54 protein-coding genes and 1 pseudogene (2 of these 55 cut by a window edge) are annotated in these 57671 nt (G+C 44.2%); 20 read left to right on the top strand and 35 right to left on the bottom strand.

The window, feature by feature from the left end:
• A protein-coding gene (locus AC0VYI_RS00765; RefSeq protein ID WP_475430432.1) for a FecCD family ABC transporter permease crosses the window boundary here: on the bottom strand, nt 1–112 show its beginning. The gene continues 944 nt to the left of window position 1, outside the view; the window shows 112 of its 1056 coding nt (coding positions 1–112); its start codon is at nt 110–112; its stop codon lies beyond the left edge, outside the window.
• A 336-nt stretch (nt 113–448) separates the two neighbouring features.
• On the opposite strand from AC0VYI_RS00765, the gene AC0VYI_RS00760 reads away from it, so the two are divergent.
• Nucleotides 449–1528, top strand: coding sequence for an ABC transporter substrate-binding protein (locus tag AC0VYI_RS00760; protein ID WP_199475624.1), 1080 nt, complete (start codon nt 449–451; stop codon nt 1526–1528).
• Between the two features lie 75 nt (nt 1529–1603).
• Here AC0VYI_RS00760 and AC0VYI_RS00755 read toward each other — a convergent pair whose 3' ends face one another.
• The 3 genes from AC0VYI_RS00755 to AC0VYI_RS00745 all read right to left on the bottom strand — a co-directional run bounded on the left by AC0VYI_RS00755 (nt 1604) and on the right by AC0VYI_RS00745 (nt 4335).
• The gene (locus AC0VYI_RS00755; RefSeq protein ID WP_475446612.1) at nt 1604–2827 is read right to left on the bottom strand and encodes an MFS transporter; all 1224 of its coding nucleotides are present in this window, start codon (nt 2825–2827) and stop codon (nt 1604–1606) included.
• Nucleotides 2828–3035: 208 nt separating this feature from the next.
• On the bottom strand, nt 3036–3551 hold the full coding sequence (locus AC0VYI_RS00750; protein WP_475446610.1) for a glycine cleavage system transcriptional repressor: 516 nt from the start codon (nt 3549–3551) through the stop codon (nt 3036–3038).
• Between the two features lie 112 nt (nt 3552–3663).
• On the bottom strand, nt 3664–4335 hold the full coding sequence (locus AC0VYI_RS00745; RefSeq protein WP_475446609.1) for a YoaK family protein: 672 nt from the start codon (nt 4333–4335) through the stop codon (nt 3664–3666).
• Nucleotides 4336–4576: 241 nt separating this feature from the next.
• On the opposite strand from AC0VYI_RS00745, the gene AC0VYI_RS00740 reads away from it, so the two are divergent.
• Nucleotides 4577–5062, top strand: coding sequence for a DUF3237 domain-containing protein (locus tag AC0VYI_RS00740; RefSeq protein WP_475446607.1), 486 nt, complete (start codon nt 4577–4579; stop codon nt 5060–5062).
• Between the two features lie 90 nt (nt 5063–5152).
• On the opposite strand, the gene AC0VYI_RS00735 is transcribed toward AC0VYI_RS00740, so the two are convergent.
• From AC0VYI_RS00735 to AC0VYI_RS00720, 4 genes are all read right to left on the bottom strand, one after another.
• On the bottom strand, nt 5153–6520 hold the full coding sequence (locus tag AC0VYI_RS00735) for an APC family permease (RefSeq protein WP_475446605.1): 1368 nt from the start codon (nt 6518–6520) through the stop codon (nt 5153–5155).
• A gap of 108 nt (nt 6521–6628) precedes the next feature.
• Nucleotides 6629–7099, bottom strand: a complete 471-nt coding sequence (locus AC0VYI_RS00730; RefSeq protein ID WP_475446603.1) for a MarR family winged helix-turn-helix transcriptional regulator — start codon at nt 7097–7099, stop codon at nt 6629–6631.
• 242 nt (nt 7100–7341) lie between these two features.
• Nucleotides 7342–8736, bottom strand: a complete 1395-nt coding sequence (locus AC0VYI_RS00725) for a flavin monoamine oxidase family protein (protein WP_475446601.1) — start codon at nt 8734–8736, stop codon at nt 7342–7344.
• Nucleotides 8737–8747: 11 nt separating this feature from the next.
• A complete protein-coding gene (locus tag AC0VYI_RS00720) occupies nt 8748–10286 on the bottom strand; it encodes an amidase family protein (RefSeq protein ID WP_475446599.1) in 1539 nt (512 codons plus the stop codon).
• Nucleotides 10287–10900: 614 nt separating this feature from the next.
• Here AC0VYI_RS00720 and AC0VYI_RS00715 point away from each other — a divergent pair.
• Nucleotides 10901–11041, top strand: a complete 141-nt coding sequence (locus tag AC0VYI_RS00715; protein ID WP_475446597.1) for a hypothetical protein — start codon at nt 10901–10903, stop codon at nt 11039–11041.
• Between the two features lie 35 nt (nt 11042–11076).
• On the opposite strand, the gene AC0VYI_RS00710 is transcribed toward AC0VYI_RS00715, so the two are convergent.
• A complete protein-coding gene (locus AC0VYI_RS00710; RefSeq protein WP_475446595.1) occupies nt 11077–12138 on the bottom strand; it encodes a methyltransferase in 1062 nt (353 codons plus the stop codon).
• Nucleotides 12128–12736, bottom strand: a complete 609-nt coding sequence (locus AC0VYI_RS00705; protein ID WP_199475635.1) for a gamma-glutamylcyclotransferase family protein — start codon at nt 12734–12736, stop codon at nt 12128–12130. The genes AC0VYI_RS00710 and AC0VYI_RS00705 overlap by 11 nt, the downstream gene beginning before the upstream one ends.
• Nucleotides 12737–13091: 355 nt before the next feature.
• On the opposite strand from AC0VYI_RS00705, the gene AC0VYI_RS00700 reads away from it, so the two are divergent.
• From AC0VYI_RS00700 to AC0VYI_RS00685, 4 genes are read left to right on the top strand one after another with little or no spacing between them, the layout of a single operon-like run.
• Nucleotides 13092–13877, top strand: a complete 786-nt coding sequence (locus AC0VYI_RS00700; protein WP_233407647.1) for a transporter substrate-binding domain-containing protein — start codon at nt 13092–13094, stop codon at nt 13875–13877.
• Between the two features lie 5 nt (nt 13878–13882).
• On the top strand, nt 13883–14545 hold the full coding sequence (locus tag AC0VYI_RS00695) for an amino acid ABC transporter permease (protein WP_199475637.1): 663 nt from the start codon (nt 13883–13885) through the stop codon (nt 14543–14545).
• On the top strand, nt 14542–15192 hold the full coding sequence (locus AC0VYI_RS00690) for an amino acid ABC transporter permease (protein WP_475430419.1): 651 nt from the start codon (nt 14542–14544) through the stop codon (nt 15190–15192). The genes AC0VYI_RS00695 and AC0VYI_RS00690 overlap by 4 nt, the downstream gene beginning before the upstream one ends.
• Nucleotides 15179–15907 (top strand): amino acid ABC transporter ATP-binding protein, encoded by a 729-nt coding sequence (locus AC0VYI_RS00685; RefSeq protein WP_475446593.1) that lies wholly within the window; start codon nt 15179–15181, stop codon nt 15905–15907. The genes AC0VYI_RS00690 and AC0VYI_RS00685 overlap by 14 nt, the downstream gene beginning before the upstream one ends.
• Before the next feature lie 80 nt (nt 15908–15987).
• Here AC0VYI_RS00685 and AC0VYI_RS00680 read toward each other — a convergent pair whose 3' ends face one another.
• The 3 genes from AC0VYI_RS00680 to AC0VYI_RS00670 form a co-directional block, all read right to left on the bottom strand.
• Nucleotides 15988–17520 carry a DHA2 family efflux MFS transporter permease subunit gene (locus AC0VYI_RS00680; protein ID WP_199475640.1) on the bottom strand — a complete coding sequence of 511 codons (1533 nt, stop codon included), beginning with the start codon at nt 17518–17520 and terminating at the stop codon, nt 15988–15990.
• 9 nt (nt 17521–17529) lie between these two features.
• Nucleotides 17530–18591, bottom strand: a complete 1062-nt coding sequence (locus tag AC0VYI_RS00675) for an HlyD family secretion protein (protein WP_475446591.1) — start codon at nt 18589–18591, stop codon at nt 17530–17532.
• A gap of 63 nt (nt 18592–18654) precedes the next feature.
• Entirely contained in the window at nt 18655–19101 is a 447-nt protein-coding gene (locus AC0VYI_RS00670) for a MarR family winged helix-turn-helix transcriptional regulator (RefSeq protein ID WP_475446589.1), read from the bottom strand.
• 194 nt (nt 19102–19295) lie between these two features.
• Here AC0VYI_RS00670 and AC0VYI_RS00665 point away from each other — a divergent pair, with 194 nt between their 5' ends.
• Complete coding sequence (locus AC0VYI_RS00665; protein WP_475446587.1) at nt 19296–20045, top strand: SDR family oxidoreductase; 750 nt, start codon at nt 19296–19298, stop codon at nt 20043–20045.
• On the opposite strand, the gene AC0VYI_RS00660 is transcribed toward AC0VYI_RS00665, so the two are convergent.
• The 7 genes from AC0VYI_RS00660 to pdxR form a co-directional block, all read right to left on the bottom strand.
• Nucleotides 20042–21703: a tannase/feruloyl esterase family alpha/beta hydrolase gene (locus AC0VYI_RS00660; RefSeq protein ID WP_475446585.1), complete on the bottom strand. Its 1662-nt coding sequence runs from the start codon at nt 21701–21703 to the stop codon at nt 20042–20044. The genes AC0VYI_RS00665 and AC0VYI_RS00660 overlap by 4 nt on opposite strands.
• A gap of 180 nt (nt 21704–21883) precedes the next feature.
• Complete coding sequence (cyoE, locus tag AC0VYI_RS00655) at nt 21884–22777, bottom strand: heme o synthase (RefSeq protein ID WP_199475645.1); 894 nt, start codon at nt 22775–22777, stop codon at nt 21884–21886.
• A gap of 67 nt (nt 22778–22844) precedes the next feature.
• Complete coding sequence (cyoD, locus tag AC0VYI_RS00650; protein ID WP_199475646.1) at nt 22845–23174, bottom strand: cytochrome o ubiquinol oxidase subunit IV; 330 nt, start codon at nt 23172–23174, stop codon at nt 22845–22847.
• The gene (cyoC, locus tag AC0VYI_RS00645) at nt 23175–23786 is read right to left on the bottom strand and encodes a cytochrome o ubiquinol oxidase subunit III (RefSeq protein ID WP_199475647.1); all 612 of its coding nucleotides are present in this window, start codon (nt 23784–23786) and stop codon (nt 23175–23177) included. It lies immediately after the preceding gene.
• 2 nt (nt 23787–23788) lie between these two features.
• Nucleotides 23789–25774: a cytochrome o ubiquinol oxidase subunit I gene (gene cyoB / locus AC0VYI_RS00640; RefSeq protein ID WP_233407620.1), complete on the bottom strand. Its 1986-nt coding sequence runs from the start codon at nt 25772–25774 to the stop codon at nt 23789–23791.
• Nucleotides 25774–26805 carry a ubiquinol oxidase subunit II gene (gene cyoA / locus AC0VYI_RS00635; RefSeq protein WP_475446583.1) on the bottom strand — a complete coding sequence of 344 codons (1032 nt, stop codon included), beginning with the start codon at nt 26803–26805 and terminating at the stop codon, nt 25774–25776. The genes cyoB and cyoA overlap by 1 nt, the downstream gene beginning before the upstream one ends.
• 732 nt (nt 26806–27537) lie before the next feature.
• Nucleotides 27538–29073, bottom strand: a complete 1536-nt coding sequence (gene pdxR / locus AC0VYI_RS00630) for a MocR-like pyridoxine biosynthesis transcription factor PdxR (protein WP_475446581.1) — start codon at nt 29071–29073, stop codon at nt 27538–27540.
• A gap of 106 nt (nt 29074–29179) precedes the next feature.
• Here pdxR and AC0VYI_RS00625 point away from each other — a divergent pair, with 106 nt between their 5' ends.
• Both AC0VYI_RS00625 and srmL read left to right on the top strand, forming a co-directional pair.
• On the top strand, nt 29180–29830 hold the full coding sequence (locus tag AC0VYI_RS00625) for a pyridoxamine 5'-phosphate oxidase family protein (RefSeq protein WP_475446579.1): 651 nt from the start codon (nt 29180–29182) through the stop codon (nt 29828–29830).
• Between the two features lie 262 nt (nt 29831–30092).
• The gene (gene srmL / locus AC0VYI_RS00620) at nt 30093–31247 is read left to right on the top strand and encodes a PheS-related mystery ligase SrmL (protein ID WP_475446577.1); all 1155 of its coding nucleotides are present in this window, start codon (nt 30093–30095) and stop codon (nt 31245–31247) included.
• A 111-nt stretch (nt 31248–31358) separates the two neighbouring features.
• Here the strand turns inward: srmL and AC0VYI_RS00615 are convergent, their stop codons facing one another.
• Nucleotides 31359–31811, bottom strand: a complete 453-nt coding sequence (locus tag AC0VYI_RS00615; protein ID WP_475430400.1) for a carboxymuconolactone decarboxylase family protein — start codon at nt 31809–31811, stop codon at nt 31359–31361.
• Between the two features lie 72 nt (nt 31812–31883).
• Between AC0VYI_RS00615 and AC0VYI_RS00610 the strand changes: the two genes are divergently transcribed.
• Complete coding sequence (locus tag AC0VYI_RS00610; RefSeq protein WP_475446576.1) at nt 31884–32354, top strand: MarR family winged helix-turn-helix transcriptional regulator; 471 nt, start codon at nt 31884–31886, stop codon at nt 32352–32354.
• A 193-nt stretch (nt 32355–32547) separates the two neighbouring features.
• Here AC0VYI_RS00610 and AC0VYI_RS00605 read toward each other — a convergent pair whose 3' ends face one another.
• Nucleotides 32548–32763: a DUF2798 domain-containing protein gene (locus AC0VYI_RS00605; protein ID WP_199475654.1), complete on the bottom strand. Its 216-nt coding sequence runs from the start codon at nt 32761–32763 to the stop codon at nt 32548–32550.
• A gap of 101 nt (nt 32764–32864) precedes the next feature.
• Between AC0VYI_RS00605 and AC0VYI_RS00600 the strand changes: the two genes are divergently transcribed.
• Nucleotides 32865–33773 carry a LysR family transcriptional regulator gene (locus AC0VYI_RS00600; protein ID WP_475446574.1) on the top strand — a complete coding sequence of 303 codons (909 nt, stop codon included), beginning with the start codon at nt 32865–32867 and terminating at the stop codon, nt 33771–33773.
• A 198-nt stretch (nt 33774–33971) separates the two neighbouring features.
• On the opposite strand, the gene AC0VYI_RS00595 is transcribed toward AC0VYI_RS00600, so the two are convergent.
• Nucleotides 33972–35189, bottom strand: coding sequence for a multidrug effflux MFS transporter (locus tag AC0VYI_RS00595; protein ID WP_475446572.1), 1218 nt, complete (start codon nt 35187–35189; stop codon nt 33972–33974).
• A gap of 131 nt (nt 35190–35320) precedes the next feature.
• Here AC0VYI_RS00595 and AC0VYI_RS00590 point away from each other — a divergent pair, with 131 nt between their 5' ends.
• Nucleotides 35321–36208, top strand: coding sequence for a LysR family transcriptional regulator (locus AC0VYI_RS00590; RefSeq protein WP_475446571.1), 888 nt, complete (start codon nt 35321–35323; stop codon nt 36206–36208).
• Between the two features lie 125 nt (nt 36209–36333).
• On the opposite strand, the pseudogene AC0VYI_RS00585 reads toward AC0VYI_RS00590, so the two are convergent.
• Nucleotides 36334–36855, bottom strand: a pseudogene (locus AC0VYI_RS00585) (HD-GYP domain-containing protein); the annotation flags it as partial.
• Nucleotides 36856–37224: 369 nt separating this feature from the next.
• Complete coding sequence (locus AC0VYI_RS00580; RefSeq protein WP_475446569.1) at nt 37225–37815, bottom strand: hypothetical protein; 591 nt, start codon at nt 37813–37815, stop codon at nt 37225–37227.
• 194 nt (nt 37816–38009) lie between these two features.
• On the opposite strand from AC0VYI_RS00580, the gene AC0VYI_RS00575 reads away from it, so the two are divergent.
• Both AC0VYI_RS00575 and AC0VYI_RS00570 read left to right on the top strand, forming a co-directional pair.
• Nucleotides 38010–38804 (top strand): IS4 family transposase, encoded by a 795-nt coding sequence (locus AC0VYI_RS00575; protein WP_475446568.1) that lies wholly within the window; start codon nt 38010–38012, stop codon nt 38802–38804.
• Complete coding sequence (locus AC0VYI_RS00570; protein ID WP_475449850.1) at nt 38741–39073, top strand: transposase; 333 nt, start codon at nt 38741–38743, stop codon at nt 39071–39073. The genes AC0VYI_RS00575 and AC0VYI_RS00570 overlap by 64 nt, the downstream gene beginning before the upstream one ends.
• 235 nt (nt 39074–39308) lie before the next feature.
• On the opposite strand, the gene AC0VYI_RS00565 is transcribed toward AC0VYI_RS00570, so the two are convergent.
• The gene (locus AC0VYI_RS00565; protein ID WP_475446566.1) at nt 39309–42191 is read right to left on the bottom strand and encodes an FAD-binding and (Fe-S)-binding domain-containing protein; all 2883 of its coding nucleotides are present in this window, start codon (nt 42189–42191) and stop codon (nt 39309–39311) included.
• Nucleotides 42192–42707: 516 nt separating this feature from the next.
• Here AC0VYI_RS00565 and AC0VYI_RS00560 point away from each other — a divergent pair.
• On the top strand, nt 42708–43484 hold the full coding sequence (locus AC0VYI_RS00560; protein ID WP_475446564.1) for an FCD domain-containing protein: 777 nt from the start codon (nt 42708–42710) through the stop codon (nt 43482–43484).
• Here AC0VYI_RS00560 and AC0VYI_RS00555 read toward each other — a convergent pair whose 3' ends face one another.
• Nucleotides 43485–44615 carry an MATE family efflux transporter gene (locus AC0VYI_RS00555; RefSeq protein ID WP_475446562.1) on the bottom strand — a complete coding sequence of 377 codons (1131 nt, stop codon included), beginning with the start codon at nt 44613–44615 and terminating at the stop codon, nt 43485–43487.
• Nucleotides 44616–44850: 235 nt separating this feature from the next.
• Here AC0VYI_RS00555 and AC0VYI_RS00550 point away from each other — a divergent pair, with 235 nt between their 5' ends.
• Nucleotides 44851–45813: an IS5 family transposase gene (locus AC0VYI_RS00550; protein ID WP_475446561.1), complete on the top strand. Its 963-nt coding sequence runs from the start codon at nt 44851–44853 to the stop codon at nt 45811–45813.
• 153 nt (nt 45814–45966) lie between these two features.
• Here the strand turns inward: AC0VYI_RS00550 and AC0VYI_RS00545 are convergent, their stop codons facing one another.
• Both AC0VYI_RS00545 and AC0VYI_RS00540 read right to left on the bottom strand, forming a co-directional pair.
• Nucleotides 45967–46824, bottom strand: coding sequence for a DMT family transporter (locus AC0VYI_RS00545; RefSeq protein ID WP_475446559.1), 858 nt, complete (start codon nt 46822–46824; stop codon nt 45967–45969).
• A 260-nt stretch (nt 46825–47084) separates the two neighbouring features.
• Entirely contained in the window at nt 47085–47405 is a 321-nt protein-coding gene (locus AC0VYI_RS00540; RefSeq protein WP_475446557.1) for a helix-turn-helix domain-containing protein, read from the bottom strand.
• A 101-nt stretch (nt 47406–47506) separates the two neighbouring features.
• Here AC0VYI_RS00540 and AC0VYI_RS00535 point away from each other — a divergent pair, with 101 nt between their 5' ends.
• The 3 genes from AC0VYI_RS00535 (at nt 47507) to AC0VYI_RS00525 (ending at nt 51485) form a co-directional block, all read left to right on the top strand.
• A complete protein-coding gene (locus AC0VYI_RS00535) occupies nt 47507–48043 on the top strand; it encodes a hypothetical protein (protein ID WP_475446555.1) in 537 nt (178 codons plus the stop codon).
• Complete coding sequence (locus AC0VYI_RS00530; RefSeq protein ID WP_475446553.1) at nt 48037–49401, top strand: DEAD/DEAH box helicase; 1365 nt, start codon at nt 48037–48039, stop codon at nt 49399–49401. The genes AC0VYI_RS00535 and AC0VYI_RS00530 overlap by 7 nt, the downstream gene beginning before the upstream one ends.
• A gap of 552 nt (nt 49402–49953) precedes the next feature.
• Nucleotides 49954–51485 (top strand): IS3 family transposase gene (locus AC0VYI_RS00525; protein ID WP_475446551.1). Its coding sequence is split into 2 segments (ribosomal slippage): nt 49954–50398 and nt 50398–51485, totalling 1533 coding nucleotides; the frame shifts between segments, so codons are not numbered across the junction.
• On the opposite strand, the gene AC0VYI_RS00520 is transcribed toward AC0VYI_RS00525, so the two are convergent.
• The 6 genes from AC0VYI_RS00520 to AC0VYI_RS00495 form a co-directional block, all read right to left on the bottom strand.
• Nucleotides 51486–51851, bottom strand: a complete 366-nt coding sequence (locus AC0VYI_RS00520) for an AbiH family protein (protein WP_475446549.1) — start codon at nt 51849–51851, stop codon at nt 51486–51488. It lies immediately after the preceding gene.
• A gap of 1 nt (nt 51852) precedes the next feature.
• Nucleotides 51853–53034, bottom strand: coding sequence for a PIN domain-containing protein (locus tag AC0VYI_RS00515; RefSeq protein WP_475446547.1), 1182 nt, complete (start codon nt 53032–53034; stop codon nt 51853–51855).
• 404 nt (nt 53035–53438) lie between these two features.
• A protein-coding gene (locus AC0VYI_RS00510) for an IS3 family transposase (protein WP_475446545.1) occupies nt 53439–54970 on the bottom strand; the annotation gives its coding sequence in 2 pieces (ribosomal slippage) (nt 53439–54526 and nt 54526–54970; 1533 coding nt in all).
• A 36-nt stretch (nt 54971–55006) separates the two neighbouring features.
• Nucleotides 55007–55468 carry a hypothetical protein gene (locus tag AC0VYI_RS00505; protein ID WP_475446543.1) on the bottom strand — a complete coding sequence of 154 codons (462 nt, stop codon included), beginning with the start codon at nt 55466–55468 and terminating at the stop codon, nt 55007–55009.
• Nucleotides 55461–57608: a hypothetical protein gene (locus AC0VYI_RS00500; RefSeq protein WP_475446541.1), complete on the bottom strand. Its 2148-nt coding sequence runs from the start codon at nt 57606–57608 to the stop codon at nt 55461–55463. Before AC0VYI_RS00500 ends, AC0VYI_RS00505 begins: the two co-directional genes overlap by 8 nt.
• A 1-nt stretch (nt 57609) precedes the next feature.
• Nucleotides 57610–57671: the 3' end of a hypothetical protein gene (locus AC0VYI_RS00495; protein ID WP_475446539.1), read on the bottom strand. Its footprint extends 1975 nt past the window's final position; 62 of the gene's 2037 nt are visible here — the last part of the coding sequence; the start codon falls outside the window, past its right edge — the gene reads right to left on this strand; its stop codon occupies nt 57610–57612.

Here is a 57671-nt window from a genome sequence, read left to right as displayed (position 1 = left end):
AAACAAAAGACAATACCAATAGCAGGGCCAGTAAACTGATTATCAAAAACCGTCGTCGTTCATAGCTTCGCTGAGCCTTAAGGGCGCTATGAACTATATTTGAATCTATCATGTATTTTTATCCTGTATTGCCCGTGAACCTTGGATAACACCGTCGTGACCTAAGGCAATACACCTTTTCGTTAGGAAAACCATCGCTAAAACGCCTTGTTCTTCGCTTACTTGCTTCTCAATAACACAAATTGAGCCGCCTATTATCGCGTTTCTACAAAATCATTAAAGAGCTATTCGCAATATAATTAGAAAAAGCAATGATAATGATTTGCATATGTATTGTAATTGAACGTAATATTCGCACAAGTGATTCTTGTGTTTTTACGGCCTTTTCTAAAGCCGCCCTTATTCGTAAGTTAAAAAATGTGTTGATGATTTCTTAAGGATACTTTTCATGCTTAAAAAACTACTCTGTACTGCAGCGCTGTTGTTCTCAACCCTCAGCGTCGCTCAGACCACTACCATTACCGACGTTTTAGGACGACACGTCACCTTTGATGCGCCAGCAAAACGCGTCATTGTAGGGTTTTACCCTGAAGATTATATGGCCATCGGTACCGAAGCCGCTTATGACCATGTGGTTGGTATGTCAAGATACATTTGGGAAGCCCGCAAAGCAAACTGGGACATGTATGTCAAACACCGCCCTTCATTGGCCAAGATCCCAGCTATTGGCCGAGTGGATACTAAGACTTTCTCGGTAGAAAAGGTCATCAGCCTAAACCCAGATCTTATTATGCTGGCAGCTTGGCAATACAAAGCACTTGGTGACGATGTAAAACGCTTGGAAAATGCTGGCATTCCTGTCGTGGTGGTGGACTACAACGCCGAAACCTTAAAACGTCATGTGTTAAGCACCAAAATCATTGGGGTGATAACAGGTCAACAGAAGCGTGCCGAAGAAATCGCCAACCAATACGCTCATACCATCCATATGATTGAGAATCGACTCGCCAAAGCCAATTTACCTAAGCCAAAAGTCTACACGGAGTTTGGCGCCTCTGGGGTCAATGATATTGGTTATACTTTTGGTAAAAACATGTGGGGAGCCATTAGTACCATTGCTGGGGGAGATAATATTGCCGCCCCTTATGTGGAATGGTGGGGAAAAATGAACCCAGAACAAATCATTGCCTCTAACCCTGACGTCATCGTGATAACAGGATACGAAGTAGGAAAAAGTGATGGCATGCTGATGGGACAGGGGATTTCTAAAAAAGTGGCCCAAGAACGTTTAGCGGGCTTTAAAAATCGTACGGGGTGGTCAACCATATCTGCGGTCAAAAATAACCGTATGTATGGTGCTTACCATGGTGCTTGTCGTACCATTTTAGACGGCCCCATGTTTGAATTCTACGCCAAAGCGCTGTATCCCAAGCTGTTTAGCGACTTAAATCCACAGCAGGATTATATAAACTTCTATAAAAAATACCTACCAGTTGTGCCAAAAGGCACCTTTATGGTTAAGATATAACCTAATAAAAAGCCTGAGCAACCTGCTGCTCAGGCTTTTTCTATTAGAGTTGACTGCAACCGACGGCCCAAAATGTCATGCAGTTGCCTTTTCTCGTAGATAACGAACCCCTAGCGCAACCGCGATTAAAGCCGACAAGCCACCGATACCAACCCCCCAGCGAGGCCCCAGCCAATCGGCCACCGCTCCCACGACAGGGCCACCCAGTGCCGTGCTTCCCAAGGCCGTGGCAATAACAATCGCCATCACTCGCCCCCGATAGTGACGTTCCGTTGACAATTGCATTAGCGTATTAGACGAAGTATTAAAAGCCTGTAAACTCAACCCCAAAAAGACTAACGCCACACAAAAGCCATAGAAACTCGTGCAATACGCCGCCACAATACTGCTTATCGCCACCCCCGAGGCGGCAATAGTGATAAACAGCATCGTCGGCTGTATTCGTCGCGCGGTGATAATCGCCCCCGTCATGGAGCCGATGGCCATAGTTGAAATCAAAAAACCATATTGATCTGAGTGGCCTTTAAATACATGCACCGTCATAGAAGACAAGTACACAGCGAAGTTCATACCAAATGAACAGATCAGAAACGTCATCAAGGCCACAGTGGTCATTTTTCTGCTTTTGGCGACATAGCGAAAACCATCGAAAAAGTTCGATGCAAACCCTGCTCCCCCGACATCGACCTTAACGACATTTTCTTTTTCTGACAAACGCGAGCGCAAACGATATAAGGAGGTTAACATGGGAATAAAGGATACGGCATTAAGCAAAAACACCCATCCCGCGCCAATCCATGAAATCAACACCCCCGCAATCGCCGGTCCAATCAAGCGCGCCGTATTAAAGGACAAGGAATTCAAGGATACCGCGTTAGACAATTCTTTTTCGTTGACAATATCAGACACAAAGGATTGCCGAGCGGGCGCATCAAATGCCGCCACGCAGCCCAATAAAAAGGCACAGACGCACACTTGCCACAGCGCCACCGTATTACTCAATATCAACAGTCCAAGGACCAAAGCTAATACCGCCATTAATACTTGCGTCACCATGAGAATTTTCCGACGGTTGAATTTATCGACTGTCCAACCAGTAATCGGCAACAGCAGAATTTGCGGTGCAAACTGTAAAAAGACCACCAGCCCAACGGCGGAAGCATTTTTATCAGACAATTCAGAGATCACAATCCAGTCTTGAGCAGTACGTTGCAACCAAGTTCCAATATTGGAAATAACCGCGCCAGTGAACCACAAGCGATAATTCGGGTTCGATAGAGATCGAAAGGTTTTGCTCAATCATCGCCTCCTAGCAGAGATAATCGATATGCGATAAAGAAAAGCGCTGGCTATAGAGAAGAGCTTCCCATCGGAGAAGAAAAAGAGGTCAGCGTTTCATTCCTTGACGTTGTCGCGTTAAATTAACAAGTTTAACGCGACAAAAGAATAGCGAACATGGCGTGTATGATGGTTATCCCTAATGTTTCCTTACACAGAGCCACCCAAGTTAAATAGGGGTCGAATCCAACTCGATCATTAGGTCACTGCCTATACGTTCCAAAGCCGCTTCAATATCAGATTGCTGCAAACCATCCGGCACTCGCAATACAAGATCCGCCTTAAACAGCATGTCAGAGCTCATTGGCGCAGGTTCGCAGGAAGTATGCAGCTCTTTGACATTGATCATCAACGCGTGCAGCACTTGTGAAACTTCCTGAACAATGCCTGGTTTATCGTTACCCACTACGGACAAATACAAGATCTGCCCACTACTGGCAGGGACATTGGCTTTTTCTACCGTCACACTGACGCCCTTTTGATCAAAGGCTCGCAAGGCTTGAATGAGCGCCTCCTGCTGATCCGTGGGAACCGTTAACGTCAAAATACCCGCAAACTTATCCTCCAAATGAGCCATACGACTTTCCAGCCAATTACCATGATGGCGACGAATCACATCCGACAAACTCTCCACCATACCAGGCTTATCATCGCCTATAAAACTCAGTACCAAATGCTGCGTCATGATCTGCTCCTGATTATTTTTTTATTCCAATTATTGTGCTTTCACTATAGAACACTTTGCCCGATCGATCTTTTTATACACCACGGTTTTAATGTGATAAGGCTAAATAGATTTAACTCGCCTCCACTTTAATCAAGCGTCGACGATATACTCGATACACAATGGCTAATAAAAAGCACAGTGTGGCAGGGATCGCCAATGCTTTAAAACGGTATGAGTCAAATACCAAGGTGCCAAAAGAACCACCAGAAATAAAACCCGTTACGATGGTCACAAGAAGCCAAGCTTTACGCTTATCGACCTGTTTGCCGCGAAAAGCACCGCCGAGCATAATCCCTAAATCCGTAAAAATCCCGGTCAGATGGGTCGTTCTCACCACCGCACCACTGTAGGTCGTCGCCAGAGCATTTTGTAAACCACAGGCGGTCGAAGCAAAGAATGGCCCGATATCATTACCATGCATTAAAAAGTACATGGAAACCAGTAAAAGACAGGCCTCTAGAATCAACAACACATCATAGAAACGCCCCAGCTTTAGCGATGAGCTGGTTAGCATAAAACCGGAAATAGCTGACCCCAATAAAAAACTCAACAGGATACCCACTAAGCGGAGTAATTCCCCTGTGTCATTCACAATCTGGCTGCCCACTAATGTCGCCGTCCCAGACACATGTGAGACCGCTTGATGTTCAAATCCTAACAAGGCCACGGCATTGACAAACCCCGCAACCATCGCCAATAAAAACGCCCCGTACTCTACCCACTTTGGCAAACTCGATAACACAATAGACTCCCATCAGACCCAACAACGATGCAGCAATCCCTAGTGAAAATCATACGCTTATATTAGCGCACAGTGTCATAGTGTCGTTTAAATTTCATGATTTATGACCTAAAAGGATTTTATCAGTCAGAGAAAAACACACAGACCGCTCCTTCTTGTTGCATTAAATAGCAATTAGAATAAAAATAGTTTAACAATAAAACAAAAACACATTTTAAAAATGAATCGCAAGGACATCATTATGCCAACATCAGCTCACCAACTGACGCTTAGGGTACACATCGTAGCGAAAATTACCCCACCCATCGAGCTGGGAAAAACACCAGACGGTATCCGTATGAACTATCCCATCATAGGTGGTGACTTCTACGCAATTTGTGACGATCAATCGAAGATAAAAGGAGTGGTGTTACCCAATGGCGCTGATTTTTTTCGTGAGCGGGCCGACAAAGTAGGAATACTGAATGCCATCTATTCCCTACAAACCGAAGCGGGTCAAGTGATTAACATCCAAAATACGGGGCTAATTCGTAACACCCCAAAAGGTCAAGAAATGGTTGAGCAAGGCATTTGGCCCATTCCAGAAAGTGAGTATTACTGCCGCTGTACTCCCGTTTTTTCCGCACCAGAAGGGCCTCTATTCTGGTTAAACGACAGCATTTTTACCGGTTCAGTTACCTATCCAGCGGCAGACACTGTCGACATAAAAGTCTTCGAACTAACCTAATCACACAACCTTCCTTAATTAGATAGTCAAAAAGCATCAAACAGATACGAAAAAGAACAGGTCATCAGACCTGTTCTTTTTTGATGAGGACTACACCTCCATGGCGATTTTGGTTTTTTGTCGATTCACTAAGCCATAAATAATGCCTGCCGTTAACCAAGTACCTCCCAAGATCATCGCAAAACGATCCATCCCAGAGAACACAGCAAGCACAATCGCCGCCCCCACAATAGGCACAATAATATGGACAAACCACTTACGATCGGGATTATTCAGCCCAAAGCGAACAAACACCGCCACATGCAGTAATAAAAAGCCGGATAAGGCACCGAAATTAACCAGAGAGGCTAAGATGTCGAGGTTATCTTTCATAATCAATGCTGTTGCAAGAGTGATTACCGTTGCCACCATCATTGCCATATAAGGGGTTTGAAATTTAGGGTGTAATTTCGACAAAAAATGCGGCAATTGACGATCACGTCCCATGGCATACAACACGCGCGCAACACTAGATTGCATTGGCAACGTATTAGAAAAGCCCACAATAATGGCTAGCAACCACGCCAAAGTCGTCGACGCCCAAGGGCCCACTTGAATGGCTAAAATTTCAAAAATAGCGGTAGCAGGATTCGAGTACTCAATGCCCTTCATCAGGTTACCAATCACCAAGGTCGTCACCGTAAATACCACGCCACACAGAGCGAGAACAATCATAATGGCACGGCCAATTTGCTTCGCATCTTTCGTTCGAGTTTCTTCTCCTAATGTGGTGATGGCATCAAACCCTAAAAAGGACAAAACACAAATAGAAGCACCCGCTAACACATAGTGCCAGCTAAAATCCACGCTGTTATAGAGGGGCTCTAAAGTCACTGCGCCGGTACCTTTGCCATCCTGTAAGGCAAAAATAGCCAAAGCAACTACGCCACCTACCATTAAAAACTGCGCAATAACCGCGTACAAACTGGCTTTCGCAGTAACATTGACACCAAACCAGTTAATAAGAAACGACGTCCCCACTAAGATTAAGATCCAGTTTTCACGACTAATCGATGGCACTAAAATATGAGTACTGAATGACATCAGTACAAATACCAAGGCAGGAATCAATAAGTAGTCCAATAAAATCATCCAACCACCGATAAACCCCGCAAAATTGCCCAAGCCAAATCGGACATAGCTGTATATAGAACCGGCGGATTGAACTTGCTCCGACATGGTGACATAGCTTCTAGCCGTAAAATACATGCAAATAGTGGCCACCACATACGCAAGAGCAATAAAGCCGCCCGAGACATTCCACACAAAACCAAAGGTGGTCAGTGGTGCAACGGGGGCAATAAAGGCTAAACCGTAGGCCACTAACTCTTTCAAGCCCAGTGATCTTTTCAGTGATTGTACGTCATCAGATTGCTTGATGCCTTGTTTCGCTGTTACTTCTAATACTGTTTCGTTCATGATCGGTACCTTGATTTATTATGGTTTTTATTTTTTGAAGCCTAGGCACAGGGTCATGGCAAGGCTTCTTTTTATTGTTTTGGATACTGCATTGCTAAACGTTGAGAACTAACACACGTTCTGAGACTGTTTTTGTTTCTTTTTTTCCGCCTCAAGATCCGCCAGAACTTTCGCCAATACCTTTTCAAGAGATAACTCAAAGATCTCCCTTTCATGGGGGGTTAATGTGGCAAGCATGCTCGCGACCCCTTCATTAGAGAGTTTTTTGGCTTTTTGTGCTGTCATGACACCTTCTGGCGTTAAAAAGAGCTGGGTCTGGCGAGCATCTTTGTCGTTCACGACTCTGTTCACTAAACCCGATTGACACAATTTTGTGACGGTTCTAGAAACGATAGTCCGTTCTAAAAAGGAGTTTTCGACCAAGCTATTAATATTAATGCCCGTCTCATCGGCGATCAGAATAATCAACCGAACCTCACGCAAAGTGAGGCCCAACTGAGATTCATGGCGCATGCTCCCCACTTCTTTCGCTCGAGAATTTAATTCATCTAATCTGAGAGTGAGATATTTACTAGCCATTAACTACCTCCGAAAAATATGTGCAATTTACGCTATGTGATATGTGCACACAGTTAAGTTTTTTAATCCACATTTCATGCCATTTTCATCACGGTTATATAAAACAAATATTTTGTTATTTAAAACAACAGTTTATTTATTAAACATCCTCTTTGGCACGATGTTATTCCCTCGCTGGAACGCCCAATGTTGGACTATATTGGGTGGAATTGACCCAAAAAGGGTGAACCTTTAGTCATCTCCTAGTTCACAGCTTGATGGCGATGCTTCACGTTTAAAACGTCAAGAATCTCTTGCGCAACACGCTCTGCCGATTGCAGTGCCCCTTCCATATAACCAGCCCATTGCGAAGCGGTTTCAGTCCCTGCAAAGTGGATACTATTAATCGGTTGACTAACCGCTTCGCCAAAAATGCTCCAGGCGCCTGGTGGCAAGTAACCGCCATAAGCCCCCCGTGAGTACTCTTCTTGCGCCCAATCTAGTTCTTTATATTCAGTGTAACGATCGACTTGTGAACCAAAATAGTCGCGTAAACATTCGATGACTTTTTGCTCGCGCTCTTGGGCTGTTTTGGTTCCCCAGTAACGACCTTCATCCGCTTCCATAAAGCCAACCAAAATGCCACAGCTGCCATCTTGCGGTGAGTTGTCATAGGTCAAACTCAATGGCAAAGTGGTCGACGATGCCAAACCACTAAGCTCTTCGTCACGCCAAAAAGGCTTATCAAATGTGACGATCACTTTGATGACGGCCCCCATGGCAGTGCGTTGTGTTAATTGATCACGAATGCCTGGAAGGGCGGGTTTATAGGACAAACGACCCGCCAACGCTGGAGGCAAAGCCACAACAACGCGTTTAGCGTTCACTTGAAGGGAATGAGTAGAAACAATTACGTGATGATTAAAATGTTCAATACAAGTAACAGGCTGATTCAGTAGCACATCGTCACCAAGACGTTTCGCTAAGCCGATTGGTAACTGTTGTGCCCCATTGGTAAAACGCAATTCTTGCGCCCCATCTTCTGTGCTAATTAGGGTATCAACGCCTTCGCCTGACGCAACATAGAACAAGACATGCAACATTGACAGTTCATGGGCTTCTGCCGAAAAGATCGACATGGCAATGAACGTCATAGCATTCCTAGCTATATCAGATGTCGTATTCTGACAAATCCAATCGGCGTATGTGATTTTATCGTATGCACGATGCTCTTCTTTTGCCCATGGCTTCGTCGTATCGATTTCAAAAGCCAGCTCATTTAAACGAGCCATAGCGCGTTCAATTTCTTCTGCAATATCGTCGTCCATCTCAGGGAAAAAACTGTCTCTTACTTGTTTTTCTCCCGTCATCATGAAAACGTTCTTTCCTTTGTTGTAAGTCGGAAATAACTCTTCACCTAATGATTTGACAATTTTATGGGCTCGATGGTGGGTTGCTCCAAGCCATTGACCACCAAGATCCACTCGAGCCCCATTTTTCAAAGTATGGCTTAACAAACGGCCACCCACACGATCACGAGCTTCTAATACAAGTACAGACAATCCTTGTTCTTTTAAAAGGGTGGCAGTTTGCAGACCCGACAGCCCGGCTCCGACCACGACAACATCACATTCTTTCGTTATGGATACATTTCCCATTATATTTACTCCTAAGCAACAGATTTATCTAATGACAGTGGTGGGCAAGAGAACGGATTAAGCTGTCTGGCAGCCATTTCCGCAAACGCCAAGGTAGTATGATCCTGATAGAGATCACCAATGATTTGTACCCCAGCAGGCAAACCATTAACCAAATATCCTGTCGGCATGGCTGTCGCTGGCAAATTGGCTAAAGTCGCCAAACCTGGCCACGACAAGTTATAGAGATAGGGGGCTTGTTGACCGCTGATGGTCAATACACGACCAATCTGAGCACTAGGGCCATGGCCTTCCAATTGATGCTCGAAAGCAACCGTTGAGGTAACAGGGCAGATCAGTACGTCATACTGCTGGAAGAAGTGCTTCCATTTTTCACTATTTTCTGCGCGAGCTTGGTTGACGGATTCACTTTCGTGGGCAGGATGTTTGGTATATTCATACAATTCTTTCGCAAATTGCTTGCCTTCGAAAGACTGGGCTTGCGCCAAAAACGCCTCTTTCACATCCTTTTCCATGCGGCTACCGATTACCCCAAACAGCGTTTTTAAATAGGTATCATGGATATCTTGAGGATCAATGTCTGGATGAACACCGATATCCACATTAACGCCCTCTTGGCGAAGATCTTCTACAAATTGCAAAATGGCTTTGGCATAGCCTTCATCAAGCGGAAATGCATCTAGCCAAACCCCTACTTTGTATTCGCGTAAGGTTTGATAACGTTGTGGCGGAAGATGGGAAACAGCCGAATCATCGGACTCGTGTAGCCCACACAGCACACCAAATAACAAACGTAAATCCGAGGCATCACGTGCCAAAGGCCCCATGACACTCAGTGGGGATGGTGAAGTCGAAAATGGTCCCGGTGGAATATGCCCAACTACTGGCAACACACCATAAGTAGGCTTATGACCAAATACCCCACAAAAATGCGATGGACAACGAATAGAGCCACCAATATCACTACCAAGTTCCAATGCCGTAAAACCCGCCGCTAGTGATGCCGCAGAGCCACCAGAAGACCCCCCTACAGTATGTTTGATATTCCATGGGTTATTGGTTACGCCATAAATATCGTTATAGCTTTGGTGATCTCCACACCCAGCAGGTAAATTGGTTTTACCAAAGATAGAGGCCCCTGCATCACGAATACGCTTCACCAGAATCGCATCCTTCTTTGGACGATGGTTGGCAAGGTGCGGTAAACCGCAGGTTGCTTTCATACCGACGACTTCAAATGAGTCCTTTATGGTCATCGGAAGCCCCGCCAGCACCCCAATGGGTTTATCTAGGGCCCGCAGGCGATCCACTCGTCGTGCTGCGGCCATCGCTCGTTCTCTATCCTGATCAACAATAATATTAAGTTGGTCGTTTAATTGATCGACTCGGTTAAAATGCCACTCTAATAGCTCTGTGGCACTGAATTCTTTTTCTCTAAGCCGCTTTAGCATTAAATGAGCGGGGCCCGTTAGTACAGCGGTTTTCTCATCCATTAAAGTCGACATTTGTGAAGCAACCGCTGCATTCTTGTTAATAGAGTAATCAGTCATAATTTTTTCCTATTATTTTTTATCTTCTCAAACAGGAATCTCGAGTCATTCCTGATAACCCACCAATCACCACAGCCATTCCAATAAAGGGACGATACATGGGCAAATCACTTGCGATTTGGTTTTTCATACCAAAACGAATAAACACTGCAACAGGCAACCAAAGGAAGCAGATAGAGCCTCTTCGTCACAGACTTAAAAATACGTGCAATTTGAAATATGTGCTAAATGCACGCATTTATTTAAATCCATTTTTCATGCCACTTTTCATTTTGTTATACAAAACAACAATTTAAAAATAAAACAGAGTATCGACCAGAATTCTATGCCGTTTTAAATGCACAATTTCGAGTCAATCTGGGTGAAATTGACCCAAAGTAGACAATAAGTGAGTACCGCTTTACCCATGTGAAAACAACCCAAGACAAGCCACGCAAAACGCGCATTTAACATCATAAAGTGGTGAAACAGCGTTAGGACTTTACAGTGCTTTTTAATGGAAGCGATGGGGTAGCAAGAGAAAGCCTAAAGTAGAATGTGTTGTTGATAAATTGTGGTGTGAGTCGCGATTTTTCTGGTCGCCACTATGACTATGAAACCAGACGGAGGCCGTCATGCCTACAATTGAGGCATTGCTGCTAAGCCCCAAATTAAGTAATCGTGCTGCGGATATGGTGAAGAATTTGGATGCTTTAGGCGTACCGTTTTATGATCAACAAATAATCTCGGTAAATGAAGGGGAAAAAGCATTATAGCGTTACACTAAGTAACGCTATAGGGACGTTTTAAGTTACTTTTTCTTCGGTTGACGTCCGTGATAAATAGCAAAACCTTTATCTCGTAAAAGGCGACTATGGGAACCTAATGCCGCATCTAACAAGGGCGGGTAGCGTAAGAAATCATTAGCCACCACAAACAACTCCCCATTGAGTGTCAGGTGATCTTTCACGCCCATAAAGAAGTGCTCAGCAATGCTGTAGTCCGTATTAATACCAGAATGAAAAGGCGGATTGGTAATCACATAGTTAAAACGACCTTTCACTTCTTTCAGGCCATTGGATGCAATCACCGTCACTGCCTGACTTGCCTGATTAGCAGCAAACGTCAACTGCGTTGCCTTAATTGCCAAAGCACTGTCATCCAACGCCGTAATATGCGCGCCCGTTTTGTAGTAAAGCCAAAGGGCAATAATGCCATCACCGCAACCGAAATCGAGCAAACGGGCATTTTCCACATCACTCATAAAACGGTGTTGACTCAGCTGCTCTAGTAATAGCTCTGTCCCTTTATCGAGTTTTTTATGCCCAAAAACACCGGGTAAGCTGCATAACACCAGCGACTGGCCAGCTACTTCCAGCGACCAAGTGGTCACCCATTTCTCCAAGACAAAAGGTTCGGCTGAACGGCGTTTATAACCGTGATACAACAAACAGTGCTTCGCACTGTCCACCTTACCAACATCGTCTAAACCCGCTTCTAGATATTTGGTCGCGGATTTCACACCACTTTTATTGTCACCCACTAACCAGACTTGTCCGCCTTCTTTTAAATGTGGCAATGTCACCGCTAAAAGATAGGTCAGAAGCTCTTTTGCCTTGGGTTGATAAATAATGACATGATCAAAATCACTGCCTAAATGCGCATCCCATTGCTCGCTAAACAACACTTTACTCTCGTCAAACCCCACTTGTATGAGCGCATCATACTGTGCTTTGGATTGGCTCCACGCATACACATCGGCTAGGTTGCCCAACTCTCGTGCATAAGTGTCTTCTGGATTGGCAAACAATACTTTGCCAGTCAATTCTGATTCATTGCGCGCCAATAATTGACTCGTGGAATTAAGGTTCATAGGTTACAGATAACTCTTTGGTAGAAAGGGTGGTGACAGGTGCTAATAAACGATTCAAGCGCTCTGTAGAGAGATCTCGCTGAACGCGGGGATAGCGTGGAGTTTGTCGATCATTCAATAATGGGGCATTCCAGCCCTTAGTTTGCGCTAAGAAATCTTGTACAAAAGCATCACCATGTTCCAAGCAGCCCGATAAAATCACATCGACATAACTTAAAGCAATGGGGCAGTCAGAGTGAGGAGCAACCACATCGGCAGTGTGATAGACCCAATAGGTGCCATCAGGAAGCGGATCATCTTGATAAGCTGTTAATTGAGATAATGAAATTTGGGCGCGCTCATAGCCACTCTCACGTTCATCAAATAGCGGCAGTTGATCAACAGGCACTTCCACTAACACACCGTTACAGGCCTGTGTTGGCGACTGAATCACCGCCACAGAACTCATACCAAACTCGGCAGACATGACAGACCAATGGCGTTCAAAACCCTGTAATTTCACTGGCCAAACTTGGCCTGTTTCCCCAGTTTTAGCACGACTTTGACTGTTGATTAGACTGCCATAACCTAAAATAAAATGTCGATTATGTGAATTCATCCTCGCCTCCTAAGATCGCCGCCTTGATACGTTATATGGGCAAGCATAATAGCTTGCGAGCGATAGAAGTACTAGGGATAGAGCACCAGACAACCTTTAGAATTGACTCAAGACATTGAGACAAGAAACAACGCACCATAATAGACCATTAATTTGCACCAACTTAATCCAATATCCTTCGATAATGCCCCAGACCATTGCTCATAAAAAATAACCACTCGGTTAAGTTTTGTAAAATATGTCTGTGAATACATTATCTTATAAATAGTGTGAAATATAAATTTCACAATGGCACACCTGTTGCAATCCTGCGCTTAACACCATAGCCCCCCAAATAAAGGAGCCCCCCATGAGCATGAAATCTTTTTTCGGCAAACTGTTTATTATCGCAGCGTCTTTAGGTTCTATCGCCGCCGCTCAGGCGAATACCTTACAAGATATTCAGCAACGCCACCTGATCCGTATTGCCGTCCCTCAAGACTTTCCCCCCTTTGGTTCTGTCGGACTCGATATGCAACCGCAAGGCATTGACATTGACATGGCCAACTACATTGCCAAACAGTTGGACGTGAAACTGCAACTGGTGCCAGTAACCAGTGCCAATCGCATTCCTTATCTTCAAACCCATAAAGTAGACCTAGTCATTTCCAGTCTCGGGAAAAACCCAGAACGCGAAAAAGCCATCGATTTTTCCAAAGCTTATGCACCATTCTTCCTAGGGGTATTTGGCGAAAAAGACATCCCAGTTCATGACGCGGCTGACCTTGCGAATAAAACCGTCGGGGTGACCCGTGGCGCAATAGAAGATCTGGAACTCACCAAAATTGCGCCTAAAAGCACCACAATACAGCGCTTTGAAGACAATAATACCACTCTATCGGCTTACTTATCTGGGCAGGTCAATCTTATCGCAACAGGCAACCTTGTCGCCGCCAATATTGCCAAACGCGATCCTAGCCATGCCCCCGTTAGTAAGTTTGTATTGAAAAACTCGCCTTGCTACATCGGTATGATGAAGAACGAACCAGAACTCAAAGCCAAAGTGAATGAACTGATCAGCAAAGCGCTAAAAGATGGCACCCTCAACAAAATATCTCTTAAATGGTTAAAAGCCCCGTTACCAAAAGGCTTTGGTGAATAACCTCCATGTTAGATTTTGCCGCTCTTTTACCCTATAGCCATGTGTTTATACATGGCTTAATAACGACCGTAGAAATCAGTCTGCTGGCGACCGTTTTGGGCTTGGTATTGGGGGCCACATTTGCGGTGGCTCGCCAATACGGTGCAACCTGGCTGTCACGTATCGTCAATGTCTACGTAGAACTCATTCGTAATACGCCCTTTATCGTCCAACTGTTTTTTATCTTTTTCGGCTTACCGAGTATTGGCTTAAAACTCTCTGCCTGGGAAGCGGGCATCATTGCGATGGTGGTGAACCTTGCCGCCTACAGCACAGAAATCATACGTGCAGGTCTTGCTTCCACACCCAAAGGACAGTGGGAAGCAGGTAAGGTACTTGGCCTAAGTTTTAAACAAACCCTGTTTCGCGTTGTCATCATTCCTGCAATCGAAAAGATCTATCCGGCCCTTACCAGCCAATGCATTATTGTCATGCTAGGCTCAGCGGTACTGTCTCAAATTTCAGTACAGGATCTGACCTATGCTGCGAATTTTGTGCAATCCCGTAACTTTCGCAGCTTTGAAAGTTATCTGGTCACCGCTCTCTTGTATTTGTTTTTAGCCATTCTCATGCGTAAAGCCTTTAACCTCATTGGAAAGAGATTGTTCTCTTATCGAGCTGAAAGATGATTGAGTTTTCTAACTACGACATTATTCGTAACTTATTAATTGCCACTCAATGGACAGTTCTGTTGTCGCTGGCCGCGTTTGCCGGTGGTATCAGTGTTGCCTTATGCTTGACGGCCGCCCGTTTGACCAAGAATCCAGTGCTGACAGGCCTGATCAAATTTTATGTGGAAGTATTTCAAGGTACGCCGCTATTAATGCAGATGTTCCTTTGCTTCTTCGGTTTGTCTTTGGTGGGGCTGAATATTTCAGCGTGGAACGCCGCCGTCCTCTCTTTGACCTTGTTCACCAGTGCTTTCTTGGTAGAAATTTGGCGTGGTTGTATCGACACCTTACCAAAAGGCCAATGGGAAGCCTCCCGTTGTTTGGGGCTGAGCTTTCTACAAACCCTGCGCTATGTGGTATTGCCACAAGCGTTTAAAGTCGCCCTAGCCCCCTCTATCGGCTTTTCCGTACAGGTTGTCAAAGGCACGGCCTTGGCCTCAGTCATTGGTTTTGTGGAGCTCACCAAAGCTGGCACTATGCTCAATAATGCCACCTTTGAACCATTCAAAGTCTTTGCCTTTGTCGCCCTCATTTACTTTGCACTTTGTTATCCCTTATCGCTGACCAGTAAAATTTTGGAGAAGAAATTCAATGTCTCTCGTTAATATTCATGAAGTACACAAATACTACGGCGATCTGCACGTTTTAAAAGGCATTAACCTCGATATTAAAGCGGGTGAAGTGATCTCCATCATAGGCCGTAGTGGATCAGGGAAAAGTACCTTATTACGCTGTATGAACGGCTTAGAAAAATACCAAAAAGGCGGCATCACAGTTGATGGCAAAGAGGTGACGACAGAAGAGATTCAAGTCAGAATATTGGCTCGTAGCGTCGGGATGATTTTCCAAAGCTTTAATCTTTTCCCTCATTTAACGGTCGGCGAAAACATCATGTTAGCGCCTACCATCGTTCTTAAAAAGAGCAAGCAAGAGGCGCAGGAAACCGCCAAAGCCATGCTCGAAAAAGTCGGCTTAGCGGATAAGTTTGACAGTTTTCCAGAAAAGCTTTCTGGCGGACAACAGCAACGCGTCGCCATCGCCCGTGCCTTAGCCATGAATCCGAAAGTGTTATTGTGTGATGAAATCACCTCGGCACTTGATCCGGAGCTGGTTGGCGATGTGCTAAAAGTACTCGAACAACTTGCCAAAGAAGGCATGACACTGGTGCTGGTGACCCACGAAATGAACTTTGCTCGAGATGTGGGCGATCGTGTCGTCTTTATGCACCAAGGTAAAGTCTGGGAAGAAGGCCCAGCGAAAGAGGTCTTTGCCAATCCGCAAACCGACGAGCTGAAAAACTTTGTGAATTCAGTACTCTAACTTGCTAAATCATCATTTAAAAACTCAGCAGGCGCTAATGGAGACCTCCATAGCGCCTTTTTCGACAAATAACCTTTCTTTTACTTGGCTTTTTTGTCTGCACCCTTGATGAAAAAAACCAAAGGCAAAGCACAAATCGCGACCCACATCACAAATCGAAAGTCTTGCAAATAAGCCAAGGTCGTCGCTTGTGTATTCACCATTTGATTAAGAGATGCCAAACCCTGGATCGTATGCGTATTCCACATACCCTCTTGTTGCACCACACCTAAGTTTAGGTTAAAAGGCGTCATATAGTCAGCAAACGCAGAATGGTTAATTTGCACACGCTGTGCCAGATAAGTAGTCACAACCGAAATACCAATACTACTACCTATATTACGTAACAGGCTGAACATCGCTGTCCCTTCATTACGGAATTTCGGATTCAATGTTGCAAAAGAAACGGTAGACAACGGAACAAACAAAAAGCCTAATCCTGTTCCTTGTATGATTCCGCTATAAATAATCGTGAACGCGGTAACATCGGCCGTAAACTGCGTCATTTGCCACAAAGAGATAATAACCAGCACTAAACCAAGGGAGATCATATAGCGTGGATCCACCTTACCCGACAACCTCCCCACCACTAACATGGCCGCCATGGTACCAAAACCACGAGGGGCTAAAATCGTGCCGACTGAAACCACAGGATAGTCCATGAGATCCTGCATAAAGGGTGGTAAAAGTGACATGGACGTGAGTAAAATCACCCCCACGATAAAGATAAAAATCATGCCTACCGTGAAGTTTCGATCTCGAAACATCTCCGGATCAACGAAGGGGTGACTATGAGTAAACGCATGTACAATGAACATGTAGCCAGTGATCACCGCGAGCATACACTCAATGATAATTTCTGGACTATTAAACCAGTTCTGAGACTGTCCCCGATCCAGCATCAGCTGCAACGCCCCAATACAAGTCCCCAACAACGCAAAACCAAATAAATCAAACTTACGGGACAGATCAATTTCGGTTTCTTTCACATACCGGGCGATCCCAAACCAAGCAATAATGCCAAATGGAACATTGATGTAGAACACCCAACGCCAACTGTAATATTGTGTCAGAAGCCCTCCCAGATAAGGCCCCAAAATCGGACCTACCATGACCCCCACACCCCACATCGCCATGGCAGAGCCATGTTTTTCTCTGGGGTAGGTATCCAACAAGACGGACTGAGACAAAGGCACTAGGCTGGCACCAAACACCCCTTGTAACAGGCGGAACAAAACAATCTGATCGAGCGACTGTGCGGCCCCACATAGGATAGAAGAAATGGTAAAACCAACCACAGAAGCCATGAACAGGCGTTTACGACCAATTCGTGACGCCACAAACCCCGTCAAGGGCATACAAATAGCTGCCGCTACAATATAAGAGGTCAGCACCCAAGAAATTTGATCCTGAGTCGTCCCCATGGATCCTTTCATATGCGGCAAAGCAACGTTGGCAATCGTTGTATCCAGTGCCTGCATAATGGTCGCTAACATCACAGAAAAAGTGATCATCAGAGTATCGGTGGTCATCTGAAAACCGCTTTGACTGGCTGAGGCCTGATTATTTGTCATAGACACACCTTACAGTTGGATGCCAAATAAACTGCGGTGGTGGTTCGTATCAATGGTCACCTCAGCACTCATACCATCACGCAGTACCGGCATGCCAGGTTGATTTTGAATACTGATTCGAACGGCCAAGCGCTGCGCAACTTTTACCCAGTTTCCCGTGGCATTTTGTGCAGGTAATACAGAAAACCGAGAGCCGGTAGCTGGACTAATGCTTTCTACGGTGCCTTTCCACACCACTCCTGGGTAGGTATCCACCGAAACATCGACGCTTTGCCCAGGTTTCACATAGGTGAGTTGTTTCTCTGTGAAGTTCGCCACGATACGCTTATGGTCTGATACCAACATCATTCGAGTCGCCCCAGTATCGGTGTATTCCCCCACGAGAGGCAGGTGCGCAACAATACCACTGCTTGGCGCAACGACTTTGACATAACTTAAATTCAACTCGGCTTGATCAAGCGCAGATTGATAGATTTTATAGTTGGCCTGATCTTCAACGGGCATGTCTGGATTGCCACCCAGATCCGCTTTCAATTCTTTAATATTGTTTTTCAACTCAGCCACATTCAAGGCACTGACACGTACCGCTTCTTGCGCTTTATCGTAATCAGAGTCTGAAATGAAATGCTTTTTAAACACATTTTCTTGGCGCACTTCCTCACGTTGATTAAAAGCCAATTGCGTTTTTGCTAATTCGAGTTTGACCAATTCCTGTTGATAATCGGCTTGCTGCGCGAGTAAGTTATTACGAACTAAGTCCAATTGGCTTTTGGCTTTATCCACTGCCAGTTGGTAAGGTCTCGCATCAATGCTATACAGTAATTGCCCTTTATTTACGGCTTGGTTTTCTTTCACATCCACCGTTTTGATAAGTCCAGACACTTGGTTCGTAATGGCCGTCATATCCGCTTGCACATAAGCATCATCCGTTTCTACATCACGCCCACCTAGCATATATACCACTGCCGACACCAAAACGATCAAAAGAGGGACACCTATTAGCAAGAGGCGACGCTTTCCTCGATTGGCAGATTGCTTTGTCTCGATTGGTTTATTATCTTGTTCACTCATGTTATTTAGCTCTCCAAAAAGAGTCGATCTTGTCGCTTTGGTTGAATCAGGAAGCGGTTAGCATTAAGAAACACTGTCGGATGAATCGTCTTGCAAATTGCGGTGTATTTTCTCTAAAAGACCCTGTAACTGCTCTATTTCATGGACGGTTAACCCATCAAAAGCCTTCACTCTCACTTCACCAATCGCTTGGTTTATGTGCGTCAATTGCTCGGCAGCCGCGTCGGTCACATACAGGCAATAAGCTCGACGGTCAGCAGAATCCGCGCGTCTTTCCACCAAGCCCGCTTTGGCTAATTGATCAATTAAACGAGCCAAGGAAATCGGCTGAATTTCTAAGTGCTCAGCTAAAGTAACTTGTCGAATCCCTGGATAACGAGAAACAGAAAGCAATGTTTTCGCCTGCATCAGCGTCATGACACTTGAGTTTTTGTTGTACTCACGACGCATCAAACGCAATACATCTGTCATTAAGAAACCGATACTGTTACCTAGGTTTTTATCCGCCATATTCCCCACCCCCAATTCAGTATGCTTTGATTATTATATACATAGCTTATTATATTCAATGATGCTTATTTAAAGTACGCAATGATTCCTTAATAGATTCGGTTTTCACCACATTGTTGGGAGCTAAAACGCTACCCACCAAAAACGAAAGTTGCTAATGTCGTAGGCCGATGAACCAACCATAAGGACATTTCATGAGTCAGCCCATTTTATTGATTACAGGCGGTAGCCGAGGCATTGGTGCCGCAACCGCGATCTTGGCGGCCCAGCAAGGCTATGAAGTCATTATCAACTATCGCCATGATGAAAGTGCCGCGAACGACATTCAGCAGTCGATTGTCGCGACTGGAGGGAAAGCCCACTGTGTACAAGCCGATATCAGCCAAACCTCGCAAGTAAAAGAAATGTTCTCATTGATTCGGAAAAAATGGGGGACGATTCAAGGATTGGTCAACAGCGCCGGTGTATTGGATCAACAAACCTCTTTTGTCAACACAACCCCAGAACGTTGGCAGCGTATTTTTCAGACCAATGTCTTTGGCACCATGCAATGCTGCCAAGAGGCTTTCCAAGACATGGCGCGCAGCAAAGGCGGACAAGGTGGCAGCATAGTCAATGTGTCATCGCTGGCTTCCGTGTATGGTTCACCTAACGAATACGTGGACTATGCGGCAAGCAAAGGCGCGGTTGATTCTTTCTCACGCGGGTTTGCTCTAGAAGTCGCCAGCGATGGCATCCGAGTCAATGTTGTTAGACCAGGCCTTATTTATACGGATATGCATGCTGACGGTGGCGAAGCGGGGCGTGTGGATCGAATCGGCCCAAACTTGCCCCTACAGCGAGGGGGTCAGCCAGAAGAGGTGGCGGAAGCGATTGTGTGGTTGCTGAGCAACAAATCCAGCTATACCACAGGCGGCTTTATCGATGTTGGTGGTGGACGTTAATAAGAAAACGCATCCACGCCACAAGCAAACGAACTAGCCAAAGGATAGGGCCCTTGCTGATAGACCGCATAGGACGGGTAAGGGCACAGAGGTCGAGTAATGCCAACCATGCTCTCGGGTAACTCTGGGTTGGGAAGGTGTGTCGCCGCAACAATAGTATTAGGGCGTTGCTGACTTTCTAGCCAGTTCACTAATGGCCTTAACAGATCAAATCGATCCAACGCCGGGCCACCTTCTCCATGAGACATGCCAGGTACACGATAAAAACGCACAAACTGATCCGCTTTACCCGCTAGATTAAAATTGAGGTAATCATACCATCTCATGGTATCTCTCACCGAAAACACCGGATCACTATTACCATGGAAAATAATCATTTTACCGCCATGCTGACGAAATACCGTCAACTTAGGATCCATCACATCCGGCGGCGTCATAACGGTCATGGCAGACTCGGGAAACCGTTGATTGGTTGCGAAAATTTTTGGTGCATCTTTATCAAAGTCAAAATCCAATAAAAATTGCTCCAGAGAAAACGGGTTACTCTTAACTTTGACGGGGGGTGTCATAAAAATCGTCGCTAAAGAAGCCGCCCCCAGAACACCAATAATCGGCTTACGAGACCAATTATCTACCGTACTTTCTATTTTCCAAGTGCGCCAGTTGCTGGACAGCATCCCTGTATCGTAAACCCAGCTGGAGTAAAGAGCTTCATTTTTACTATTATGGGGCCCCTGAAACATACGGATAATCGCAGCGACTTTTTCCACTGGGAGACAATCACGATCAAACTCACTTTTACACACCAATGAAGTGGGTTCAAACTGGCGTTGGCAGGCGTTAGAGGCAAAAATTAAATGATCTCGAAGACCATCCAAACCATCACAGCGCCTCAATAGCCCTCGTACAAACAACGATATGTCCCGAGGGGTCAATGCCTTGCCAAGATCCGCATTAACTGCATGAAGAGACTGTATATCCCAAGCATGCTGAAGGGCGGCTTTGGGCATATTGATCCCAGGATAGCCAACTAAGAGACCATCAAAAAAATTCGGAAAGCGCGTAGCGGCGACCATCGCCACACGACCACCATTGGAGGCACCAATGCCATAACTGTAACGGATAGGCGAGTTGTAATAGCGCTCCGTCATTAAACGAGCAATAGGATAGAGCTTACGAACCGCATCGTAACCAAAATCACGACGTGCTTGGGGATCGAATCCAAACATAGAACTGCCGATTAAGCTCGATGAGTCCCCTTTATCCAGATTATGCCCCCCATTACTGGAAATGACCGCAAAGCCTTGATTCACCGCATACTGAGCCGTGACTTGTCCTGTCATATTACCGAGGGCTGGCCTAACCACGCCATCATTACCGCCATTAAACTGGTAGGCAAGGCGTCCTTGCCAAAAACGTGGTAAACGTATTTCAAACTTGATTTGGTAGCGCTTTCCGTCAATGCCTAAACGCTTAGGAAGCGCCCCTTGAACAAGACAATAGGGATAACGCACCTGAGCATCAGGAAAATGCATATCGGCTTTGGCACTCACCCCTTGAGGCAAATTTAAGACTAGCGCTTGGCAACTTAGTGCATTCGCGGCGCCAGAGAAGACAGATAGTAATACAGTCAAAAAGGACACAAAAGGCCACTTCATCACAAAATCCTTTGTTTTGAAAACCAAATACTCAGTTCGATACAAGAAGACACTACCTCAACAAGTCTTAAACATGCGGTTCAAAAACACAAGATTCATTAGAAACAAAAGAAAAAGGAAGGCAGGAAACGAGCTGGAATAGAATAATAAAAACGGGCCTAAGCCCGTTTTCGAAACACATTAGTGCGCTGACGCAAAAACCAAAAAGTCAGTTGGCAAAGTTCTAAAGTCCACTGACATTGTGATACTTAAAGCCGTTACCGTAAAAATGGAAAAGAAAAACACCTGACGTGCCCATCCATTAATATCAATATCCTTGCGATAACCCTTAAGCGCCATACCAAGCCACCACAAACTAGTCGCAAGCGCCACCACCATAAAACCGATACCAACGTAGCCAGTTAAAGGTAATAAAGCAGAAACAATAGCAAAGGCTGCAATGTGCAGCACAATGTGTCGCTTCGCTTTGGAAATACCTTCAGCAACGGGCAACACCGGAATATTCGCAGCCGCATAGTCCTTGTAGCGAAAAATAGCAATGGCATAAGAATGTGGCATTTGCCAGATAGAAAACATCGCTAACAAAATGGCTGCACCGGCATCAAACTGACCTGAGGCAGCACAATAGCCAACCACTGGCGGAACCGCACCGGATAAGCTACCAATAAAGGTGCCATAGACAGAATTGCGTTTGAAATACATGGTGTACAGAACGACATACACAAAGTAGCCAAAACCGGCAAAAAACACAGCCACCCAATTGGTAAAGTAAGCCAATAAGCCAAAGCCGATTATGCCAATCACCAATGAATGGAAGAAAGCCGCTTTACCAGACATTTCACCCGTAACAGTGACACGATTACGTGTACGCTGCATTTTGGCGTCAATGTCTCGGTCAATGTAGTTGTTCATAGCGCAGCCAGAAGCCACCACCAGCGATAATCCAATCACTGTCGCGAGCATCAGAGTCCAGTCAATCTCGCCACGAGAGGCTAAAAAGAAGCCCCCCGCAACAGAGATGAGGTTGCCCATAATGATGCCAGGCTTAGTCACCTGAAGATAACGCTTAAACATCTTTATGAACTCCCACCGGACGCGCATCACTTATAATGAAAGAAGTCCGCATACTCATCACGTTCACTTACATCATCATCGCATTGGCGGCGTACATTAGCCATGTGGATAATCCCACCACCATTATGATAATCACCGCAGCAAACATAATTGCGTATGTGTCCCACTTACCTTCTTCAGAAAAGTTCAAATGTAAGAAGTACTTCATATGAACCAAAATCTGAATAACAGCTAAGATTATGATAGTGATATAAGTTGGCCCATTCGCAAAAGTATGGGTCATCACCATCCAGAATGGAACGCCTGTCAGAATAACAGACAGTACAAAACCAATCAGATAAGACTTAACACTACCGTGACCGCTGGTTGAATGCGAATCAGAAGAATGATTACTCATTTATACTGCTCCCATCAGGTAAACGAAGGTAAAAACACAAATCCAGACAACATCTAGGAAGTGCCAGAATAAGCTTAAGCAGCTTAGGCGAGTAACCGTACGGCTACCAAAACCTGACTTCAAAAGCTCAACTATCAAAATAGCCATCCAGATCAAGCCCGCTGTCACGTGCAAGCCGTGAGTACCCACAAGGGTAAAGAAGGCAGTCAGAAACGCACTTCTTTGAGGGCCATTTCCTGCCTCAATCAGATGGTGGAACTCATATAATTCCATGCAAATGAACACAGCACCAAATGCAAAGGTCACGAACAACCATAGCAAGGTACCAGCTCTATTGCGGTTATGAGCGCACACCATCGCGAAACCGTAAGTGATACTTGAAATAAGCAGCGCTGCGGTTTCGACGAGGACAAAGTCCAACTCAAAAATATCTTTACTCGATACACCACCCGCTGTGTTCATAAAGAGCACAGCATAAGTGGCAAAGACGGATGCGAACAACAAACAGTCCGTCATTAAGTACAACCAAAAACCAAACACATTATGTGGTGCTGGGTGATGATCGTGATGCTCATCGTGAGCGACATGTGCATTCATATGTGTCGTACTCATGATTACCCCTTAGCCACGTTGTTACTGTCTAAATGTGCCGTCTCAGTACGCAAGACCTCATCAGGCTGAATGTAATAATCCACATCAGAGGTATAAGCACGAGCGACAAGAGAAATAAATCCTCCCAATAGACCCAAAGCCGCTAACCACCAAATGTGCCAGATAAGAGCAAAGCCCATGATGGTCACACTGCCCGCAATCGCCATACCAGCCTTCGTATTCTTAGGCATATGGATTGGTGCATAGCTGTCTTTACGAACATACGCTGTGCCTTTTTCCTTCATATCGGTAAACGCATCAATATCGTAAACCGTTGGGATCTCAGCAAAGTTGTATACTTGCGGTGGAGACGCAGTCGACCACTCAAGAGTATGACCATTCCATGGGTCACCCGTTGTATCTAGGTTCTGTTTGCGGTCACGGAAGCTCACGTACAACTGTAGCAACTGACAAGCAATACCTGCCATGATGACAAATGCACCAATCAGAGCGATGTATAACCACATATCCCACTGTGGGTTATTGGTATGGTTTAGACGGCGTGTCATTCCCAAGAAGCCCAATACGTAAAGAGGCATAAAGGCTAAGAAGAAACCAATCAACCAACACCAGAAAGCCGCTTTACCCAACTTAACATTAAGATGGAAACCCATTGCTTTCGGGAACCAGAACGCAAAACCAGCCAAGTAGCCAAAGACCGCACCACCAATAATGGTGTTATGGAAGTGGGCAATCAAGAATAAGCTGTTATGCAATACGTAGTCTGCACCAGGAACAGCAAGCAATACACCTGTCATACCACCGATGGTGAAGGTCACCATAAAACCAAGTGTCCACATAACCGGCACTGTGATGCGAAGACGACCACGATACATAGTAAACAGCCAGTTAAACAACTTAACACCTGTTGGGATGGCAATGATCATTGTCGCAACACCAAAGAAGGCGTTAACGTTGGCGCTTGACCCCATGGTAAAGAAGTGGTGCAACCATACGATGAAACCTAAAACGGAAATCGATGCAGTCGCCCAAACCATAGATTTGTAGCCAAACAGACGTTTACCCGTAAAGGTTGATACGACTTCAGAGAAGATACCAAACGCAGGCAGGACAAGAATGTACACTTCAGGGTGACCCCAAGCCCAGAACAGGTTGATATACATCATTGAGTTACCACCACCAGCAATCGTAAAGAAGTGGAAGTCTAGGTAACGGTCAAGTGTCAACATGGCCAATACAGCGGTCAAAATTGGGAAAGACAACGCAATCAGGATGTTTGCCCAAGTACAAGTCCAAGTAAAGATTGGCATGTCCATCAACTTCATGCCAGGGGCACGCATTTTGAACACAGTTGCTAAGAAGTTAACTGCGGTTAAAGTTGTCCCTATACCGGATATCTGCAAGGCCCAGATATAGTAATCGACCCCCACGTCCGGACTGAACTTCAAGCCCGCCAATGGTGGATAGGCTACCCAACCTGTTTTTGCGAACTCCCCAATAAACAAAGAAATGTTAATCAGGATAGCACCACCCACTGTTAACCAGAAACTCAGGTTATTCATGAATGGGAAGGCAACATCGCGCGCACCAATCTGTAACGGCAGAACAATGTTCATCAAACCAATCATAAATGGCATCGCCATAAAGATGATCATGATAACGCCGTGAGCCGTAAAGATCTGATCGTAGTGGTGCGGTGGTAAGTAGCCTGTGCCGCCATCGGTTGCGAAAGCCAACTGTAAACGCATCATCATCGCATCGGCGAAGCCACGTAACAGCATGACCAAGGCCAGCACAATATACATGATGCCTAATCGTTTATGGTCGATTGATGTAAACCAATCGTTCCACAGAACACCCCATTTTTTGTAGTACGTAATTAAGCCAATAACAATAGAAGCTAATACGACAACGCCGCAGAATGTGCCCACAAGAATAGGCACATCGTATGGTATGGAATGTAAAGATAATTTGCCTAGAATAGACATTATTTGTCAGCCTCCGTATTCATCTTGTCAGATGATTCTTGACCCATCTTCATCTTATTATGATCCACGCTGCCGTGATCCATAGACATAGAATCGTGACCCATTGAACCGTTTTGATTCAACTTATCCATTTCCTGCATCATCTTAGAATCGAATGGACCGCCCTTAAGAATCTCTACACGGCCATAGTCTTTCATAAACTTCATCACAATATCGTTGAAAAGACCGGGTTTAACAGTACCGAAGTACTCAACAGGGTGATTTTCAGAGTCTTTAGCAAGTTCAGCAAAAGAGGCAGACGTTAACGCATTACCCGATGCTTTTACTTTGGCAACCCATTTATCAAAGTCCGCTTCGTTTGGCGTCGCAATCGCCTTGAACTTCATACCTGTAAACCCAGGCCCACTAAAGTTGGATGAAAAACCTTTAAATGTGCCAGGCTCATTGGCGATCAAGTGAACTTTCGTCACCATGCCCGCCATTGCGTAGATTTGGCTACCCAATTGAGGAATGAAGAAAGAGTTCATGATGCCATCAGAAGAAATATTGAAAGCAACGGGAACGTCAGCGGGGAAAGCCACTTCGTTAACAGTTGCAATGCCAAGATCGGGATAGATGAACAACCATTTCCAGTTCAAAGAAACCACTTGAACATTGATATGCTCTTTATCCGACTTCAACGGCTTATAAGGATCTAATGCATGAGTAGATTTCCACGTAATCACGCCAAGAATAATGACAATGATAATAGGAATCGCCCAAACAATAGTTTCAATTTTTGTAGAGTGCGACCATTTTGGTTCGTAAATCTCATTGCGACCTTCACGATATTTCCAAGCGAAATAAAGTGTCATAAAGATCACAGGGATTACAACAAGCAGCATAAGAACAGTCGCAACAATAATAAGTTGCTTCTCTTCAATACCGACTTGCCCTTTAGGATCAAGCACGCCACCCTGACAACCAGCGAGTAACGCCACTGTTATCGCCAAAGCGATTTTACTTAGGATACGAGTTAACAAGAGAATCATCCTCTAACCCTGAGGTTCACAACACTGCAACTTGCCCATCAAGAAGCAGAACGAAAAAACCGGTACATTACCGGCATTTCAGCAAAGATGTTCCGAGCACTGCGGACAGCACTAAAACACCATTACCTCGTTAGTTCTTATTAACGAGGTAATCGTGTTACTGGATCACCTAAATCTGAAAGAGATAGCTCTACACCTAGCTTCCTGCGGATCATTCACAATGAATCGAACAGGAGAACAGTCCAATAAGGTGGTCATTTGACAACGAGCAAAGTTGATACTTGTTAATGTCAACAAGTATCCAACCAATATAACGAGAACAGAAACGCTGCTGGCAACCAGCAACGTTTCTAAAATTTGGGTTGGAGGAACAATGAGATACGATAAAGTGGAAGCATCAGACACTAAATAAAACGTAAAAAAAGAGCACGTAAAAGTCCCCAACAAATGAACGGCCATTTGCTTAGTAAGAGACTCTTTTTTAGAGAATAGGGTGCTACATTTGTTCACTTTTTTTTCCAAACAATTGCTATAAATCCATAAATAGGCCGCTGTATAAACAATGTAAACTGTCAGCTGACACTTGTATTTGTATTTGTTGGGCGGAATATAACAAAAAATACCCTCGACACAAACCCCAGTGTAGCGTTTGAGACCACTTTCTTCACGATTTTTTTTCAAAAATCCTTTTTATAAAACACAAATCCACATTTTATTTACACTCTAATGTGCCTATCTTTTAGGGCAGATTTCTCTACACACCTCAGCCAATGCTTGCACCAAAACGCGCATAACGTCTTCTGGTGTGCTGCTAAACCCAAGAACAAACCCTTGTCGACTAGGCTTTCTAGAAAAATAATTTGACAAGGTAGACAACAGAAAACCTTGCTCTTTCATCCTCGCCGCGATGACTTTATCCCACAACGGTTGTTTCAGGCCCTTAACGCTGTCTTCGTCTATCGGTTCGATAAGGCCATGCGGCTCTTCAAACCAACACGGCGCCAATTCAAGCAAAATATGCATGCCACCACTCGGCCGTTGCCAAACAAACCATGGGACAAGACACGCTTCCAACAGTGCCAGCAAGGCATCTCGCTTTAAGCGATAGTAACGACGCATGCGATTCATATGTCGACCAAAGCTCCCCTGAATCATAAAATCCGCTACCGCAGGTTGTATGGGCAAAGACACGGAAGAACCCAACAGCTTCTGGCTCCTTGCCAATTGTTTGACATGTTTCAAGGGAGCGATAATAAAGCCCAAGCGCAAGCCACGAAAAAGCACTTTGGAAAAGCTACCAATAAAAAACAAACGCTCCTTTACTGCTCCATGTAAACTCGCGGTTTGCATGAGCGGTACATTACTTCGCCCCTGATAAACAAACTCATTGTCATAATCATCTTCTACTAGCCACCAAGAAGAAGAGGGGTCTTGTAAACGCTGAATCCACTCTTGCCGTCTTGGCGAGCTCATTGTTATACCTAAAGGATACTGTCGGCCGGGGGTCAGTACTGCGACATTATTTGGAGAGAAGCTAGAATCGTCTGCAGGTTGCAAACGGGTGCCGTCATCGTCCATGGGCAGAAGACCAACGTTTCCTTGTTGTGAAAGTGTCTCGATTATCGGCAAATAAGTGGGATCTTCAACCCACCATTTGGCTTTTTTCGCAACATTGACGAAAACATGTTGCAGCTGTAACAAAGCATCGCGATTACCCGCTGTCAAGAACACTTGCTCAGAATTACATTGCAAACCCCGAACTTGATAAAGGTAGTCCCTGATCGCCTCTTTCAGCGCCGGAAAACCAGATTCATAATCGCCATTTAATACCCTCCAATCCGGTTTTAACCAGCTGCGGCGCATACTAGCGGCCCACTCTTTACTCGGAAAGACAGACACATCCGCCCCAGAGTCAAAGGCTAGCCACGCTTGTTCGACAGTCTTTTCCTCATTGGTCATCTTATCTAATTCAATGGGCGACGTAGCTTTGACCGATTGTGCTGCTATGCTATTAATCGTCGCCGCAACAAATACACCACGCTTTTGCTCACTCACGAGAATCCCTTCGGCAATGAGCTGTTCATAGGCTCTGGACGTCGTACTCCGAGACACCCCCAAGGACAATGCCAAGGCCCGCGACGAAGGCAACTTATCGTTTACAGATAATTGCCCAGATGCAATGCCTTGCTGGATTTGCTCAATCAATTGTTGGTAATAAGGCGCGTCCTCACTCAAAGAGAAACGCAAACTGGCTACCGCGTGCTTCATAATCTGGCCTGCTTATTTATCTTCATTCTGGCTATTTTTATTAAAGCCAGATTTCTCTAAAGTCTTGTTATAGCTAGCCATCTAACAAGATACAAGGAGAGAATTCATGAGCCAGTCACTCACAGAAACGTCATTAAGCAGAGTAAAGCGCGGCCCAAACCGCGCCTCCTACGATAAAGACCTAGCCCTGGACATTATCGATGCGGCGTTAATGTGTCATGTAGGACAAACCAAAGACGGCCAAGTCTTCGTTACGCCCACCAGTCATTGGCGAGAGGGCGATTATTTCTACTGGCACGCCCATTCCAAAGCACGCAACGTCAAAGGGCCAATCGATGAGCCCGAAAAAGTTTGCATTAACGTCAGTCTATTGGATGGTTTGGTATTGGCACGTTCTGCCATGCATCATTCGGTAAATTATCGTTCCGTCACCTTATTTGGTGTACCAGAACGTATTGAGGAGCAAGAAGAAAAAGTTCGCCAGTTCAAACTCTTCTTAGACAAAGTCAGCCCTGGCCGCTGGGAAACGCTACGCCCAGTGAACGAACAGGAAATCAAAGCCACGGGCGTGGTTCGAATCAAAATCGACGAAGCTTCCGTCAAAATGCGCGCTGAACCTCCCGTTGACGACCCTGCCGATAACGACTGGCCAGTATGGGCAGGTGTACTGCCATTGGAAAGACAGTGGGGAAAAGCAGAACAAGATCCGCTTCAACAAGAAGATTACTCAGAACCAACAGCGCCAAACGCGGTTTAGATCTTATCTATGACATCTAGGAACAAGGCAATCGCTTCAAGCGTGTCTTGTTCTGTAAAAGACAACCTGCTAGGATCAAAATCATGACTTATTTACTCGCACGCACGCATCGATTTATCCGCCTCCGAGTCCCTACACTGGACCCGGCGGCTTTGTTCTACTTGAAATAACCTTTCATAGACAAGCTCTCTCCGAGTCCCGACTCGGAGGAATCCAAAAAAGACGACTTTCACTTTTTATCTTGGATTTATGGAGCATAACCATGTCTACTAACAACGATTTAACCTACGAATATCTCACCCACGAACAACTCCTTAAGGCACTCTACCTACGCGACCTAACCAACCCAAAGCAAGGCATTCATGCCATGCAACAGCTCATCAGCGAGGCCGAAACCGCCATCCAATCCCTGTGGTCTTGTTACATTCAAAGGCTAAACGCCAACCCCATCGTGCCCGTTTACGAAAACTATGACGCCCTTGGCTATCCCGACGATGGCGCCTCCAGAGACAGTCGCTATAGCCGTTATGTCAATAAAGATTTAATGCTACGAACGCAAACCTCTAGCGCCGTTCCCACCTGGTTAAGCAGCTGGCGCCATTATCGTCCAGAGTCACTTGGATTATTAAGTCATGGCCTTGTCTATCGTCGCGACTGCATTGATCGCTGGCACAGTGCCGAGCCCCACCAACTGGATATCTGGATTGTTCTGCCGAAAAGCCAAGCCAGTGACGAACAGATTTTGCGTGACAGTATTGCCGCATTAATGGGCACCTTATTACCCAACCATAAAGTGGAAATTTCCACCTCACCACATCCGTATACCCAAAACGGTGTGCAGCTGGATGCCATTGAACAAGGCACCATCGATCAAGGTGAACTTGTCGAAATAGGCGAGTGTGGCAACATAGATCCCGCCTTACTTGATCGAAATGGCTGGTCTAGCGAACACTATACGGGCCTTGCTATGGGGTTGGGATTGGATAGAGTACTTATGCTACGTAAGGGCATCCCTGACATTCGCCTATTACGTGACCCAGAGCCTAGAGTGCAAACACAAATGCAAACCCTCTCACCTTGGCAGCCAGTCTCTCGACAACCCATAACAGAACGAGACCTCTCTCTCGTTGTCGATCAACATATCGATATGGACATCATTGGTGATAAAGTGCGCTTAGCACTGGAAGAACAAGCCGAGTGGTTAGAAGACATTCGACTTATCTCACGAACGCCCTATCACGCGCTGCCACCAGTCGCCATCGCAAGGCTTGGCATAGCCGAACACCAAGACAATCTCTTACTACGCTTAGTGCTTCGTCATCCTAGCCAAAGCCTGCCCACCGCGTTAGCCAATGAAATCCGCAATAACGTGTATTTAGCGCTTAACGAGGGCAGCCAGACGCATTTAGCCATCTAACTCTTTTTGAAAAAGGCACGACAACTCAAAAAGCACAGAGATATATTCCCTGTGCTTTTTATATCTTGTTGGCAATTTTATACGCCAAACTGTGCAGAAAAGGCCCTGCTATTAAACAGGGAACTTCAACCCGCCAGCGATGCGGTTCCAAGCGTTAATATTACCGATGGCCGCTGTTAAAAAAGCAATTTCTGATTCAGTAAATTGTTTCACTAATTCGTCATAGGATGTACTAGGCACTTTTTGTTGGGCCATCAAGGTTAACGCCTCGGACCAATCTAACGCTGCACGCTCTCGATCTGAAAAGAGATCAACCTCTCGCCATTTGGATACGGACTCCATCTTTTCTTGAGACAACCCCACTTTACGACCAAAAGAAAAATGCAGCTGTAGGCAGAAAGCGCAGTTGTTCATTTGCGAGACACGAATTTTCACAACCTCTGTGAGCGCTTTATCTAAACCTGAATCATCAATTGCCTTCCCAAGGGCTTTTAACGCCGCCACCACAGCGGGTGTAGATTTTTCATAACTTACATAATCAAAGTAAACGGATGCTTCTTTCATGATTCACTTTCTCCCTCACAAACATTAATATAAGAACTCGAACATTATAAAAGATATCAGAGTTCTTACATTATGAGCAAGAAGAAACCATCTCATAGCCGCATTCCAGACGTTGGCGAAGGCAAACGTGGCGTAGAAGGTCATATTGGCTATTTACTAAGACAGGCACATGGAAGCCATAAAATACGTATGGAAAAAGCGCTAACGGAATATGACATCACCCTACCTCAGTTTTCAGTACTCACTATGCTTGATGCCTACCCAGGTGCCTCGGGGGCAGATCTGGCAAGATTGTCACTGCTCACACCGCAAACCATGAGCGTGATCGTGAAAAATTTAGACAAAGCCGGCCTAGTGACCCGACGTCCACACCAAGAACATGGTCGAATTCAAGTCATTGACATCACTGACTCAGGCAAGACACTTCTAAGCAAGTGCAAAACAGCTGTGGCATTAGCCGAAGCGGATTTATTAAAAGGCTTTACCAAAGACGAAGAAGCCATCATCCGACACTGGCTTGTCACAACCGCCCAAAATACATAAACAGAATACTGGGGAGATTCAAAAACAGGTTATAGGAGAAAACACCAATGACTCTGGATTCATTGATCTGAAATGCGTAGGAACTTGGGGGATGCAATGGAGAACACAACCCATTATGTTTTATCTGGAATTTATGGCACTGGCTGACTTATAAGCATCCCCCATTGATCCAAGATGTATTCCCCTGCGTTTTTTATATCTTGTTGGCAATTTTATACGCCAAGCTGTGCAGAAAAGGCCCTGCGATAAAGGAGATGATGCCAGCGGCTGGCCAAGCTAACGCCCAAGCATTCATCCAAAAACGAACAAAATCCGGATGCATGCCGATGTTCACGTAAGTGATCCACGCTGACATAATCAGTGACAAGGTAAACGACATAAGAACAGCAAAAATAATTCTGTGCTTCATATAAACACTCCTATCGTTAAATTTTCTTTGAAACAAGACTAGCAAGCATCTATATGTGTAATATATAGCTAAATTTAATAATTCATTTTACAAATATGCAAATGTTAGACGACTTAAAGATTTTTATCACCGCTGCTAATAAAAATAGCCTCACGGCGGCGGCACAGCATCTTGATATGACCATCGCCACTGTGTCCCGTCGTATCAGTGCCCTTGAACAAAAACTTGGCTGCAAGTTATTACATCGTTCAACAAAAGGGCTCACACTCACGCCAACAGGAGAAGCTTACTATCAAGAATGTGCTGAGTTTGTTGATGCCCTAGACCAACGGATTTCTAACCTTGATCAAACCCTGAACAGCTTACAAGGGGATTTAAAGGTTTTAGCACCAGTGAATCTAGGCAGTGGACCACTGGACGCATTTTGGCAAGGGTTTATCCAACTGTATCCAGATATCAGACTGGACATAGAATTAAGCAATACTCTGCAAGACATAATCAGTACCCGCGCAGACATCGCCCTGCGCTCTGGTCCACAGCCAAACTCCTCATTGATACAAAAGCGGCTGGGACACATCGAACCCATCCTAGTTGCTTCTCCCAACATGCCGCATCCTCTGCCTCATTCTATCGAAGAGTTGAAAAATGCACCGAGTATCGCCTCGCAAATGTTCTCCGATTGGCCGTTAATCAATAGTGCAGGGGAAAGGCATGCGCTGAATAAAGACCATCAGCACATCAGCAACGATATGAACATCACACTCAACCTGACCAAGGCAGGGGCAGGGGCAGGGGCAGGGGCAGGTATTTCGTTAATTCCAATGAGTATTGTCAATACTGACCTAAAAAAGGGAGAGCTAATTCGAGTATTGCCAGAATGGCGAGGGCAAGACAGGGAGATTTATTTAGTGTGGCCTTATCGACGTAGCTTATCAGCCAGAGCCTCGTTATTTAAAGATGAGTTAATGTCATTCCTTGAAAAGCAAACTTGGTTTCACCCAACACCTTAGTCAGCCGTTTTCAATGTCAACCAGATAGTCGAAGGAATGGAAGTAGGGCCCGTGTCATTGATTTTTAATCAAAGCCAGTTTCATCCTCTTGGTCCTTATTTCACGGGGCTATGGCTATTTTAACAGAGATAATATGCCCGTCCTTTTATCCATCATCGAGGCCATCATACAAAATATCAACGGCTCTGAGCTATTGGCTCAATTAACCACCGTTTTACTCACTTTACCTGCTTTTTCAGAAGCAAAAATACAAATTAACGCACCGGCACCCAATGCAGATATGACAATGGCCAGTGAAGTCACGCTCTTATCTGACAGCATAGCAAAACCAACAGAGACGATACTGACAAGAAGCATCTGAAAGCTACTAAAGAATGCACTTATTCGACCCGCCGACCTTGCTGGGAACAATTGTAGAGCCATCGCGATGGTGTTACTAAAGATTAAAGCTTGACCAAACGTTGCCACCATAAAGCTAATGATTAAAACATAAATATTGGGTGTATAAACCGTCGTTAAGACGAACATTACAAAACCAGATAAGGTAATCATCCCGCCACCAATTAAGCAGGAAAAATAGACACTCGTTTTCATGAGCAGTGTTTTATTGATGGATGCAGCTATAAAATAAGGAACACCTATTAATACAGCAAGATAACCATACTGGCTGGATGAAAAACCAAAGTCACCTTGAATAAGAAAGGGGGTCACTATGTTATATAACACTATAATACAATAGGCACAAAAACCACCCAATACATTCAACATAAAAAAATGATTAAATAATGCAGATCGATAGTCATGCAATATATTTATCATTCGACCACTTTTATTAGACTCTTCCCGACTTTTGGTTTCAGGAAGATAAAAGGTACACACTAGTATCAACATAAGATCAAAAGCAGCTAACACATAAAAAATAACTTTCCAATCCAAATGATGGACTAACACACCGCCAATAACAGGGCTTAAACCAAAACCTAAAGCAAACCCCATGGACAAATAGGATGATGCACTTGCTAGTTCTTTTCCAGAGAAAACATCTCTAGCAATAGAACGCCCACTCGTTAATAGTCCACCGCATCCTAAGCCTTCCAGAACACGACATAAGATAAACACGTCTATGGTTTTACTTATGCTATTACCTAAAAAACCGATTAATGCTAAAGTCAACGATGCTAATAAAATGGGTTTTCTGCCAATATAATCGGAGATAGGGCCGAAAAACATAGGAGACACACCAAAACCAAGCAGAAAGCTCGTCACAGTAAGTTTTGACTGAAAAGCATCAATAGCTAAATTTTGACTGATGACGGGCAGGGCAGGTAGATACAAGGCAATCGATGCTTGCCCTAGAATAGTAATCAGCATAATAAGTCTTTTTATACGTTGATTTGCTGAGTATCTATCATTCATTTATTAAAACCTTTAGCATATTTACTATATTTCTTCAGATTAACGTTACTTTAAAGTAAAAAACTATTGTATGAAGTACTCTTTATTTTTCCAGCTAAATTATTGCAAAGAAACTTTGCATAGGATGCAAAATGGATTATCCAATCAGTTCTGATCAGATTTTTTTATTCAAAACCATCGTTGAGAAGGGGAGTTTCTCGAAAGCGGCACAACAACTTGGCGTCCATGTATCGACAGTCACAAGACAGATCGATCGCTTAGAAGAGTCGATTGGTGCGAAGTTATTCATTCGATCCAGTCATTTTATTGGCTTAACCGAATCAGGGGATCATTTATATCGGCAGTCAAAAGAGATATTGAAACATCTTTCTAGTGTTATTGAAGATATCCGACAGATAGAAAATACAGAATCTGGTGAAATCAAGATCAGTTGTTTACCAACATTTTGTAAAACCGTTATTATCCCTATATTAAAAAAAGTGAAACAAAATAATCAAGATATCCAGCTTAGTTTTGATCTAACAGAACGGTTAGTTGATCCTATTGTTGAGCGCCTTGATCTAGCCATAAGAATTGGAGATCAGCCAAATAGTACGTTATATTCCAAAAAACTAGGAGAGCAAACTTGGCATATATGCGCTAGTCCGGATCTTGCCTCTAAACATCGGCTCACTCATATCGACGAGCTAAAAAATATGCCATTAATCAAAAAATACTCGAAGAACAGTACCGTTTGCTGGAATAAGCTCGAAGAAAGAAACCATATTGCCGCAAAGTGTGACGACTTCCATGGTCAACTCATGCTAGCAATAGAAGGAATTGGTTTTTGCTGCCTACCAAACTGGGTAGTACATGGGTCAATCCAGAACGGCAGTTTAGTACATGTCTTACATGACCCCTTTCAACGACGGGACACTATCTATGCATTAAGACCGTTTAAACATCCCAACGCAAAAAGCGCGCTACTCATGGATGAGATAGAACGCTCTTTGGATAATGTTTCCACTGGCCTTCTATAAAAATATTAGGCCTATCATTGATAGCACTGAATATACTGACATTCTATATAGATATCTGAAAATCAGTGAGTCCACTAGAGTGTTAATTGGCTCTTAGGAGAAACAACAATAACTCTATCAATTATTTAAAAATAAAAATACCGATCAATTTTTTCCAACATCAGTGTCCGGCATGTCTCTTCGTCGGCATGGATAATAGTGTCATAAAGACGGCGCGCATGGCATTCAAATAAAACCACTAGCTCTGGATCGAAATGCAAGCCACTGCCTTCTTTAATGATAGAGAGGGCTTTGTCATAACTGAACGGTTCTTTGTAAGGTCGTTTAGAACATAGGGCATCAAACACGTCAACAATCGAAAGTATACGGGCGCTGATGGGGATATTTTGTCCCGAAAGCTTATGAGGATAACCATTACCATCCCATTTTTCATGGTGTGCTTCGATAACGGTTTTCGCATTACTAAGCCACGCTATGCCATCCACCATTTTCACGCCTTCTAGCACATGAGTTTTCATGACTTCCATTTCTTCAGGTGTCAGTTTACCTGGTTTCAGCAAAATACCGTCCGAAATGGCAATTTTCCCCACGTCATGTAAATAACTGCCTAGAATCAGAGATTTGAACGATTCCGCCTCCATGCCATAGGCTTCCGCAAGCTCCGTTTAAAGTTATCTTTTTATTATTGGGCAACCCGTCTATGACGTTGTAACCAATATACAATTAGAAAGGCAAACAAGCATAACAAAGCATAACAAAGCAGAAGTAATCAATATAAAATGAAATCCCCCATATAAATAGAGAGCGCTGTAAGAGAATGCCGCGACTATTGTTCCTCCATAGGATACCGCACTGTATATACCAATAAGCCTTACTCTCTGGCGATCATCTGAACAAAAGGGTCTGTGCCATTGATTGTTCTAAAATAGAACTAGAGCCTTGAAAATAATGGTTTTCCAAAGTGTTTTTACCATAAATTCTGAAAGTCTATGGGCGACCCCATTGAATCAAATTACTTACTCAGCAGTAGACTCTGTATCTTTATATTGAAAAAGGTCAAGATGATCCACAATACCGCGGGAATATGCATCTATCCATTTTTCTTCTAGCTCAGTATTTTTACCGCCAGTAGCGGCTCCACCCAACTGTTTAAAAATAGTGGATAAGTTACCAGTAAGACCAAAATTAGGAACCAATTTACCAGTTTCTATTGTAGCAACAATATGATGCTTTTCCGTCATCACTCCAGTATATTGTATAGTTGAAGCCCCATAGGTTTTACAAGCACCAAAAAGCTCTCCCATAAACGTTCTTGTATACTTCATATCTAGCTTTAAACTAATGGCATTTTTATCGGAGGAAGCTAAAATATTTTTATCCGACAGGGCTTTATTAATTTTAGCCTTAAATTCTTTATCAAGCTCTTTTGCGTCTGGAAATCCTTTAGAATCACATTTTTCTACTAAATCAACATCTACAGAAGAAACAAAAAAATTTTTACCCTTTACATCATAATATCTATTTCCACCTCCTGTTGTTGAACAGGCAGAAACAATTACGGCTAAACACAATATACCTATTAACTTTATTTTATCTAACATTTTCACTTTTCTATCTCCTATTTTAAAAAAGCATTTTATTTAGATTGGGTATGTCACTATTTCATGTACGAATCAATAGGGTCAGTGTCTGAGGTATCCCCACGAATTTGATATAAATAACAATTAATTAACATAAAAAGGGAACGTTTATGGCCCTTGGTGATCAATAATTTCGCCAAAAACAATCAAACACGAGAGCCATGAACGCAACGACTATTCTGAACAAAATCCTTCCTCTTGTCAGCCCAAATATGCATAAAACTCGACGTAATGCTGTCGCTGCCTGCGTTCAAAGCCTTGCTCAGGGCAATCTCAGTACCGTGACTAGTATTGGAAGAGGCATTCAATCTAAAGCCTTTGAAAAACACTGTATTAAACGTGCTGATCGAGTGCTTTCTAACGTTCATTTACAGCAAGAGTCGATCTCTATTTATGCTCATATGTGCCACCTTTTTGCGAGCAAAGGACGACCCATTATCAGTGTCGACTGGTCTGACCTTGATGGTCGAAAACAACATTATCTCATTCGAGCGGTGGTCGCATTTCAAAGACGACCCTTTACTCTATACGAAGAAGTACATGACATTAAAACTAAGGAGAAACCTAAAACACATAGGCACTTTCTTTCCAAGCTAAAATCTCTTCTTCCAGAAAAAACCAAACCGATTATTGTGACAGACGCGGGGTTTAAAATGCTTTGGATTGAGCTGGTAAAGAGTTTGAAGTGGGACAATGTTGGCCGTGTTCGTCGGCCACGAAAATTTTTTGATGAAGCAAACCAGTCGTGGAGATGTATTTCATGCTTATTTCCTCAAGTAGGCAGCACCCCAAAGTCTTTCTCATTAACTCTTGGTAAATTCAAATCGTATTGTTGTCATCTAGTACTCTACAAAGGCAAGCCAAAAGGTCGGCACGCTTTAAACCAAAACGGATCAACGAAAGCATCAAAGACGTCGTTAACCGCCGCTCGCGGAGCAAAAAACCGTGGTTATTGATTTCATCGCTGCCAAAGAACCGCTCGTTTGCCAAGAAAATATTGAAGGTTTATCAAACACGAATGCAAATAGAAGAAAGTTTTAGAGATATGAAGAGCACAAAATTCGGCTTGGGGTTCGAACATAACCACACTAAAAAACTGACTAGAATGAAGCTGTTAGTGTTACTGACAACACTGACTGCCATGGTGCTTATCTTGTTAGGGAAAGTTGTTGAACTGGCAAGATTAGCTTATCGTTTTCAATCTTCTAGCATTCGCAAACGCTGAGTACTCTCACTTTTTTCTAGGCAAAAGAGCACTATCTACAAACCTCAACATCCCCCTCAAACAATGGTGAGAAGGAATTCGCAACTGTTTAAGGGAGACGGTTTTATGGCTTAAATTCGTAGACTCTGAGCCTAGTGATCGCACTAGAATCAAACATCTTTCTTGTTTCAAGTTTTCACTACGGCAATAACCTATCTCAGCCCTTGGAAGACATAATACATTGTCCATTTACGTCTTACAGCACCCGCGAAGCCTCAGACACTTGATCAACGAGATAGACGATGGATTGATACTCAATGCCACTGTGTTCACTTAAACCAATCTCACAGGTGCGGCTGTTTGAATAGCCCACTTCGCAGCCTTCTACCGCTTTCGATAGGGTTTTCAGGGCGCTGGCGTTCAGTTCCGGATGAGAAAATCCTTTATCACCCGCAAAGCCGCAACAGGTTACCTCAGGAGGAATCACTACCTCATCGGCCAATTGATGGGCCAGTTGAACAAAGCTATCTGCCAATCCCATGCGTGTTGTGCTGCATGTTACATGCAAGGCAATACGAGGGGCTTTCTGGGTAATGGTTAAATTTGGTACAACAAATTCTTTGAGAAACCCTACTTGCTCATACAATTCCAATACGGGATCCAAGGTTTGTGTCATACGCAATAGGCAAGGACTGGTATCACAGACAATCGGATAACGCCCATTCTCACTAATACTCAGTAGCATTGCATTCAAATCTTTAGCTTTTTTATCCGCGACGGCAAACTGCCCCTTACTTTGAAAGGCTAACCCACAACAGCTGCTTTCAACCTCTTCGGGTACAATAACCTGATAGCCGGATTTTTTAAGTACAGACAACATAACGTCCATAACAGAGCGCTGGTCTTGCCCGGTAGGATCCGCCCCCATCATTCTTGTCGCACAGCTGGGCAAATACACCACCGTCGGTTTCACCAACTCTTTATCAGGGACATTGCCATCTTGGATCATTTTTTCTGACAACAATGAACGAATGGAATCCGCTCCTTTTGGCATGGTGGTTCGCCAATGGGGCACCACGCCACCTGTCACTTTATTCGCCATATTCGTTAAGGATGCCATGCCCTTATTACCAACGATTTTTCGGGCCACATTGGCCGTTGATAATCCCAACCGTACGGTTTGAGTCACTCCTTCAAAATGCTCACCCAACCAATAACCCACTTTACTATCTGGGTGACGATCGTGGCGCAGCTCACGGGTCAGATCCCCAGTATTAATACCAACCGGGCATTGCATCGAACATAGGCCACAAGCGGCACAGGTATCGACACCTTGATAGTCGTACTCTTTTTTCAGGGCGGCTAAACGCTCAGGATCGGTTCCTAATGTGGTTAAGCGTTGGATTTCTCGCCAAATCACAATACGCTGACGAGGCGTTAGCGTTAGTGCTTTCGACGGACAAACCGATTCACAGAAACCACATTCGATACAGGTATCAACCAGATCATTGGCCTTAGGCAGTGGCTTCAGGTTTTCCACATGCAAATTGGCATTATGGGAGAGAATGACATCCGGATTCAGCAAACCTTGTGGATCAAAGGCATTTTTAATTTGCCACATGATATCGTAGGCCTCTTGGCCCCATTCCAATGCCACGTAAGGCGCCATGTTTCGCCCTGTACCGTGTTCTGCTTTTAAAGATCCTTTGTATTTACCTGCCACTAAATGGGCAACCTCATCCATCAAGGCAGCATAGCGACTCACTTCATTCGGATCATCGAACCCTTGGGTAAAGACAAAATGCAAATTGCCTTCTAACGCATGACCAAACAAAATTGCTTCACTGTAACCGTGCTTTTGAAACACGCCTTGCAGTTCTAACACGCCTTCGGCGAGTTTTTCGACCGGAAAAGCCACGTCTTCAATAATCACGGTTGTCCCAACAGGACGTACCGCACCGACGGCAGGAAACAAGCCTTTGCGGATCTTCCAATAAGAATCGTAAATGACTTTGTCTTGAGTAAACTCAATGTCGTTTAGAGTTGTCTGTCCATTTAGCGCCTGCTTTACCAGAGCCAAATTACCTTCTAACTCTTCTTCCGTAGCGGCTCGAACATCCACTAACAAGCCCGCAGCTTGCGCTTCCAGAGAAGATAGACTCTCCGGCATACCAGGTTTGCCTTCAACTGCCCGCAGCCCTGCTCGGTCGATCAACTCAACGGCGGACACAGGGGCACTTTTTAAGGACGTGACCGCTCGACAAGTCGCCTCCATATCGGCAAAAAAGATCATGGCTGCCGCTTTGATTGGGTGATCCACCACCGTTTGGTAAGTGACTTCGCTGATAAACCCTAACGTTCCCTCGGAACCAATCATCAGATGCAACAAAATATCAAATGGGTCTTGGTAATCCACCAAGCTGTTTAAACTGTATCCTGTTGTATTCTTTAGACGATATTTGTGTCTTATTTTGTTTGCCAAGTCATCATTAGCACGTACTTGCTTTGACAGTTGAGTCAAGGTATCTAATAAATCGGCATGGTGATTACCAAAGGCTAAGCGGCTACTTTCATCGGCGGTATCCAGTAAGGTGCCATCAGCAAAAATCAGCCTAGCACTTTCAATCGTCTGGTAGCTGTTTTGTGCCGTACCACAGCACATACCACTGGCGTTATTCGCGGCAATACCACCAATCATGCAGGCATTGATAGACGCGGGATCGGGGCCAATTTTACGTTGAAACGGTGCCAGTAGTTGATTGGCGCGTGCGCCGATAATGCCGGGTTGCAGTGAAATGCGCTGACCCTGATCGAGGATGCGATGACCTTTCCACTGGTCGGACAACTGGAGCAATATGGAGTCGGTTACCGCCTGTCCAGACAAACTCGTGCCCGCCGCTCGAAACGTTACCGGCAAATTCCGCGATTTCGCCTCTTTGAGTACCAAACGAACTTCGTCTTCGTTGTTCACTCGGACCACTAACTGAGGAAGCAAACGATAGAAGCTCGCATCCGTACCGTAGGCAAGGGTACGCAGCGGATCTCGAATCAATCGAGACTCATCTATCGTATTTTTCAGTGATTGATGGATCGCATCGTATTGGGCTTTTTTATCCGTCATTGCAGGTGAAGAAGTCATATAACGTCCCATTGTGAATGGTCTTGCTAAGCCGTTTTCCTTGAAAACCAAGCAAACAACTCAAAGCATTTTATTATTTTAAAAGAGTACGACTGGACAAATACATCGACAACCCTTTTAATTGGTCATACCAATTGACCGTGAATATAGAGCAACAATAGAAATCGAGACTGCTTTTGTCAAGTGGTTAAATTGGCGATATTTAATGAATTTTAGCGACATTTTTGATTGGTTTTACCACTTTTTCACTTATGCACAGAAAATAAACATCGCTATATCAAATGAGACCTTTGCACGATGTCACGAGCGACACCAAGGCACGGCAAAAAAGACGAGAAAGCGGAGTTTATCCCTATAAATGAGCATTTTAAGTCTGTTTTTAACAAAGTATTGGCAAGCGCAGTAGTCGTGTAAAAGTCTCAAAATGTATAAAAGACAAATAGGTCAGACCACTATAAAAAGTTAAATAGAAACCGTGTGTTCCATACCATCCTTGAGCTAAAAAGGAATAATAAGATGACGTCCGACTCATTCAGCCGTGTAAAACCACCAAAAATCTCCGATATCATTATGCAACAATTGGAAAGCATGATCCTTGAAGGCAGCTTTTCGCCAGGGCAAAAATTACCACCAGAACGGGAATTGGCCGCCCGCTTTGAAGTATCTCGTCCATCACTCAGAGAAGCCATTCAAAAGTTAATCGCGCGGGGAATTTTATTCAGCCGACATGGTGGCGGTACTTACGTAGCAGACAATATTGGCAGCTCATTTGCTGACCCATTACAAGACCTGCTGTGTGCCCATGACGAGTTTTTATACGATCAACTGGAGTTTCGCGATGCATTGGAAGGTTTATCATCTTATTATGCCGCCACGCGAAGTAACGAGGCCGATAGAGCCAAATTGACTCGATGCTTCCATGCCTTAGCCGAAGCTAACCAAGCACAAGACTTTGCCCTTGAAGCAAAGCTTGATGCCGACTTTCATATGACCATTGCAGAAGCCGCCCACAATATTGTTTTGCTGCATACATTACGCAGTCTATACGCCGTGCTTGCTAGAAGTGTCTCGGCGAACTTGCACAACCTGTTCAAACAACCTCAAGCAAGACAAGTGGTGATGGCACAACACAAAACCCTTTATGAGGCCATCATGGCCGGTGATGGCAACGCCGCCCGGGCGGCCGCACACGATCATTTGGTCTTTGTGGAAGATCATCTATTAAACAGGCAAAAAGAAGAAACGCGCATTCAGCGCTCATTACGTCGAAATGAACACCAACCGCCCCATTAATTATCTTGCAGCAAACCAAACATTGTTTTTTATATTTTGTCGATAACACCAATACAAAGTGATGGCGCGAGCAACAAACAAAGCGGCTTGGCTTAACCATAAACCATGGTTCCCGAGCCCTTGAGACAGATACCAAACCGGAAAAAAGACGCCTAATACGCAGAGAATCATGGTGTTTTGCATCTGTTTCACGCTGGTTGTACCAATAAATACACCGTCTAACATAAACGACCAAATACCCAACAGAGGATAGCTAATCAGCCAGGGTAGGTACAGATCCGCATCGTTCCGAACACTTTGAACACTTGTTAATAAAGCAATGATTTGATTGCCAAAAATCCAAAAAATAGCGACTAATATCAACGCCGCAAGTAGGGCCCAATAGGTAGAAAGACGCATCACTTTTTGGAAATTGGCTTTATCTTTACGACCATAGGACTCACCACATAATGCTTCAACAGAAAAGGCAAAACCATCTAACGCATTCGATATGATCATTAAAAACGTCATTAACACCGCATTCGCCGCCAAGATATCATCTCCCTGACGCGCCCCTTGTGCGGTAAAAAAGAGCATCACTAGCAAAAGCAAAATCGTCCGTACAAATAGGTATCGGTTTACTTGAATCAAGGCTATATACGCCCGCCATTTAGCAAGCGCCTTCAGCGGTACTTGACCAGAAAAGCCTTTTAAGCGGAAAAATGCCAGACCAATCGCAATGGTCACGCCAAGATATTGAGCCAGTAAAGTGCCCCAAGCGACCCCATCACTGGCCATGCCCATATGATAGACCGCGATGTAATCGAATATCATGTTCGCAAGGTTAATCGCTAATAACATCCAAAGTGGGCCTTTGGAATATTGCACACCGAAAAACCAACCAATTAAGGCATAGCCCGCTAATACTGCAGGCGCACTGAAAATTCGTATCTCACAATACAATCGAGCCCATGGCGTGACATCAGCACTGGGCGACATTAGATCGATCGCCAAATCAATAATCGGCCCGCGAAATAGAATCAGCATTAAGCCGATAAACACTCCCATCAACACCGATTGCAACAATAGCTCTCGAACGCGCCGATCATCCTCTTGGCCCATGGCTTGCGCTGTTAATCCAGTGGATCCCATACATGCACACTACGATTTGAATAGTTGACATATTGCGTAGAGGTGCCGAATTATATGGGCTTAGGGGTGCTTTGGTGTCTCTTGCCTTTGACAGCATGAATTATGCTGGGTCTCTGCCATTTTGACAGCTTTTTAAGGATAATTTGTCAAATAAATGAGTTCTTCTAGGGAACCTCTGAAAAAAGACGAACTTATGGCATGATTCTCTTTATTTCTTTCGACTTGGGACAATACCATGGATCAACTCAGCTTTTCCGATGCCGAACATAACTGCAAGCGTAAACAAACAAAACGCGAACGCTTTCTTTTAGAAATGGATAAGGTGATTCCTTGGAAGCGCTTAGAAGAATTGATCTCGCCTCATTACCCAAACTGGGAGGGCAAAGGACGTAAGCCCTATGAGCTTGGTACTATGCTGAGAATCTACTGTTTGCAGCAATGGTACAACCTAAGTGATCCTGGGATGGAAGAGTCACTTTACGAGATCCACTCGATGCGTCAGTTTGCCAAACTTTCCCTTAGCAGAGGGTCTATTCCAGACGAAACGACGATTCTCCATTTTCGTCATTTGCTTGAGAAACATCAACTGACGCAGGCGATTTTGTCTGATGTTGTCGAGTATCTAAACGAAAGAGGTTTGATGCTACGTACAGGCACCATAGTGGATGCCACGATTATTAACGCTCCCCCTTCGACTAAAAACAAGCAAAAAGCGAGGGATCCAGAAATGCACCAAACGAAAAAAGGCAATCAATGGTACTTTGGCATGAAAGCGCATATCGGAGTCGATGCTCGTAATGGTTTGGTTCACAGCGTCCACACCACCGCCGCCAATGTCCATGATATTGTGGCGGCAGAACACTTATTGCACGGGGAGGAAGCGTTTGCTATAGGAGACTCAGGGTATCAGGGCATCCAAAAACGAGACGAATTTAAGTACAGCGAAACGCAATGGCAAACGGTTCCACGCCCAAGCCGTTACCAGTCCGATAAGCTGAGCGATAAGGAAAAAGAGGTAGGGCAAAAAACCGCCAAACTCTTGTCGAGTATCCGAGCCAAAGTAGAGCCCCCCTTTCGTATTATCAAACGTCAATTTGGCTACACGAAAACACGCTATAAGGGACTGCATAAAAACAGCGTTCAGATAAACATGCTTTTCGCTTTAGCAAATTTATATCGGGCACGGAGGGGATTATGATGCGCTTTGAAGGAACCCTCCTTTGAAAATCGGCGTAGAGCAATAAACAGAGTCGAAGTGTGACTGTTTATTGGAAAAATAGGCTTCTTTGAGGTCCAAAATGAGTAAAAGTTATGCACAAGAGAGAGATGCTCTAATCAGTACAGAGGTTCCCTAGCGCTTACCGAGGGTGTTCAACAATGCCCCAGAAATGATGAGTAGGCCACCAGCGATCGTCCATACAGTAGGAACTTCAGAAAAGATGCTCCAGCCCAGTATCGCGGAGAAAACGACCTGGACATATGCATAGGCTGCTACCTTGCCAGCCTGTTCTGCTGCCATTGCCTTAGTCAGCCCAATTTGGCCGACCTGTGTGAATATACCAACCAAAATAAGCAAGGCGAGTTCTTCCAGGCTAGGGGTTACAAAGCTGTCGCCTAAGAGGACGACTGAAATGGGAAAGGCAATTAAAGGGAAGTAAAAGATAATCACGCTAGAATCGTCAGTTCGACTCAATTGCCGCACCATCACATAGGCCAATGCACTACCCAAGGCGCCAAGTAAGGCTGCGACTATACTAAAATAGGGAGCGCCTGTGAGAGCCCCGTCTCGAAGGTTGGATTGCATCATGGCGATTACACCAACGAGACTCATGCCAATACAAAGTATCGTCGCGATTTGGATGCGCTCCTTAAGAAACCACAAGGCAATCAAGGCGGTAAACGCAGGGTATGTATATTGCAGGACTGTGGCTTCTGCTAAAGGCAGCGTCGATACTGCGTAATACACGCACATAAGTGTGAGTGTACCGACCGTCCCCCTAGCAATAAGCAAGGCTTTGTTATTGCCCCATACAGACAGGCGTTTGCGCTTTATATCCAAGTAGCTCAACACAAGAGAGATAACAGCTCTGAACGCAACGATTTCCAGCACCGGGATGCCGCGAGCTGAAGCGCTTTTGACGCAAGCTGTCATTAGAGCGAACCCGAGTGCTGACAGTAGCACGTAGCGGGCACTAGTTGCGAGGTGCACTAGAGTGGATTCCTTGGCAGTACAAGTTTTATGTTGGTGGATTCTAAATGAAATATAGATGCTTTGCCATGTAACATGTTTATTAAACAACTAAATCTGGCTTTTCAGGTATACCAGAAAGAAAGTTCTAATGCTACTTTATCCTCGCTGATGCCTTGTCTAGAAATGAAACGAGCTAAAACACTGCCTAATAGCTCATCACCATGCGGTACTGGAAATTGAAAAATCATCGTTCACCTTAAGGTAAAAGATGAATACAACTAAGCGCTATCGCTTCCTTTAGTGGCTAGCAGCTTTGTTATCAGATCCTTCTTACTCTTATCATCGAGCTTAGAAATTAAGCATGCTAACTCAGCGCTTAAATCATCTTCACAAAAGAAATAATTCAGTGGCACATTAAGCTCCGCAGCGATCTTACGAAGCGTATCCACATCAGGTACATGTCTGCCTTTCTCATAGTGATTCATTCGGCCACTAGCAGAGCTCTCGTCCATACCTATTTTAATCCCAAGTTCTTTCTGGGAAATGCCGATTTTGTTGCGAGCTTGTTTGAGTCGCAGTGGTATTGGGTTCTCTGACAAAATGGTTTCATCTTTAAAGTCTCACATACTTAGATTGTCTAAGTTTTACTTATTTCTGTATACTTAGCAATCCTAAGTTTTCAGTTTTTTGAGACATAAACATGACATCTAAACCATTTTCTTTGAATAAACAGTTCAAAGAACTCCTGCAACGCGTGGAAGGAGCCAGCATCAAACGAAAAGAGCTCATTCAATTAGCGACAACTATCACCGGATTAAATTCGATCCAAGCAACACGATTTGTCGCGAGAAACGTTAATAGATTGACGAGTAAAAACCTAATAAGAGCCAGCGGGGAGCGAAATGCTCGAACTTATCACTTCACAGATTCATTAATCATGTTACTTGATCCAAAAGTCTGCAATTTGAAACTCAACGATATCAATGCTGAAATTGAGACTAGCAACCAAGAATCACAACTCAAGATAGAGGAAGTGAAAACGAGCGCAGAACTAAAGATGACACTTGGAGAAATTGAGGCTTACAGAGATTTTCTTTCTAAGTATCCGGCTAGCCGTCAGATCATTCAAAGACTACTACATGAAGCCAAAGAACAGTCGACTCAACTTTATGGCCGCTTGAACGCACTAAAGAAAGTCATACAGGCAACTAATATTGAGAACGCTAAGTCATGCTAAGAGAATGGCAAAAACGCTGTATTACACAAGTCTTGGAGCTATATCAGCACCAATCAGATGCATTAGTACTTGCTACACCAGGATCAGGTAAAACAATCATGGCAAGTCACGTTGCCAAAGCCCTACTAGATGAGTGCAAGGTCGATTACGTTATCTGCTTTTCACCTTCTAAGGTTGTCTGCCATAGTATCCAAGAAACCTTTCGGCATATTCTTGAACGCCCTTTTAATGGTCAACTGGGAGCCTTGGGGGCTTCTCGTACATATCACTCAATGACAAATATCAACCAGCTAACCAGTAACCTGAGCACCAGTCGAGTTCTCGTTATCTTTGATGAGATACATCATTGCGCAGGTGACGGTTCCTCTCTATCAAACACATGGGGCTTTCAGCTGCTCTCTACCATTCAAAAGCTAGCCACTTACACTTTGTCATTAACTGGGACACCATGGCGTACAGACACACTCCCAATCCCTCTAGCTCGTTATTCTGACCTTGAAGGCAATATACAATGCGATTTCTCTTATGACCTCATAGAAGCCATTAATGATAAGGTCTGCCGTGCCCCTTTTATCACAGCCATTGATACAGACCAAGTGATGGTACGGAAAAGTAAAGAGACCAAAACATATCGAAGCATTACAGAATTACTGGAAAGCGGCGATGTCAGCTATCGTATGATTTTGAAACAACCAGAAGTCATTACACATATGCTTTCTCTTAGCGTTCAAAAGCTCGACAAACTTAGAACCAACAGTCCGAATACTGGTGGTCTTATTGTCGCCTCGTCCTATCAACATGCCTTACAAATACAATCAATTCTATCAGGGCATTTTGGCAAAGAAGCGACTATTGTTTCTTATAGGCAGGATGATTCACCAGAGCTCATTAATCGCTTTCGCGAAGATACCAGCGAATGGATTATCAGTATCGCTATGATCAGCGAAGGTACTGATATTCCAAGACTGCAAGTATGTTGTAACCTTACAGACGTCACCACTGAACTCTACTTTCGCCAGATCCTCGGGCGAATTCTGAGGACGACAGACTCGCAAACTGATATTGGCTATATGTTTGTCCTTGCTGAACCTGATTTAATTGAATACGCAGAGCGGCTCAACAAAGCCATTCCTCGCGCTTATCACTATGAGAAAACAGAAAAGCTACTTGATTGCGTTGACGTAGCAGATATAACAGAAGGCAACCAAGACTCAAAGGATGATACTCAACCTTACCTAACAGATATCAACATTGACGATATATCGTTACTCGAAGATCATGAAAACATAGACCATTTGCCTTTGGCAGAACTGACGATGAGCTCGTTTAAATCGAGGATTATTTCTTATCATATATAGTACGAAGACCTAACATTCATATGATCTTGTAGGAGAGTAATAAAGTCTCATACTAAACAACCAAGTATCCTTGTCCGTACCGTTTTGGATTAAACGTGACCAAAAATAAAGATTCATGCTAATTGCTACTACCAAGTCTGAATCAAGCGACAACTGAGTATTAAAGTTTCATACTAGCTGTAACTCATTTCTGGACAATTTCGAGTTAGAGCTGATGTTCAAAATTGAATTATTCGCATAAGCAAAATTTAGAAAAAACAATGTTAGAATCCACCACAATCGCTAATGATATTTCAGGCTTTTGCTTAGATCTGTTCCATTCTGACAACTGCAACGTTGGCTATTCCAAGTCCTGTTAGAGTGTCACCGTGTACTTTCTCATCATCAGGGTCATAAAAAGTTACAACCCATTTAGCATCAGGTCTGACTGATTGCTCCAACTTCTTGAAGTAGGGTAAATCTACGTCAGCTAATGAGTGACCCCCCTGTGTCAGGATAGTTGTCGCCTCATTTGATATTATAAAACAGACAGGGGACGGTAAGTGAAAACCAGTGGATTACCAAAGACATTCAAGTGCCTTTAAAGAAGCCATCTTACAGAAACTCATCCAAAGCGAGTTGTCGAGACGTGAGTTTGCCGAACAGGAAGGCATTAAGCTCTCTACCCTGTATAGTTGGCAAAAGCAATTCAACACATCAGGATTTAGCGAGTCAAAAGTGAGTTCATCAGATAAGTGGTCAAATGAAGAAAAGTTTGCTGTCGTACTTGAAACCGCCGTCTTGTCTGAAGCGGAGCTTAATGAGTATTGCCGTGTGAAAGGCCTGTACCCTGAGCAAGTAAAACAGTGGAAACAGGCTTGTATTGCTGGGAATACAGTGAAAGAGAAGAAAAAGACCACGGCTGAGCAACAGTCGGATAAAAAACGCATTAAAGAGCTAGAGCGAGAACTGAGAAGAAAAGAGAAAGCGTTAGCAGAAAGTGCAGCGTTACTTGTGCTGGGAAAAAAGTTCGATGCCTATTGGGAGGAAAAAGAGGACAGCTAATCACGCTGGCCGATAGGCAAAAGTATTCGCAGTGGATCCGTCATGCGGTCGAGTCCGGTGCACGGCAAGAGCCTGCCTGCGAGGTGATTGGATTATCGGTCAGGACGTTACAGCGTTGGTGTAGAGAGGGTTCTATTGGGGAGGATAGAAGAGTCACATCGACAAGGCCCGCCCCAGCGAACAAACTGAGCGAGGTAGAACGGCAGACGATGATTGAGGTCTGCAACCGTGACGAGTTTGCTTCGTTACCACCCAGCCAAATCGTGCCTATATTGGCCGATAGAGGTGAGTATATTGCCTCAGAATCCAGCTTTTATCGTCTCTTAAAAGCGGAAAATATGCTCCATCACAGAGGAAAAGCAGCACCAAGGAATGTCCATAAAAAGCCCACGAGCTACACGGCTAAAAAAGCCAATGAGGTGTGGAGTTGGGACATTAGCTATTTGCCAACCACGGTGATTGGTCAGCATTACTACCTGTACATGATAGAAGATATTTACAGTCGAAAAATAGTGGGTTGGGAAGTGCATCATCAAGAAACGGGAGAGCATGCCGCCGATTTACTGGAGCGCAGTGTCTGGGTGGAAAGATGCTTTAAAAAAGACCTCGTCTTACACTCAGATAACGGTGCCCCCATGAAGAGTTTAACGATGAGAGCGAAAATGTATGATCTTGGTGTTGTGACCTCTCGAAGTCGACCAAGGGTGAGTAACGACAACCCGTACTCAGAATCGCTGTTTAGAACGGTGAAATATCACCCTAGATGGCCGTCAGAGGGATTTAAAACCCTAGAAGATGCGCGAGAGTGGGTCAAAGAGTTCGTGTATTGGTATAACCATGAGCATCGCCATAGTCGAATCCAGTTTGTCACGCCCAGCCAAAGACATGCTGGGCTTGATAAAGTGATATTAGCAAAGCGAGCGAACTTGTATCAGCAAAAAAGGAAAGAGCGTCCTGAGCGTTGGTCAAAAGCAGAAAGAAACTGGCAGCCAATAGGTGATGTGGAATTAAATCCAGAGCAACACAAAGACGCTGCTTAATTATTTTAGGCGACAACTACCTTGAAAAACGCCGGTTAGAAGGCCAAGTATTCGCTCCATCTCAATTTCAAGCGTGTATCGGTCTCTGTCTCGAAAGTCATCTGAAGAATAGTTTGGCATTGCATCCATGTTTGCTTCCAAAACTGAATCTTTATCAAGCAGTGACATACTCGTTTCAAATTCAGACCATAAAGGGTCTGACATTGTTGTTGGAAAATCTGGGTCTAAGTCAGCAAACCCGTAATAGTCGAGCAATAGCTCATAAGTTTCCCAGTAGTTATTTTTGAGATAAAGCCCAAAAGATGTATACCTAGTGTCAAGGCCATGATGAACATCAAAGCCATTACCTATTACATATAGCTTCATGTCATTCACCGTTGATATCTAGTTCTTTGAAGCTAATGACTTCGGAGTCATTATCAGTCAGCTCAAAATATGTATCTTGGAAGTAAAACTCTTCAATGTATGCGTTAGCTTTTAAACCATCGGTATAGGCAAGTGTTATGTGGGCAGTGTATGTTTCTTTGTGTTTTACTGTTGACTCATTACTCAAGACGAATACATATTGCTTGTCTTCAGGATCCCAAGGTGAACGGTCATAATCTGAGAATCGATAATCTGCCGTAACAACCACCTCAAATTCTACTTCGTATTCAGCCCACTCGGCATCGACATTCTGTAAGTTTTTCTTCCCAACATTCACCGAGTTGATTTCTATAGAATTGATAATCTCATCGAAAGGATCTGCGTTTTCATAGTTGAACTCGCCATCTTCGAGAGCTTGCAGGGCATCCGCTTTGATTTGTTCTAGGAGTTGTTCGAATATTTCATCAGCAAATTTGGCTGGTTCTTCGTACGCTTTGTCGCTTCGAACAATCAAGTCAATTAGGTCATCGACATTTTCAAGATGAATGAAGTTATCTTCTTTCTCACAGAATGATTTCATATCGCCGTCGTCACTAACGATATAGGCTGAATATCCTCTAGCCAAGCTCACCTGTTTAATAGCTTCTAGCGCAAATGCATCAGGAAACTCGTGCTTTTTTGATTCTTTGCCAAAAGGAGGAAGGTTGTTGAAGTAAGCATCAAATACAACTTGAGGGTTAACAGTGCTTACATCAATTGTTTCGACGTAGCCGTTTTCGACGAAATCATCAAATTTTTCACTGATAACAGCATAAATATCATCACCTTTAACCTTGGTGAAGATGCCATGACAATCAAGGTCGGGGGTGTTTCTTAGGAACATCGCATCTCTTTGCATCTTCTTTATCATAGAAGCTGCTTCTTCAGATTTGTGTTTGAGATGGGAGTCGATCTCTTTCCTTGTCACATCAGTAATGAGCAAGTGGATTTTCTCATCCTCAATTAGTTCTTGAAGACGACCAAGAGCGTGTTGCCCAAATTGATAGTTTTTCTTTTCAAAAGCGCTTGTATCGATAAAAACTAGCCTTGTCTGTAATTCCATAATCAATACCTTGAACACATGGTGTAAATTGTCATCAAATAAATTGATGACACAATTAAGTGGATAACCAACTAATGGCATATTGGCTCATTACAAAAATTCGGGCAAGTAACGAGTTAGCAAGGTGTGATGAGGGATAGCTTTAAATGTTTTGGGGCAAAGGCGTGTTGGCCTAGATCACAAGTTTGCGGAGACCAGCTTCAGCACGTCCTAGGATAAAAGCTACTTCGAGGTTCAGTTCTTCTATTTGTCTTCGGATAATGTCTAGCAATACAACTGGCTAGAGATCCTCATCGTTCAAATCTAACTAAGTGACAAAACCCAGCGTATCACTTCACTTCAAATCAAAGAAGAAGTTGAAGAATTGAAGAACTATCACTATCATTTTTGCCATTCTTCATAATATTTTCAATTGGTTAGAAGGCGATTAGAGAATGAGAAACGTTGTTAGCGGCGTTTTTCAAGGTAGTTGTCGCCTAAAATAATTAAGCAGCGTCTTTGTGTTGCTCTGGATTTAATTCCACATCACCTATTGGCTGCCAGTTTCTTTCTGCTTTTGACCAACGCTCAGGGTGCTCTTTCCTTTTTTGCTGATACAAGTTCGCTCGCTTTGCTAATATCACTTTATCAAGCCCAGCATGTCTTTGGCTGGGCGTAACAAACCGGATCCGACTATGGCGATGCTCATGGTTGTACCAATACACGAACTCTTTTACCCACTCTCTCGCACCTTCTAGGGTTTTAAACCCTTCTGACGGCCATCTAGGGTGATATTTCACCGTTCTAAACAGCGACTCTGAGTACGGGTTGTCGTTACTCACCCTTGGTCGACTCCGAGAGGTCACAACACCAAGATCATACATTTTCGCTCTCATCGTTAAACTCTTCATGGGGGCACCGTTATCTGAGTGTAAGACGAGGTCTTTTTTAACGCATCTTTCCACCCAGACACTGCGCTCCAATAAATCGGCGGCATGCTCTCCCGTTTCTTGATGATGCACTTCCCAACCCACTATGTTTCGACTGTAAATATCTTCTATCATGTACAGGTAGTAATGCTGACCAATCACCGTGGTTGGCAAATAGCTAATGTCCCAACTCCACACCTCATTGGCTTTTTTAGCCGTGTAGCTCGTGGGCTTTTTATAGACATTCCTTGGTGCTGCTTTTCCTCTGTGATGAAGCATATTTTCTACTTTTAACAGACGATAAAAGCTGGATTCTGAGACAATATACTCACCTCTATCGGCCAATATAGGCACGATTTGGCTGGGTGGTAACGAAGCAAACTCGTCACGGTTGCAGACCTCAATCATCATCTGCCGTTCTACCTCGCTCAGTTTGTTCGCTGGGGCGGGCCTTGTCGATGTGACTCTTCTATCCTCCCCAATAGAACCCTCTCTACACCAACGCTGTAACGTCCTGACCGATAATCCAATCACCTCGCAGGCAGGCCCTTGCCGTGCACCGGACTCGACCGCATGACGGATCCACTGCGAATACTTTTGCCTATCGGCCAGCGTGATTAGCTGTCCTCTTTTTCCTCCCAATAGGCATCGAACTTTTTTCCCAGCACAAGTAACGCTGCACTTTCTGCTAACGCTTTCTCTTTTCTTCTCAGTTCTCGCTCTAACTCTTTAATGCGTTTTTTATCCGACTGTTGCTCAGCCGTGGTCTTTTTCTTCTCTTTCACTGTATTCCCAGCAATACAAGCCTGTTTCCACTGTTTTACTTGCTCAGGGTACAGGCCTTTCACACGGCAATACTCATTAAGCTCCGCTTCAGACAAGACGGCGGTTTCAAGTACGACAGCAAACTTTTCTTCATTTGACCACTTATCTGATGAACTCACTTTTGACTCGCTAAATCCTGATGTGTTGAATTGCTTTTGCCAACTATACAGGGTAGAGAGCTTAATGCCTTCCTGTTCTGCAAACTCACGTCTCGACAACTTGCTTTGGATGAGTTTCTGTAAGATGGCTTCTTTAAAGGCACTTGAATGTCTTTGGTAATCCACTGGTTTTCACTTACGTCCCCTGTCTGTTTTATAATATCAAATGAGGCGACAACTATCCTGACACAGGGGGGTTTCACTATTCTCGAAATTATTACCGTCAAACGCGGGGCGTATAGAGTGATCCCTTTCATTGAGGTTGATTACTTGGGCGGGGATCTTCTCAACAGAGTAAAGGCCGTTTTCAAGGAGTAGATTCATTGCTGCTAGGTATTTTGCATGAGAGATGTCTAGCATATCTTGCAACTCCTGGTTACGTGCTGCAAGGGTATCAGCTTTATCTACTCTTATTTTTTTTGGTGACTGCGTTTTAGCAGCAGCGGCATCTATTGCTGCGATTAGATTGTCAAAGTCTCGGCCCTTACGAATGCTGCTTGCATTCTTCTTGCCTGCCTCCAACGCCACGTTGCGCTTATTGATTTTTGATCCTTTAGCAACAACTACTGACTCATTGTTTATCAGCCTTTGGAGGGCTTCGTAGTACTCTTTATGCTTACTCATCTATGGCCTCTATCGCGATTAATTTCTGGTTGATTAGCATGATTTCCTGATGTGCTAATCGAGCTGAGGGATGTTTTGGATCGATGTACTCTAGCTCCGCCTCTAGGGTACTTTTGTATTTTTTGAGCTTATGTCCTCGTCCAAGTCCTAGCCCATCATCCCCACCAAGGATCGCGTCATCACAACCAACTAGGCATGGGATGACCTCATCCACGTTAAACTTGTCACACATCTCACGGGATGAGCATCCACCGATAGCTGTTTCTCGATAAGATATACGTCCATCTCTAACGCGTTTTTCGATATCTTCGATGCTATTGAACCATGATGGAGCTTGAGATTTTTCCTGTTCAAGCCTGCTTCCTGCTCCGCCGAAAAGTTTGTCCTTACTTTTAACTACATGAGCTTCAAAATCCAAGGCTTCTAGGAGCATCAGCTCATCTCGATAGTCGCGTATTACATCATGAGAATCACCCGTTTTAACCATATTTAGAATGTTCTCAGCGAAGCTGGCATTTTCTCGGTAAAGCATCGTCATGACTTCAGATAAGTGTTTGAATTGAAATTTCAATGAGGGGAGAGAGACTCTTCCGCTTCGTGCTGCATATACGGCCGTAGAGCGCCGGAATTGATGGTTCTCAAGATGAAAGTACTCACCCACTTTTAGTTTGAGCCTAGGATCATTTCGCCAGTCACGAAATGCATCGAAGTTTTCTAACTCTACAATGTCGCTTTCTCTGACTCTTAGCTCATCTGAGCCCCTTGAGATATATGAGAGAGCTTTTTGGCGATGTACATCTGTATCGAGAAACTTCCTGACCTTCATAGGATGATCAAAGCTTGGAAACAGAAAATCGGTAGGGCTGCCCATCATCCCTCGAATGAACCTACATGCTTCGACGGCGGGTATTGCCTGTTGGCATGTCGCCCAGGGTAAGACAGACTCGCTGTAGTTACTGTTTGTCATTTTTGAAGTGTGACAGAGCAGTATAGGTATATCATCGAGTCCGGGTATTCGAACGCTGCTCAGACAGTCTTGTTTCAGTGCATCCATCTCATGTGTGCGCATACCGGAGTATATATCTATGAGAAATCTTGCAGCATCCAGTACGTAGGCCAAGTAGACTCTAATACCTTTGAGTGTATATTTCATGTAGTCATTATTTTTGTAGAATGATCCGATTGGCCAACGCTCGAAAAATTCCGTTAAACTATACTCAGCTATGGAGTCTTTTTGGCTTACTAAGGGCATTTCGGTTCTTTTTGCGTTGGGGTATTTAGCCTTATAAGCTGCAAATGCTCGATAAACCTTTATGTTATTGACTGCTCCTGGGATTGCCTTATCTCTCATCATTGAAGTGGTGACAAAGAACAAGGGATCTTTGTTGATTCTTTTCAGCAGGGCTTTTATATTATCTTTATGTTCGTGGAAATCATCAACCATCTCCGTTGATAGTTTTATCAGTGCAGCGTAAATTCGCGAGGGTATAAGCGGGGTGCGTTGAATTGATGAATCGTTAATGTAGTCCGATCGCAATTTAAATCCGGCCGAAAGGATATTCTTGAGCTGCTTGCTGGCAATCAGGGGTGGTAGTCCTGCATTGAATCGCTCGTTTAGATAGTCGATCAGTCCTTTTAAATCTCTAAGTGTTTCAGCTTTGCGAAACGCAGTCCTAGAGGCGTAAAGGCTTGCAGTGATTTTTGGTACTGCAAGAGCGCTCTCATGTAGTTGGGCGAGAGTCTTATTTTCGTTAAGTGCGATGAGGGAGAGGCCCCTTAAAACAGCCAACATTCTTCTGTAGGTCTGGGGCTTGTTGCGCTGTCCGCCCGAGTGCGTTGGTTCGTAGAGCACTGCGAACATAATTTGCTTCATCTCACCGATAATCGTGTGTGCTGTTGCGCTCAGCTCGTCATTTGTTTTGCCGAACTGACTAATAAAATTGTACTTAATACCCTTAGTTATTATTGTATAGGGCGATAAATCCCAGATGTTATCGCCGTATATAGAAAGGGGTTCACCTGTTAGGTTGCGACTAATGACGAAGCTGTCTGGCGGCACTTTCGTTAGATTTTCACCTGAAAACATATCGGGCTGAGAATCAAGCTTTTCAGTGCCTTCCAAAAATCGTGGTGACCACATATTACTGCTCCTCTCTACTATTTGAGATTTCGTTCAAAGCAGCTATTTTCATCTCCCAGTAAG

The sequence above is a fragment of the Marinomonas sp. 63XJN7_9_ISO-PGPR-S23-217 genome, assembly GCF_056173515.1.
Note: the sequence above shows the minus strand (reverse complement) of the source record. Positions and strands in the feature narration are given on the sequence as shown.

What these genes read in the sequence shown, in the direction of transcription:
- AC0VYI_RS00760 (WP_199475624.1), top strand. Translation starts at nt 449, where the DNA reads ATGCTTAAAAAACTACTCTGTACTGCAGCGCTGTTGTTCTCAACCCTC.
- AC0VYI_RS00750 (WP_475446610.1), bottom strand. Translation starts at nt 3,551, where the DNA reads ATGACGCAGCATTTGGTACTGAGTTTTATAGGCGATGATAAGCCTGGT.
- AC0VYI_RS00740 (WP_475446607.1), top strand. Translation starts at nt 4,577, where the DNA reads ATGCCAACATCAGCTCACCAACTGACGCTTAGGGTACACATCGTAGCG.
- AC0VYI_RS00735 (WP_475446605.1), bottom strand. Translation starts at nt 6,520, where the DNA reads ATGAACGAAACAGTATTAGAAGTAACAGCGAAACAAGGCATCAAGCAA.
- AC0VYI_RS00730 (WP_475446603.1), bottom strand. Translation starts at nt 7,099, where the DNA reads ATGGCTAGTAAATATCTCACTCTCAGATTAGATGAATTAAATTCTCGA.
- AC0VYI_RS00725 (WP_475446601.1), bottom strand. Translation starts at nt 8,736, where the DNA reads ATGGGAAATGTATCCATAACGAAAGAATGTGATGTTGTCGTGGTCGGA.
- AC0VYI_RS00720 (WP_475446599.1), bottom strand. Translation starts at nt 10,286, where the DNA reads ATGACTGATTACTCTATTAACAAGAATGCAGCGGTTGCTTCACAAATG.
- AC0VYI_RS00715 (WP_475446597.1), top strand. Translation starts at nt 10,901, where the DNA reads ATGCCTACAATTGAGGCATTGCTGCTAAGCCCCAAATTAAGTAATCGT.
- AC0VYI_RS00710 (WP_475446595.1), bottom strand. Translation starts at nt 12,138, where the DNA reads ATGAACCTTAATTCCACGAGTCAATTATTGGCGCGCAATGAATCAGAA.
- AC0VYI_RS00705 (WP_199475635.1), bottom strand. Translation starts at nt 12,736, where the DNA reads ATGAATTCACATAATCGACATTTTATTTTAGGTTATGGCAGTCTAATC.
- AC0VYI_RS00700 (WP_233407647.1), top strand. Translation starts at nt 13,092, where the DNA reads ATGAAATCTTTTTTCGGCAAACTGTTTATTATCGCAGCGTCTTTAGGT.
- AC0VYI_RS00695 (WP_199475637.1), top strand. Translation starts at nt 13,883, where the DNA reads ATGTTAGATTTTGCCGCTCTTTTACCCTATAGCCATGTGTTTATACAT.
- AC0VYI_RS00690 (WP_475430419.1), top strand. Translation starts at nt 14,542, where the DNA reads ATGATTGAGTTTTCTAACTACGACATTATTCGTAACTTATTAATTGCC.
- AC0VYI_RS00685 (WP_475446593.1), top strand. Translation starts at nt 15,179, where the DNA reads ATGTCTCTCGTTAATATTCATGAAGTACACAAATACTACGGCGATCTG.
- AC0VYI_RS00680 (WP_199475640.1), bottom strand. Translation starts at nt 17,520, where the DNA reads ATGACAAATAATCAGGCCTCAGCCAGTCAAAGCGGTTTTCAGATGACC.
- AC0VYI_RS00675 (WP_475446591.1), bottom strand. Translation starts at nt 18,591, where the DNA reads ATGAGTGAACAAGATAATAAACCAATCGAGACAAAGCAATCTGCCAAT.
- AC0VYI_RS00670 (WP_475446589.1), bottom strand. Translation starts at nt 19,101, where the DNA reads ATGGCGGATAAAAACCTAGGTAACAGTATCGGTTTCTTAATGACAGAT.
- AC0VYI_RS00665 (WP_475446587.1), top strand. Translation starts at nt 19,296, where the DNA reads ATGAGTCAGCCCATTTTATTGATTACAGGCGGTAGCCGAGGCATTGGT.
- AC0VYI_RS00660 (WP_475446585.1), bottom strand. Translation starts at nt 21,703, where the DNA reads ATGAAGTGGCCTTTTGTGTCCTTTTTGACTGTATTACTATCTGTCTTC.
- cyoE (WP_199475645.1), bottom strand. Translation starts at nt 22,777, where the DNA reads ATGTTTAAGCGTTATCTTCAGGTGACTAAGCCTGGCATCATTATGGGC.
- cyoD (WP_199475646.1), bottom strand. Translation starts at nt 23,174, where the DNA reads ATGAGTAATCATTCTTCTGATTCGCATTCAACCAGCGGTCACGGTAGT.
- cyoC (WP_199475647.1), bottom strand. Translation starts at nt 23,786, where the DNA reads ATGAGTACGACACATATGAATGCACATGTCGCTCACGATGAGCATCAC.
- cyoB (WP_233407620.1), bottom strand. Translation starts at nt 25,774, where the DNA reads ATGTCTATTCTAGGCAAATTATCTTTACATTCCATACCATACGATGTG.
- cyoA (WP_475446583.1), bottom strand. Translation starts at nt 26,805, where the DNA reads ATGATTCTCTTGTTAACTCGTATCCTAAGTAAAATCGCTTTGGCGATA.
- pdxR (WP_475446581.1), bottom strand. Translation starts at nt 29,073, where the DNA reads ATGAAGCACGCGGTAGCCAGTTTGCGTTTCTCTTTGAGTGAGGACGCG.
- AC0VYI_RS00625 (WP_475446579.1), top strand. Translation starts at nt 29,180, where the DNA reads ATGAGCCAGTCACTCACAGAAACGTCATTAAGCAGAGTAAAGCGCGGC.
- srmL (WP_475446577.1), top strand. Translation starts at nt 30,093, where the DNA reads ATGTCTACTAACAACGATTTAACCTACGAATATCTCACCCACGAACAA.
- AC0VYI_RS00615 (WP_475430400.1), bottom strand. Translation starts at nt 31,811, where the DNA reads ATGAAAGAAGCATCCGTTTACTTTGATTATGTAAGTTATGAAAAATCT.
- AC0VYI_RS00610 (WP_475446576.1), top strand. Translation starts at nt 31,884, where the DNA reads ATGAGCAAGAAGAAACCATCTCATAGCCGCATTCCAGACGTTGGCGAA.
- AC0VYI_RS00605 (WP_199475654.1), bottom strand. Translation starts at nt 32,763, where the DNA reads ATGAAGCACAGAATTATTTTTGCTGTTCTTATGTCGTTTACCTTGTCA.
- AC0VYI_RS00600 (WP_475446574.1), top strand. Translation starts at nt 32,865, where the DNA reads ATGTTAGACGACTTAAAGATTTTTATCACCGCTGCTAATAAAAATAGC.
- AC0VYI_RS00595 (WP_475446572.1), bottom strand. Translation starts at nt 35,189, where the DNA reads ATGAATGATAGATACTCAGCAAATCAACGTATAAAAAGACTTATTATG.
- AC0VYI_RS00590 (WP_475446571.1), top strand. Translation starts at nt 35,321, where the DNA reads ATGGATTATCCAATCAGTTCTGATCAGATTTTTTTATTCAAAACCATC.
- AC0VYI_RS00575 (WP_475446568.1), top strand. Translation starts at nt 38,010, where the DNA reads ATGAACGCAACGACTATTCTGAACAAAATCCTTCCTCTTGTCAGCCCA.
- AC0VYI_RS00565 (WP_475446566.1), bottom strand. Translation starts at nt 42,191, where the DNA reads ATGACTTCTTCACCTGCAATGACGGATAAAAAAGCCCAATACGATGCG.
- AC0VYI_RS00560 (WP_475446564.1), top strand. Translation starts at nt 42,708, where the DNA reads ATGACGTCCGACTCATTCAGCCGTGTAAAACCACCAAAAATCTCCGAT.
- AC0VYI_RS00555 (WP_475446562.1), bottom strand. Translation starts at nt 44,615, where the DNA reads ATGGGATCCACTGGATTAACAGCGCAAGCCATGGGCCAAGAGGATGAT.
- AC0VYI_RS00550 (WP_475446561.1), top strand. Translation starts at nt 44,851, where the DNA reads ATGGATCAACTCAGCTTTTCCGATGCCGAACATAACTGCAAGCGTAAA.
- AC0VYI_RS00535 (WP_475446555.1), top strand. Translation starts at nt 47,507, where the DNA reads ATGACATCTAAACCATTTTCTTTGAATAAACAGTTCAAAGAACTCCTG.
- AC0VYI_RS00530 (WP_475446553.1), top strand. Translation starts at nt 48,037, where the DNA reads ATGCTAAGAGAATGGCAAAAACGCTGTATTACACAAGTCTTGGAGCTA.
- AC0VYI_RS00520 (WP_475446549.1), bottom strand. Translation starts at nt 51,851, where the DNA reads ATGAAGCTATATGTAATAGGTAATGGCTTTGATGTTCATCATGGCCTT.
- AC0VYI_RS00515 (WP_475446547.1), bottom strand. Translation starts at nt 53,034, where the DNA reads ATGCCATTAGTTGGTTATCCACTTAATTGTGTCATCAATTTATTTGAT.
- AC0VYI_RS00505 (WP_475446543.1), bottom strand. Translation starts at nt 55,468, where the DNA reads ATGAGTAAGCATAAAGAGTACTACGAAGCCCTCCAAAGGCTGATAAAC.
- AC0VYI_RS00500 (WP_475446541.1), bottom strand. Translation starts at nt 57,608, where the DNA reads ATGTGGTCACCACGATTTTTGGAAGGCACTGAAAAGCTTGATTCTCAG.